The sequence below is a fragment of the uncultured Porphyromonas sp. genome, assembly GCF_900541275.1.
Taxonomy (GTDB): domain Bacteria; phylum Bacteroidota; class Bacteroidia; order Bacteroidales; family Porphyromonadaceae; genus Porphyromonas_A.
The window spans coordinates 1-57,671 of record NZ_UQJH01000007.1 but is presented as its reverse complement, the minus strand read 5'-3'; the positions used below and the strand labels follow the sequence as shown (position 1 = coordinate 57,671).

The following is a 57,671-nucleotide window of genomic DNA, read 5'->3' as shown; positions in this document are numbered from 1 at the left end:
CGCTCTCACTCCTTATCGCTGTCCCTGCCGCCTTCGGTCAGGAGAAGCTCGTCAAGCAGGTAGAGCGTATGGCCAAGAAGGACGACGTCAATGTACAGGAGGCGCGTAACTTCCTCAAGCCCGCATTTGAGAACCCCGAGACCGCCAACGACGCCAAGACCTGGTGGGTCGCCGGCCTCATCGAGGAGCAGCAGGTGAAGCGTGACTACCTCCAGCTCTCACTCGGCAAGGAGATCAATCAGGACGCCTTCTATAAGGCCGTCGCTGATATGACCGACTACTACACTAAGGCTGACTCCCTCGACCGTCTCCCTGACGCAAAGGGCAAGGTAAAGCAGCACTTCGACAAGAAGATCTCTGAGTCCCTCGCCACCTACTACGGCTTCCTCGTCAATGGAGGTGCTGCCGCTATGGACGGAGGTGATGTCTGCAAGGCTCACGACTACTTCCAGAAGTTTATGGACGTGAAGAAGATGGACCTCTTCCAGGGGACCCCCACCGCTGAGCAGGACTCTATGTCGATGCAGATCGGGTTCTTCAACGCCTACACCCTCACTCAGTGCAATAAGGACGACAAGCAGGGCGCCATCGCCGCCTACGAGGCGATCAAGGACGTCCCCTTCCGTCAGAATGACGTCTACCAGCTCCTCGCTCAGTCCTACCTGCAGGCAGGTGACACCGTGGGCTTTATGAAGACGCTCGACGAGGGTGTGACCCTCTTCCCGGAGGAGAATTTCTACCTCTTCAATAAGATCAACATCCTCATCCAGCAGGGTCGTCACGAGGACGCCAAGGCTTACCTCGACAAGGCCATCGCCGCCAACCCCGACAACAAGCAGCTCTACTTCGTCCTCGCCAACGTCTACGAGCAGGGCTTCAAGGATATGGCAAAGGCTGAGGAGTCCTTCCAGAAGGCGCTCTCTATCGATCCGCAGTACGCAGAGGCTATGCTCGGTCTCGGTCGCGTCTACTTCAATCAGGGTGCCAACATCCAGTCTGAGGCCAACTCGATCACCGACGAGGCCCAGTACAAGGCCAAGGTCGATGAGGCTAAGGTCTACTTCGAGAAGGCTCTGCCTTACTTCGAGAAGGCTGTGGAGCTCAATCCTGACGACACCCAGTACCTCGTCGCTCTCCGTGGCATCTACTACAACCTCGGCATGAACGATAAGTACAATGAGATCGACCAGAAGATCCAGAATAAGTGATCTCTGATCCCTGACTAACATCCCTCCCGGCGGGACGGCACCTCAGTGTGTCGTCCCGCTTTTTTTGTGCCCCTTTTTTCCCCCTCCCTCTGACGAAAATCTAATACCGATATTAGGAGTCACTAATACCGATATTAGAGATCACTAATACCGGTAAAAGAAATCCGCCGGAGGTGACGGCCTTAATGCGAGTCCAGAAATTCCATCGTCCCTATGTGAAGAGAAGGTGCTGTCCCATACCCGCTGGTCGCCCTCCATGGGTGACGCATGGAGCGATGCAGAAGCTATTGAACAAATTGTGAAGAGTGGTAAACTAAGCACCCCGACAGGGGTGCCCGCTTTTTAGCCCCGGGTCGAGGGGCGTAGCCCCGACGACCCGGGGATCAGGCATTGCAAGCGATCTCGCGACCCCGCAAGGGTGTCGCACTCCCCGGAGAGGCTTGATAGTGCGACACCCTGGCGAGGTCGCGGGAAAAGGGAAATTCTGCTCATCGACCCGCAAGGGGTCGATGGGGTAGGGACAGGTCTCGGCAAATCGGTCACTGCTTCGCGGATGACCGATGCCTATGGAGCGAGCACCCTTCGGGTGCCTCACGAATAAGCCCCCTATATATGATTACCCCAATGCTCAAATGCGGCACCCCGGCTACCCTTGGAAATCCGCCGGAGGTGTGGGGGCTTTTCGGTACATTTGTAGGTGGCAATCATTTCTCCTCCATATATAAATGTAGTATGACACGCAGATCTCTCACCTATATCGTGGCGCTGCTCTCAGCCCTACTCCTCCTCGCCTCCTGCAATGGGAAGAAGCGGCGGAGTACCACCAGCGCCACCGGCAATGCCCTCAGCCTGATCGCCGTCGTCCCTGACGGCAACATAGACAATCAGGCGCTCCGGGACAGCATCACCTTCTACTTCGGGCAGCCGGTGACGATCCTGCCGCAGCCGGAGCCGATGACGGACATCTCTTTCGTGGAGGCGTCCAACTTCGTCTCCTTTGTCCGCCGGGTCCGCAACATCCTCTACGTCTCCATCGACCCGGAGACCTACAGTGGTCCCTCCGTCGGGCTGTCGCGCAATGACTACGCCTCCGGGCAGCTGATCATCCACGCCAAGGGACGAAACCTCGACGACATCTACACCCTCCTGCAGAGCCGGGGGGATCAGCTGGTCCAGCTGATCTACACCGAGGAGCTGAAGCGCCGGCAGGACTACCTGGAGCAGACCTTCTCCAATCCCATCCGTCAGCTCATCGAGGACTCCGTCGGCGTGACTATGAATCCGCCCACGGGACTGGACTTCACCAAGGCACAGAGGGGACTCGTGTGGGCATCGAATATGGACCAGTCCAAGCGGATCGACCTCGTCGTCTACTCCATCCCCTACCGCAATCCCAATACCTTCACCGAGGAGTACTTCACCGAGCTACGCGACTCGATCCTCGGGAGCATCATCACCGGGAAGTACCCCGGCAGCCAGATGACGACGACGAAGCGGGATGCTCCGCCCTTCAATTACTACCACGGTATGACCTACCTCGGGGACTACCGCGGCGAGCTGAGGGGGCTCTGGGAGATGACGAATGATATGATGGGCGGCTCCTTCGTGATGCAGGGAATGCTGGATAAGAGTGGGCGAAACCTGGTCATCGGTGAGGTCTTCATCTACGCACCCGGTGAGAAGCAGCGGAATATGCTGCTGAATGCGGAGGCAAGCCTCTACACGATCCGCCCGATAGGGGCAGACTTCAGGACACATAAGATGCCCAATACCATGGACGAACTTGTCGTCACCCCCACACCGGATGGCGTGGAAGAAGAGATACCGACAGAATGAGTAAGCCGGAAGATAAGAAAAGGAAAGAGCAAGCGCTCCACGAGACCACTCCGCGCGTCGGTCTGACGCACGGGGACTTCAATGGCATCGGCTACGAGGTAATCCTCCGATGCCTCGCTGACAGCCGGATGCTGCGCCTGATGACGCCGGTCCTGTATGGCTCCGAAGCGATCTACAATTACTACAGGAAGCGCTTTACCCTCGACCTACCCGAGAGACTTCACCGCATCGACCACGCCGATGAGGCTCGCGAGGGAGAGATCAATATCATCGAGACCGACGCCACCGGCATCGACCTCCACGTCACCCCCGGTGAGCCCACACGGGCTGCCGGGCTGCTCGCTGCCCGTGCGCTGAGAGATGCAGCTGAGGATCTGGTCGCCGGGCGGCTGGATGGGGTGGTGACCGCACCGATACACAAGGATACGACGACAGGGGCGGAGTTTCCCTTTACGGGGCACACGGAGTTCTTCGCCTCCTACTTCCCTGAGAGCCACCCGCTGATGCTCTTTACCGAGCCGTCAGGGATGCATGTGGCGCTGGCGACGATCCACGAGCCCCTCTCGGCGGTCCCCTCGCTGATCACGAGGGGGCAACTGATGTCCTCTATCGTGACGCTGGAGCAGTCGCTGATACGAGACTTCGGCATCGTCAAGCCCCGCATAGTCGTGATGGGTCTCAATCCCCATGCGGGAGAGAATGGTCTCATCGGGCGTGAGGAGCCGGAGGTGATCGCCCCCGCCATCGAGGAGGCGTGGCAGAGAGGGATACAGGTCTTTGGCCCCGTGGCTCCGGACGGACTCTGGGGGAGCGGCAGCTACCGCACCTTTGACGGCATCCTCGCAATGTATCACGATCAGGGGCTGATCCCCTTCAAGCTCCTGGCGATGGACACGGGCGTCAATGTCACCACCGGGCTCCCGATCGTCCGCACTTCGCCCGACCATGGCACCGCCTACGACATTGCCGGCCGAGGGATCGCCAATCCGCAGTCCTTCCGCTCCGCGATCTACACGGCTATAGACATCATCGCCAGCCGCCGCAGCTACGACCGGATCACGGCTCACCCACTGCCCACCAGCATCATCTCCGACGAGAGACGTCCATGAAGTACCTCCTGATCATCAATCCGGTCTCCGGCCCCGACGCCAATGCGATCGAGATGGCGTCGAGGGCGGTGTCTCTCTTGCTGGAGCAGGGGCACGAGGTGACCTGCTTCGTCACCCGGGAGCCGGACGATGCCTACCACCGCGCTCTCGACCCGGGAGACGCTGATGTCGTCGTGGTGATGGGAGGCGACGGGACCGTCAATGAGGTGGGTCGTGCGCTCATCGGCACCGACATGGTGATGGGGATCCTGCCCAACGGGAGCGGAAATGGTCTCGCTCGTGAGCTCCATATCCCGATGGAGCTGGAGCCGGCGATCGAGGTGCTGCTACGCCATGAGGTGCAGCGGATCGACACCGGTCGGGTCAATGGGAAGCCCTTCCTCTGCACCTGCGGCATAGGGCTGGATGCGGCGGTGTCGGAGAAGTTCTCTGCCAGCAAGACAAGAGGCTTCATCAGCTACATCGCTGACACGGTGGACCTCTTCGGTCAGTACCATGCGGAGGACTATAGGGTCACCATCGACGGTGAGGAGAGTGAGGTGCATGCCTACATCGTCTCGGTGGCCAATGCATCGCAGTATGGCAACAACGCCTTCATCGCCCCGGATGCGTCGATGGTGGATGGCATGCTGGACGTGACGGCGATCGAGGAGTTTCCGGCCGCTGAGGCAGGCATGATCGCCTACCGGCTCTTCAGTGGCGACCTGACAGAGAGCAAGTACACCCGACAGCTGCGCGGTCGACAGATCACGATCCGGACCGACAAGTCGGTCATCTACCACATCGACGGCGATGCGATGGAAGAGACCCACGAGCTCCGGATAGAGGCGGTGCCACGGAGCCTCAGCGTCTGCTCCGGCAGGCCTAAGGACCGAGACAAGACGATCTTTGACTTCCTCCACACGGTGCGCAGCAATGCCCAAAGGCTCAGCGCCGGCGTGGCAGACCTTTTTACCCCCAAGCAACGCTAAGCAGACTATATACAAGTGGACATACAAGAGGCAACATTCATCAAGAGCAGCCGCAGCGTGGCGGAGTGCCCCGATGATGATCGTGTGGAGCTGGCGCTCATCGGACGATCCAACGTAGGGAAATCCTCCCTGATCAATATGCTGACCCAGCGGAGGGATCTCGCCAAGACGTCCCAGACGCCCGGTAAGACGCAGCTGATCAATCACTTCCTCATCGACGACCGCTTCTACATCGTCGACCTGCCCGGCTACGGCTACGCCAAGGTGCCGAAGCCCATACGGCAGCAGCTCGAGCGGATGATCGATGACTACGTGAGCCATCGGTGGCAGATGTCCTGCCTCTTCGTGCTGATCGACATACGCCACGCACCTCTCCGGATCGACCTTGACTTCATCAATCACCTCGGAGTGAATAATGTACCCTTTGCCCTCATCTTCACGAAGGCAGACAAGCTCTCCAAGTCGGCTGCCCGCCGCAGCGTAGATGCCTACCTCGATAAGCTCCGTGAGGAGTGGGATGAGCTGCCGCCCTACTTCGTCACCTCCTCGCTCAAGAGCGAGGGAAGGGAGGAGTTACTGGACTACTTCGAGTCACTCCTCTGAGTCCCATCCTTATGAGACTAAGAGATTACCTCCTACTGATCCTCGCGACACTCCTCTGGCTCCCTCTCCACGCTGAGGAGACCCCGCTGAAGCTCCGCTACGATCGCCCAGCCAAGGCCTTCGAGGCCATGCTCCCGATCGGCAACGGCCGGCTCGGGCTGATGACCGGTGGTGAGGTGCGGAGCGAGCGGCTGATCCTCAATGAGATCTCCATGTGGAGCGGCAGTGTCGACAGTACTGCCTACGACATCGACGCGGTGAGCCACCTGCCGGAGATCCGACATGCGCTCCTCGACGGGGACAATCTCCAGGCGCAGAGGCTGATGTACAAGTACTTCCGCTGCGGAGGCAAGGGGAGCGGACTCCCCGATGGCGCCCACTCACCCTACGGCAGCTACCAGATGCTCGCCTACATGACCCTCGACCACCACCTGCCTAAGGGAGCGGAGACGGGCTACCGGCGCGAGCTAGACCTACGGACGGCGGTGGCGCATACGTTCTTTGACCTCAATGGGGTGCGGTACAATCGCTCCTACTTCACCTCGCGTAAGGACGATGTGCTGGTGATACACCTCGGTGCGGACCATAAGGGGAAGGTCTCCTTTGACCTCTCTCTCTCCCGCCCCGAGGGGGGCACAATCGAGGGGACGGACGTGGGACTACGCCTGACCGGCTCGCTGCCGGACGGCTTTGGTGGCGAGGGGACCCGCTACGAGGCGGAGGTGCGCTGCATCCCTACCGGCGGCAAGATGCGAGTGAGGGGGAGCCGCCTCTCCGTCTCCCACGCTGATGACGTGATCCTCCTCGTCGCCGCCCGGACCGACCTCATCCCCGCCGGTGGAGTCGCCCCGGAGCCACCGTCAGACCGACTGGATGAGGTGGAGGACCTCGCCTACGAGACGATCTACAAGAGGCATCTCAAGGAGTACAGTCGGCTCTTCGACCGCGTGAGCCTCCACCTCGGGGCGCCGACGGAGGCAGCCGAGCGGACGACCGACTACCGCATCCGCCGCTATCAGGACAATGAGGACCCCTCCCTTGCGGCACTCTACTTCCAGTACGGCCGCTACCTGATGATCTCCGGCTGCCGTCCCGACAGCTGGCCACTCAATCTCCAAGGGCTCTGGGGCGAAGGGATCCAGCTACCGTGGAATGCGGACTACCACCTCAATATCAACGTCCAGATGAATTACTGGCCCGCCGAGGTGGCCAATCTCTCCGAGCTTCATCGCTCGCTGATCGACTTCACCACAGCCCTCCGGGAGAGCGGGCGGAGGACCGCCAAGCACTTCTACGGCGCCGAGGGATGGGTGGCGCATATGATGACCAACCCCTTCTACTACACCGCTCCCGGTGAGGATGCCTCCTGGGGAGCGACGATGACGGGAGGGGCATGGCTCTGCCGCCACCTCTGGGACCACTACGACTTTACCCGCGACACCACCTACCTCAGAGCGATCTACCCGACACTCCTCGATGCGTCCCGCTTCTTCCTCTCCACGATGATCCGAGAGCCGAGGGAGGGGTGGCTCGTCACCGCACCCTCCTCCTCGCCGGAGAATGGCTTTTACCTCCCAGGTGACTCGACCCAGATCGCCTACATCTGCATGGGACCGACGATGGACACGCAGCTGGTCGGTGAGCTCTACCGCCACACGCTGCGCGCTGCGGAGATCCTCGGCACCTACGATCCCGACCTGACCCGGATGGCGAATGCCCTGCCGCTCCTCCCACCGATGCAGGTCAGCAAGGAGGGCTACCTCATGGAGTGGCTTGAGGACTACCGCGAGATGGACATCCACCACCGCCACGTCTCGCACCTCTACGGGCTTTACCCGGGAGATGCGATCACCACACGGGAGACGCCCGAGCTGGCCGAGGCGGCACGCGTCACCCTCCGGAGGCGAGGCGATGCCGGCACAGGCTGGAGCCGGGCGTGGAAGATCAATTTCTGGGCAAGGCTCAAGGACGGCAACCATGCCGCCAAGCTCCTCAAGAGTCTCTTTGTACCCGCCTTTGACGAGGAGGGAGAGCTGGTCAACATAGGTGGCACGCTGCCCAACCTCTTCTGCGCCCACCCGCCCTTCCAGATCGACGGCAACTTCGGTGGCACCGCCGGCATCGCCGAGATGCTACTTCAGAGCCACGAGGGGGTGATCGAGCTCCTCCCCGCCCTGCCGGACCTCTGGCACAGCGGCAGCTACAGCGGACTCTGCGCCCGTGGAGGCGTGGAGGTGGACTGCAGCTGGAGCGAGGGGAAGGTGACCGAGGTGACGCTCCGAAGCCGCCTCGCCGGTCCCACCACGGTGACCCTCCGTGATGCCACCCGCGACCAAGAGCAGCAGGTGACCCTCACCCCCGGCACTCCCTTCACCCTCCATCCCTAAGTCTCTCCATAATGGTAGCCATTGCATCGGCTTGGTGAAGATCAACAAGTTTCGCTATCTTGCGACTATAAAGTCTATGGACAAATCCATAGCTTAGAACCTTTGTGATAAGCCCATCCGAGACGCCATTATGAATGAGAATCATACGGATAATAACACCCCACTCCAGAGCGACAGAAGACCCCTCAGAGTGGGGGATATCGTTGAGGGGAAGGTGACAAAACTACAATCGAACTTCGTCTCTGTGATTGTGGACAATGTGAAATGCACCCTCCCTGTCAAGGAAATTACTTGGGGAAATGGACGCTATCACTTACCAAAGATAGATGATGTAATCCAAGCTGCTGTAGTAATGATCAAAGATGGCGATGTGATACTCAGTATGAAACGTTTGCGGCCAGATCCATGGAAAAACATCGATCAGCAGAAAGTAGTGGGCGAGAAAGTCTTGGGAACTGTCATTCAGATCCAGCCCGAAGGTGCAGTGATTGAGATCAACGAGGATCTCATCGGTATAGTACGCATGGATGATACTCAGACACCTTCAGAGAACTCATTTCCCCAGCAGCTCTTGGGAAAATTCGCTCCTGTTTCTATCAACGAGGTATTTGTGGATCGGCGATGGCTCAGATTTACCTCTGGATATGACTGGTCATCTGATCCGTGGGAGAGAGCAAAAAAGTCCTTCCCTGTCAACTCTTGTCACGATGCATTCATCACTGCAATCAATGAGGACTCGATCACAGCTACCCTCCAAGCAGGAGTAGAGGCTATCATTATGGAGACTGACCCTAACACCACAGCAGATAGCTATTACCGCCTCAATATCAGGGACAAAGTCAAGATAATAATCGTAGACTGGGATATTAGCAATCAACGGCTTATTGCTCAAATCGAAGACTCTTCCGCCAATTAACAACGACTGCTGCTATGGGCAAACCTGATTACTCCGTAAGCTCAGAGTACATAATAGGTCACATCGATAACCTTGACCTATCGGACCTCCCTACGACCACCGACATACTAGGGCAACCTCGACTGCTTGGAAGGATCAAGCATGTCGTTAAGACGGGGGACTTTGGCTTCATTCTGACCAATCAGATGGGGCACAGAAGGGCAAAAAGCGGTAATCTCACCCCGACAGAGAAACAAGAGCCAAGTGAGATATTCATCCACTCCTCTGACTTCGATGGGAATAAGCTCAGGAAAGGAGAGTATGTCACCTTTGAGATTAACGAAAGGGGCAAGAAGGGAACGAAGGCACTGAATGGGCGAAAGCTCGAAATTAGCAACGAAGACTACCGCGCTGTCAAGCAGTACGTCGATGAGTATAGCCATATACGCGGCTCAGTCGAGAACAAGAACTACGACATTGATATCCAAAGGGACATCTGGCGACTCTTTTCCCAGACGGTAGAGGGTCAGACAATTGTGCTAAAGGATCTCATCCAAGAGCTTGAGGGACTGCCTGATGAGGATCGAAGCAAAAAGATCATCAAGCTATTGGATGCTCACGGCTTAGGCACGGCATCGATATCTACTCCTCTCGAGAAATCTATAGATGAGAATATCGACCCTGCACTTAGGGATAAGCTGCGAGAGATTAGTCGCCTTACTCTCATCCAGTCGATCGAGGACTATGACATCAAGATGTTCTCCCGGGAACTTCCGGTACACGACCCGGCATCGACTGCAGGGGCAGTCATTGATCGACTGAGCAGAGATCAAGAGCTCGACGAGCAGTGCACACACTTTGTCAATCATCTTGAGAAGGCTTTCCCGGAGGTCTACAGGGAAGTTGTGAGACTACTTCCAGAAATCCCCAGCTTGGCTCCCCTTCTCTTCCAGTCGACTGGTGATATCGAGGCTATAAAGGATGACGCATTCATCGAGTACCTATGCAAGAGGTCAGCCAGCTACGGGGAGATAGCCCCATTGCTGCGAGGTCTCTTATCCCGATTAGATCGAGACCAAGCACTGAGCTATGCCAAGTACATAGCAAGCTCCGACTCGGCAAGCGATGAGCTGAGGCTGGTGATCTACACACTTACCGGTGACAGGGATCTCGGGACAACCATAGCACTATCGCCTGAGACTACAGAGCTACAATCATACAAGAAAGAGATCCTGCAGATGGCTCTAAGGGAGCTGAATAGCTCCTTAGTCGACACCCTCGATGTCGTCACTGACAATGACCTTGTCAATGAACAGATCTCTGCCGTGCTGGGGACGGAAGGGCAGACGGAGTCAAGTGTGCTTGACTTCCTCCGGAAGCTATCCCCCGATACACTCTCCCACTATACATCGACTCCTGAGGAGGTATCCCCCTCGCCTACACTCCGATGGGCTCTCTACGCGCTGACCAAGGACAATGTGTGGCTTATGGATGAGTCTATTGTCGAGCAGCTCAGCCAGCAGTCACAAGCATCGTATGAGGCGCTCCACTCTCTTTGGAAGGAGAAGATACGCAAGAAGGACAAACCAGCCATCGCACGATATATCGCCGGGAGTGAAGGAGCCCTCCCTAGCTTACTGATATACACCCTTTGCCTCACCGGCGGGACCGCCTTAGTGGACAGGATCAAGGGGGAGCAGAAGGTGTACGACCAGGTACAGGGATTGGTGGCTCCGTTATTCAGAGATGCCGTCGAGACGCTTGATGCTGCTACTATTAATAGGATCGGGGCAGTAGTCGACATCGAGACTGCCAGGTCATCCCTACGCACTGTATTTGGACAGATCAAAAGCAAAGATGAGGAGGCGATCGTCGGGTTTCTCTCTCGGGTAAGCACCGACTTGCTCAGCCTCTACTGTGAGAGAGTCGACGAGACATATCCATCAGTACACCTTCGGCTGTTGCTCTACAAGGCCACCAAAGATACCAAGTGGCTCGAGGAGACAGAAATAATCCACCATCTCAATGGTTTTGCTGACTACGGTCATGATCCTCGGATACTTTTGTCACACTACACAGATGAGGGCGACGACTTAAGTCACTTCCTGACCTATATCAGGAATCACCCACACTCCTCCAAGGGTCTACTCCTTTACCTATCCACAGGTTATGAGGACAAAGGGCTCCTGCAGGATTTGATCAGGGATAGGGAGACGCTGGAGAAGATGAGGAAGCTAAGTATAGATGACCTCGCTCTATCCTTTGCCACTGCTCCTGACTTAGACGAGGAGTCTCGTAGAGCCTTCTTTGCGACGATGGGTGCTGAGAAGATCAGTATGGTACTCCACACCTACGACGAGGACCATCGGTACCAGTACTTACAGACTATTGATGATGAGCTGGGGCTAGAGATCGTCGGTACATACTTCCGGGATACGCCGCTCTTCCATCACTATGTGGGAGAGAAGTGGGACCTACTCAAAGCGGAGATCCCCTATATGGCCTTTGACTTAAGGGCAAAGGGTGATCAAGTGGAGGAATTTGCGTTTATCAAGGAAGATAATGTCAGGTACTACGACTCTCAAGACCAGCTGAGGTCCTTAGAGCGGAGTCTCAAGCGATACCCCATTGTCGTCGGTCACGACATTAAGCGCCACACTATGTCGCTGCTTGAGAGTAAGGGGATCAAGACCGAGTCCCACATTTGGGACACTATGGAGATCGAGATCCTCCTTAATCCCTGCCGCTACTCCTACCACTTGACCGAGCCTGAGAGTATCCAAGAAAAGACGAAGCTGGTCAATAGGCTCTTCTGGAACCAGCTGTATCGACTATCACTGGAGCCCAACCTGTGTGAAGAGCTGGCAGCATTCCTTCCAAAAGAATTGAGTGACATCCTCCGGACCCTGCAGACGCCGGTCTTCGCGCAGTACTTTTCAGAGACGGAAGAGAAGGGGGAGCCTTTCTTCCGACAGCTCAAGCCCATTGATGCCTCTCTTGAGGAAAGACTTAGGGAGATTGCCGAGACACCGGACTCGGAGAGGACTCTGATCATCGCTCCGAAGAGCATATGGCCAAGGCTTGCGCTACTTATGCCGCTATCATTTCCGACGGAGACGGAGGAGGACAGCATCAGCTACCAATCCGTCGACAGGGAGAGGATTGAGTCGAGCGGAGGACTCGATGTCCTTACCAGGACTATCCTTAAGCGCTTCTGTGAAGTATCCAGGACACCTATCGTCGCCAATATAGCTCTGTACTTGCGCACTCAAGGAAGTGGCGATATCAGCGTCTACCTCTCCGATGAGAGACTTATACCCTTCCTCTACGTGAGACCGAGCCACATCGACTGCATCGAGACTTCCGGCTTTGTCGACCAGACACTATATCAGAGAGATTACACGCATATCTATGCGATTGGGACAGAGATTCACGATCGGTCATTCGTGCAAAAAATCGACAAAGAGTACACCTCTGAGGAGCTCATCGATCTCCACTCCCGACTACCTTTCTCGATGGCGGCATCCAATATTGCCCTCCTTGACAAGGAGGAGAGAGCAGGTCTGGGTATATCGGACGAACCACTGACGGCCAACACTTGGGCCGAGAAAAGTCTCTCCGGGAAGATCTCGATCTTCCGAAACTATCAGTATCAGACACTCAGGAGGAAATTCTTAACCAACTTTAATGCTGACCCTGCGGTATATCCGTGGGAGCTTGCGAGCGTCGGCAATACGGAGCAACCCATTGTCATTGCTCGGCTATCAGATCCCGTTACTGAGGACTTTAGTGGCAAAGAAAAGCGTGTCAGCTCCTTCTCTGTCTTCCGAAGTGCCTACTGGGTCGCTCAATTTGCTCTTCTGAGTGAGATAAAGGAAAGAAATCGAGGAGTTGTGCTCGTCTACATACTCCGTATGAGGGAGGAGAGAGAGTCACTCATAGACTATGCCACACAATTAGGCTACGACGTACCTCGCGAGGGGGAGGGGCTGCAGCAGATAGACCTCATACGTGATCCGAGTCGAGGGCTGGTCCTGATAGATAAGGAAGACTTCCTGAGAGAGATCGGTACCTATCGTACAGATGAGGCTCTATGCTATGTATGGGACGACTTAGATATCGAGCGCCATATGATTATGTGGGACACCCTCCCATTCGATGGCGACGATCAGAGGTCTACTCAAAGGAGGGAGGACGAGGACACGGTCACTAAGTCCACCGCGCGTCAGTGTATGGCCGCATCGTGGCCGATCATACGGCACTACTACTCCCTGATGGTGGCTAATAATCCCGATACACGGCTCTACGTGATCGATCCCCACTTGGAGGACTACCCGACTCCACTTGATGCCAGCCTCGCAAAGCTGGAGGAGTACGCCCTCTGGGAAAATAACTCGAGGTATGAGACCGCACTTGCACAGGCAGGACAATACTTCGCAGATGGGCACCAAGAGGAGAGCTCTCACTCCACAGAGGAGGTTATGGAGATGCTTAGAAGGCCCTTCCTTGGCACCAACTCCGACAGCGAGCCCTTTGACTGGTATGACTATCAGAAGCCAATACTCAAGGAGATCATAGAGCCGTCGGGGGACTACCTCGTCACTCTACCCACAGGCGGAGGTAAATCTGTACTCTTCCAAGCACCGGCGATCTACCATGCCATCCACCGGCACAGACTGAGTATTGTCATCTCACCTCTGCTCGCTCTTATGCAGGATCAGGTAGAGGAGCTCTTCGAGAAAGGATTTGGGACCAATGTCGACTACCTAAGTGGATCCAGGGAGCCATTTGATGTAGACTACATCTACAGACGAATAGTGAGCGGAGAGCTTGCACTTCTCTATATCACACCGGAGCGATTCAGGGTCAAGCGATTTATGTCTGCCCTCGAGACGCGTATTAATAGGGATGGAGGTCTGGAGTATGTGATCTTTGACGAGGCTCACTGTATTACTCAGTGGGGCCAAGAGTTTAGGCCGGACTATCAGTATGCTCTGCAGCGCTGCATCGAGCTGAAGCGGAGGTACAATGACTTCACCTTCTCACTCTTCTCTGCCACCATCACAGCTCAGGTCGAGAGCGAGATAAGAGAGTTCCTACCCGATATCAAGCGTCTCGGTGAGAGTGCCAATCCTGTCCGGGACCACATAGACATATCCTTTGCGTTATCAGGCCTCAGTGCAAGCGCTGGCACACAAGGACACACTATGGATGACCGAGTGGCGGCCATTGTCGACTACATTAAGGCAAATAAGATCGACTTCCAAAAAAGCCGTATGCTGATCTTCTGTCGCAGGCGTCGCGAGTGCGAGGAGGTTACTGATATGCTCAGTGAGCTATGTAAAGCCTCGGATGCAGATCCTATATTGAGACAGTGCGCTGATCACATCGATTACTTCCATGCCGGACTCGACAGCCAGCAACGGAGTGACAAGTACAAAGCCTTCAAGAGCTCTGCAGATAGTCGGGATGAAGGGAGTGGAAAAGACATCTACATCCTAGCGGCCACGAAAGCCTTTGGCATGGGGATGGACATACCCAACATACACTATCTCGTCCACTTCAGCCCTCCCTCCTATATAGAGGACTACCTACAGGAGGTGGGTCGCGTGGGACGCAGTAGGAAGATGTTTGAGGACGTATTTGGGCCGGAGGGGCAGATACCTGCACTCTGCATCAACTCTGACGAGGACTTCAGGGTCCTCAAGGAGCTGCTGATCAGCAATATGCTCAGCTGGTCCGATATCGTATCCTGCAAGGAGGCAGTGATTGCCTTTATTGAGAAATTCCAGACCCTCAAGGAAACAGAGTCCCAGCCTGTCCTTGTGCCCTTCAATGTCTGGCAAAAAGAGTCAGGGGTCTCCAAGGACATCACATCTACTCGCATAGCTCTTTACTGGCTTGACCACATAGGCCACCTCAAGACAGAGTATCTAGGCGCCGGCTACCTAACCATCTCTTTCTCAGGGAAGTCATTAGCAGGCTGTGATCACGAGGAAGTGCTCAATTACATCAGCAAGTCATGTACTGATCCTACCGGGAGTAATATCATATGCCTTCGTGATATCCAAAATGAGTTTCACCTTGCAAGGTACGAGTTGATGGATATCCTTATTGAGGCGGTAGAGAAAGAACTTCTCTTGATCAATAACACCCTCCACTGCTCGCTCGCTCCTTACCGCTATTACGAGACGAGGTACTTCCTTTTAGAGAGAAAAACGGCACCCCTGACCCTCCAGATAATACTGAAGGGACTTCACGACTTCCTCAGCAGCTGTCGAGTCAATAAAGAGATCGTGCTGGACGATGAGGCACGAAGAGACTTGGCAGGCCACCTCTTGGATGGGATTGACCTCTCCAGAATATCCGTGAAAGCCCTGGATAGCAAGAAGAAAGAGGTCGACTACATGATATGGAGAAATTCGGAGCATGAGGCCCACCTCAGTGGAGCAGTCACGAAACTGGAGACCTACACAGAGGATATCACCACCCGTACCGGTACTGATATGCTCAAGTTACTCAAGTTTGTCCCCGGGGTAAGTCTTCACATCAAGTACAGGAGGAAACAAGCCATCTACTACATCACGGTACATGACAAGCAATGGGAGAAATTCTTGCCCTTGCTCAGGAGAGACTGCACCAGCTTCCTTGAATCAATCGTGACCAACGACCGGACAAACGACATGATAGAGTGGGCTTCTGATGCCGTGAAGCTTACCAGAGGTATGAAGCTGCAGTCGAGATATATTTACTTCAGCACTATTCTCCAGACCCTCTCGATGCTTCGCTATATCAATCACTCCGGCCTGCTCCCATCGTGCATAGAGTGCTATACGACAGAGAAGAGCAAGGACTCCCTCGAGGAGCCACTTGAGGACAAGTCCTCTCCACTCTACGAGCTGCGTAGGGAATTTGAGGAGGTGAATAGGGTAAAGATTCTTCGTCTCGCTTGTATGCAGATATATTCCGCCCTTGCACCTGATCGACAAGAGAGCTTCATCAAGAGGTATTTCGGGTGTAGGAATACCGATGAGTACTTTACTCTAGCCGGTGAGAGTGCCCCGGAGGACTCCGGCATTATGCAACAGCTCACCGAGGAAGCGCTAAGGGATGAGGAGCGCAAGCTTGAGTCAAATCCAGCACAGCTGGCGATCTACAATCAGCCCAGGGATGCCAATGTCAATGTGCTTGCCGGACCGGGGTCTGGGAAGACTCATGTCCTTACTCTCCGATGTGCTAGGCTTATCTACACTGAGCACGTCAGTCCTAATAAGATACTCGTACTGGCATACAATAGAGCTGTCGTCACGGAGCTGAGGAATCGGCTCAACCACCTCTTCACAAGGCTCGGGATGAGCCGGACGGCGAATAGGATCAATGTACACACGTTTCACGGCTTAGCTAAGAAATGTCTCGGGAAATCACTTGACAAGACTAAGCCGGAGCTCTGGGAATACTCCTTTTACGACTACCTAAGCAACAATAAGAGAGCATTTATCCTGCGCTACCCTGAGATCACTCACATACTGGTAGATGAGTTTCAGGACATTACCCAGGTGAGGCTGGATTGCCTACTGATGCTTCACGACATCTATCCTAAGGCGTCGTTCTTCACCATCGGTGACATCAACCAGAGTATTTATGGCTTTGACCGGATCCCAAGGGACAGTAGTGGCGAGCGCAAGCAACTTAGTCCTGAAGAGTATGCCCGTTGCGTAGACCCAAAGCCTTACTACGCCCAGTTGAGAGAGGCCATCCACCCGGTGGAGATGACTATGTTCACCAACTATAGGTCCTATCAGAAGATCCTCGACGCCGCTAAGACCTTCCTCCCTGACGGATGTCAGCTACCCAAGGCAGCTGATGTCATCATGGAGCACGAGCCTACGGAGAGCTATGTACATATCAGTGACTGTGACTCTGACAATAGTCAAGAGTGGACCCGTGACCTGCTAGAGTACATAGATAAGATCCGTAAGACCGGGGCGTCCCAACAAGACAGTCGTAATGCCATACACACCATTGCTGTATTCTTCAGGACAAATAGCGAAGTCTACAGATGCTATGCCCAACTCCGAGAGAAGGAGAAGCTTCCCGATGACGTACGACTGAGGATACAAGGGACGAGCGTATGTGAGCTCTGGAGAGCAAGGGAGATCTATCACCTCATCCACTTACTTGAGTCCTCATCCGGCAAGCTATGCGAGATCGAGGGAGATAAGACGGCCACAGAGCTGAGGGACATTGTCGAGGATCTGAGGAGGAGCTATCCCACATGGGATGAGTTCTATATCGACATAGCTTACACGCTATCGCTTAGCTACCTGGACTCCATCCGTGCCAGCGAGAGTCCTCACACCTGGCAGGATATGGCCGACTACATCAGGGATATCTCCTCACAGGATGATGGGGGAGTATTCAAGATCTATGAGGACTATAAAGATCAGCGACTGATCAAGGACGACCGCCTCGAGGTCATCCTTACTACGATGCATAAGGTGAAGGGTCTCGAGTTTGATGCCGTCTTCATCACTCCCTCCTCGGTCGGTCTCCCAATCATCCCACACCGTTGCGACTACCTTGATGGTGAGTATCTCTCAGCAGATGACTTGGCGGACATACAGGAGGAGCAGAAGCTACTCTATGTGGCATACACAAGAGCCAAGAAATACCTGTATGTATCTAAGGGCCCGAGAGAGCGAGCCGTAGAGAGAGGCGAGGAGATCTATAGGTCTCAAGACCCGCAGCAAATACTCTATATGGAGTCCGACCCTAAGCTCGGCAACTACAACCTCTCGTACAGTGCCGGCAAAGAGTACAGAGGCGCCCGGGAGTTAATCCGTACAAAGGTCAAGAGAGGTGCAGCAGTGAAGCTGATAAGGGACAACCGGGGCAATTATAAGATCTACCAAGACTCTATCACGCCACCGATCGGCATCCTAACATCTAGGAGTCAGACCCCAAGCAGGATAGCAATTAATGCAGCCAACAACAGTGTGTCTCAATTGGGTGGCTTCTTTGTCAGCGACATCGTAGCCTGGACCTACGAGGAGACAAAAGACGAATACAAAGAAAACTGGGGTAGTGAGGCTATCCAGAACGGCTATATATATGTCGTACTTATAAGCGGTGTCGGCACCCCTGACTAATATTCAGATGGTTATGAATCTCATCAAGGAAGATCTCAAGCAAAATTTCGATAGAGCCTCTGAGGAATACAATAAGGGGGACTATGTCTTTTTCTTCAGAGACATCAGACCTGCTATCGAGGACTTAGCAAAGCTGATACTATACGACTGCCTTGACGAGCGGCTCGCAGAGGATATAATCTCCGGTCGAAAAAAACTGATCCTGAATAATAAAACCAAGGAGGTCTACTGGACTAATCAAAACAATGGCAAGGAACTCAAAGGGAGTGGCCTGATATGGCCCATTGAGAAGGTCTTGACCCTCAGGAATTCTACGCGGATCCAGAGAGACAATAAGCACTTTCAGACAGAGCTGGAGAGCGCTACTGCCACTCTAGTCCGTCTCTACAATAATGCCAGCGAGATCGGGAGCCACTCCGGGAGTCGTACCGATGATATTTTTGTCGTGGCACTGGACTGTGCTTCCTTCCTTGTACGGGAGTTTAAGTTCCTCAAGGAGCAAAAGCTCATTTCAGCTGAGACGATCGGCTTCCTTAGCACACTCAAAAAGCTCGACCTGGCCTCGTCAGAGAAGCTCAAGGAAGCAGAGGAAGCACACGACAAGACCCGTAAGGAGCTAGATAAAGCACAGCAGGACATATCCAAGACACGAGAAGAGCTGGAGAGTCTAAAAAAGCAGGCTACGAAGGAGTCGGAGGAGAGTAGCTCTATTGTCAAGAGTAAGCTCCAATTGATCGAGTCTCTATCACAGACGATCGAGAAGCTGGAAAAGCAATTAGCCGAGGAGAGGGAGAGAGCCCATCATATAGAGGAGGTCTCTCAGGAGAGGCACACAGCAGGTCAGCAATCCTCCCGGCCCGTCCGGTCCGAGGAGTCAAGTGTCCACACGTCCATATGGGATCCGGGAGACGAGGCCGTTGAGGAGGACGATGATCAGATGGATCTGATCGAGCTCAGCAAGGACCAGTCTATGCTCATCACAGGATGCGCAGGAAGCGGGAAGTCTGTCATCGCTATGCACAAGGCTCAGAAGATCGCTGAGGAGGGTGGAGATGTGATACTCCTCACGCTGACGAAGTCGCTGAATAGCTTCATGAAGCTCGGGAAGCGAAGTGCCAATTACCAGTTTTACACTGCAGCCAAGTGGGAGGTTATGGGATGTCCCAAGGCCGATTATATCATCGTAGACGAGATCCAGGACTTCAATAGGGACCAGGTCAAGAGGTTTATGGATGCTGCTAAGACGGCCTACTACTTCTTCGGGGACTCTGCCCAGTCCATCTATAAGCACTTCGATCAGCCTACAATGTCGATCGAGGAGATATCTGAGCTTACCGGGCTAAAGCCACTGAGGCTGTACAATAACTACCGCCTCCCCCGTAATGTCGCTAAGATCACAGAGGATTATGTGGGCGTTGATGTACCACCATACAAGGATAAGGTATACAAGAATACGACCGACCACCTTCCGCATATCATTCACTCCGACAGCCTTGAGAAGGAGATCAACCTTATCGCCCAGATCATCGAGGAGAATAAGGGCAAGAAGATCGCCATACTTCTCTCCAATAATAGTGAGGTACAGACGATCGGGGAGGAGCTTAAGCAACGAGGTCTATCCGTCAGGATTAAGTGCAAGACCGGTGGGGAGAGCGATGAGATATATGAGCTCGACTTCATGTCGCCAGACCCTATGGTGATGACCTACCATAGCTCTAAGGGTCTACAGTTTGACGTCGTCATCCTACCCGAGTACGAGGGTGCCGCTGACGATGGCAGACGGAGGACACTCTACGTGGCTATGACACGCACCATGGAGCAGCTGTATATCATCTACACCACCGACAGCCTCCGCTACCCACTCTCGGAGGTTCCCTCGAGACTATATCTCAAGGAGTGAGGCTGCGACGGCTACATCGAGCAAGCCCACAGCCCAGGTACGATTTGTTTTCACCATTCGCTCCTAAGCAAGGATAGGCTGTCTGCAAAGGACTCAGACGCTATGTTGTTGATCATCTGCCTCCCTACAGCCTACAGGAAACCCTCGTACTATGAGTCTGGACGCTTAGTGTCCGTCCAGTGGTCGCCGACGAGATCACCAATGCTTACGACCAATCTTGATTAAGAAAGCACCGATTCACCTCTTTCGCTCCCCGTCAGCTCAGGAGACGTGGCGCCACGAAGAGGAATATTTCTCTTACATTTGTCTCAAAGAAATCCATTAGAGTACGATAGCTATGCTTACCAAAAGGATCCTATACCTCCGCGGACTCGGGACGGCGATGGTGACGCCCTTCACCGATGACGAGACCAAGAGCGTCGACTACGACCGCCTCCGCCTGCTGATCCGCCGCCAGATAGAGGGTAAGGCGGACTTCCTCGTCGCCCTCGGCACCTCCGCTGAGACCCCCACGCTCACGGAGGAGGAGCAGGACCGGGTCATCCGCACCTTCGTGGAGGTCAATCAGGACCGCCTGCCGCTCGTCGTCGGCGTCTCCTCCAATAGCACCCTCAAGGTGATCACCCGCCTCACCACGATGGACCTCACCGGCATCGATGCCGCCCTGGTGGTCTGCCCCTTCTACAATAAGCCCTCCCAGGAGGGGCTCTACCGCCACTTCCGCACCATCGCCGAGGTATCGCCCATCCCGATCATCATCTACAACGTCCCCTCGCGCACCGGGGTGAATATGCTCCCCGAGACCACTATCCGCCTAGCCAACGACTGCCCCGCCATCATCGGCATCAAGGAGGCGAGCGGCATCGTCGGGCAGATCGATCTCGTCCGGCATCGCGCACCGGAGGACTTCTTCGTCCTCTCGGGTGACGACACCATCACCTATCCCCTGATGACCATGGGCATCGACGGCGTGATCTCCGTGATCGGCAACGCCTACCCCGCCACCTTTGCCGAGATGGTTCACCTGCTCGCTGAGGGGAAGGATAAGGAGGCACTCCACACCCACCGGCTGCTCAAGGAGACCTTCCGCCTCCTCTTCGTGGACGGCAACCCCTCCGGAGCCAAGGCGCTCCTCAGCCTGATGGGGCTGGCACCCAACGTCCTCCGACTGCCCCTCGTGCCGGTGTCGGAGAAGACCCTCGCCGCCCTTAAGTCCGAGTACAGCTCCGTCAAGGGGGATCCCGCCTTCCGAGACTGAGGCGAGATGGTGTCCCTGCAGTGCGACCCCTTGCGGGTCGCACTGATAATTTCGTTTCCATAATACAATAACGACTATATGCAATCTACCTCTACGCTTAAGGGCAAACTGATCGTGATGAACTTCCTGGAGTACGCCGTCTGGGGAGCTTGGCTGATCTCCCTCGGCGTCTACCTCGGGACGCTCGACTTCACCGGCGGGCAGATCGGCGCTTTCTTTGCCACTATGGGCATCGCCTCGATCTTTATGCCGACACTGATGGGCATCGTCGCTGACAAGTGGATCCCCGACGAGCGGCTCACCTCGATCTGTCACCTCATCGCCGGAGGGCTGATGATCGCTGCCGCACAGGTGACCGACTTCACCTCCCTCTACACGCTGATCCTGCTGAGCGTCTGCTTCTATATGCCGACCCTGGGGCTCAGCAATGCCACCGCCTACTCGGCACTCAACCGTGCGGGGCTCGACACCGTGAAGCACTTCCCACCGATCCGCGTCTTCGGCACCGTAGGCTTCATCTGCGCGATGCTGGTGGTGGACAACCTCGGCTTCAAGACCTCTGCGACACAGCTCTACATCTCCGCCGGACTCTCCTTTGCCCTCGCGGCATGGATGTTTGTCTTCCCCTCGAGCCGTATCATCCGCAAGCCGCGGACCGGGGACGAGGGGCTGCTGGAGAAGCTGGGGCTGGAGGCCTTCCGCCTCTTCAAGCGGCACGACATGGCGATCTTCTTCCTCTTCTCCGTGCTCCTCGGCATCTGTCTCCAGATCACCAACGCCTTTGCCAACGTCTACATCACCGGCTTCGGTGAGAACCCCGCCTACTCCAGCACCTTCGGTGTGGAGCACTCCGGCACGCTGATCTCCCTCTCGCAGATCTCCGAGGCGCTTTGCATCCTGATGATCCCCTTCTTCCTCAAGCGCTTTGGCATCAAGGCGGTGATGATGATCAGCTTCATGGCGTGGGTGCTGCGATTCGCCTTCCTCGGCTGGGGCGATCCCGGCGACGGGGTGTCGCTCCTGATCCTCTCGATGATCATCTACGGGGTCGCCTTTGACTTCTTCAATATAAGCGGCTCGCTCTATGTGGACAAGCAGACCTCGCCTGCGCTGCGCTCATCGGCTCAGGGCGTCTTCCTGATGATGACGAATGGGCTCGGCTCCACGATCGGTGCCTATGCGGCGGGCTTTGTGGTCGATCGGGTCTGTTTTCCGGAGAGCTGGTTTATCTTCGCCGGCTATGCGCTTGTCGCCGGGATCCTCTTCTGGCTCCTCTTCCACGACCGCTCGGCCGAGTGACGACACCCGGTCGAGCTCAGCCTCCCACTCTGTGATCTCTATCCTCTTGATAAAGAGGGAGATCACAGGAAAAGTGGGAAAATTGTAAGGCAGAGATAGCACGTTATACAATCAATTCAAAAAACCTTTGTATATTTGCACTCAGAGGTACATGTTTTCCCTCAAAATTTTAGGGTTCTGCGGTTTTTTCGGTCGTAAAGGGCTCACATACAGATCTTCACAGATTTGACCCTCGCAGACCATATTCCATTAAAACAAGGATTAAGACTTTTCTCACTTGCGGCATCCAGAGCCGAGTTGGAGCCTCTCGCAGACCATATTCCATTAAAACAAGGATTAAGACCCGTTAGGCACCATCTCGGGGAGATCATTGATGTTTGCCTCGCAGACCATATTCCATTAAAACAAGGATTAAGACTTTGTCTAGTTGAGCCTTTACAGACTCAACAGTAGACTCGCAGACCATATTCCATTAAAACAAGGATTAAGACCGTGGTTCTGAGGGTACCTTACAAGCTGTCTCTCAGCGACTCGCAGACCATATTCCATTAAAACAAGGATTAAGACCCTCCAAGTCTCCCCTACAACGGGAGCATAGGTGCCTCGCAGACCATATTCCATTAAAACAAGGCTTTGAGATCGGAGGCACGTTGTCCGACCCGTCCGACTTGTCCGACCTATCCCCGCAGACCAAGGCGTCACCTAATACCGGTAAAAGATTTCTCTAATACCGATATTAGTGATCTCTAATACCGATATTAGAGAAAACTAATATCGGTATTAGATTTCGCCCCTATCCGCCAAGGGCAAAAGCCCTCAGCGAGAGCCTTCATCGGGAGAGCGCTCTCGGGGGACTATTAGACCGAAGTGGGCACCCCTTTACGGGTGCCCGCTTCATAGTCACAGATCGAGGGGCGCAGCCCCGGCGACCCGTGGAGAGGGCGCACAGGAGGGCGCCCAAAGGGCAGTCAGAAGAGGCTAAGAAGAAGGCTAAGATGGCAGCTAAGCTCTACGAAGATCCTTGTCGAGCTTGTGATGTAAGCAAAGCGACCCTGTACCGCTGCCTATCGATAGTCGGTGCGAGAAAGAGACGATCTCTATAAGGTCTCTCACCTTTTCATCCCAATTGATTTTGCATCATCTTCCTCCTGCCCGTCAAAGGTCTTCCCATTTACTCGAAGATGAAGGCTGTCACCGCTTTGTGCCGTGTCGAGAGTGACATCTTGCGTTCTTATCGCAACTTTATCCAGTCCCATTCTAAGAGACCTTTGCATAACACCCCATCTGCGGCGTCACTTTCGAGATTCGGGCTTGGTCATGTGCGTGAGCACACTTCCTTCGCCCTCACTCTCAGTTCCTTGCATCTGGAGCATTCTGCAAAGTCTCTGCCGAAAAAGCACAGCTTTTTCGGTGAAAGACCATTTTGCAAAGGTCTTTCTAAGGGCTTGGGATATGGTTAGTTCACCCGTTAAAGCCCTTTCACGCTTATACAGAGGGCTTCTGTTGTACTCCTTGCATTCCCTATGCCGGACGTTTTGAATAGCTCTACGCTATATGTGAGGCGGTCGATCTCATCGAGTAGATTGTCCACCCTGATGGGAGAGACCAAATCACCCTCGGTCAAGGGATGGTATGGTCTTCATAAGCACTTGAATCTGTTTTAAGAGCTCCTTCCTTATGCCCTCTTCTTGGATAATCCCTAAAGCTGCCAGACCTCTATCTAAAATAGGAAATACAATCCTTGGGTTTTGCAATTGAGCGTTTCGGGATGTCTCTATAATCTCGCTTGGCTTCTCGTTGATTGACCATTCCCCATTTACTCTTTTATAGTCAGCGATTAGGTCAATGCCAAAAATAGAATATAGGCGTATCCTGTCGATGTCCTTGTCCTCATACGCATCGTCCAAAGTCTTTGGTATGCCTATGCAAGCTTGGCGGTGACTCTCAAAGTCCGCCAACCTGCCATTACCTATAGACTGCACCTCACCTGCAAATCTTGAGAAGAGATTGATAGCCGTAAGTTCATAAGGGGCGGAGATGCATATAAGCTCTACCTTATAGCCGGCTTTCTTGAATTGTTTTGCTGTATCAGCAACAACATCACTTCTCCTCATTGTCCCTTCTACTGAGACAGACAGCCTATTTCTGATTGCCTCGGCTATCAATCCCTCTGTGAACACATTGGAGAAGATCTGCGTCTCGCTAGAAAAAGCTATAGGGTCTGAAAGTAATTCGTCATACCTTGGGTGATGTACCCTATACTCATCACCATTTATGAGTAATAGATTAGGCTCTTCTGTCTGTGCTATTTTTGCCAGACTGCTTTTCCCTGATGATGGCTGCCCACCAAGTATATAGGCTGTTGGTGTTGAGTGCCCGGGCTTGGCACTTAAAAGTTGGTCTTTAAGTTGCTCGAAAAGAGCTAATACGCTATTTCTGTCCATACTTTGCTTTGAGCATCGGAGCGTATAGGCGAGTGACTTTGTCCTGAATGCTCTTGGCTATTTCATCGTCTCCCAATACTGCCATCTTTTCGTATTCCAGTAGCAACTGCCTTTCCTCCAGAGCCTTTCTTTCCTTATCGTTTGTTGTCTTTAGGAGTTCATTGAGTGTGAGTCCTCGAAGCGTTGCTATAGCATTAGACATTATCTCTTTGTCGGTAAACGTCCTGACCTGCTCTAATTGTCTGTCTGTCATAATAATTGCTTTTAGTCTAAATATTATAGTCTACGCAAATGTACGCATTTTTGTGTCTCGTAGACCTTATTCCATTAAGGCAAAAATTTGGGATCGGGGGCAGATCGTCCGACTTGTCCGACCCGTCGGGATCCATCACGCCAGGGGCGATGAGATCGTTGCCCCCGATTTCCACTCCATCCACGACACTCCCGGGTGACCCGTTTGTCATCCGGGGGTGGTGCTTTTTGTGCAAATTGCAGTTTTTACGATAAAAAGGGGGCGAAATAGGGCTCTTTTGGTGGCTAATATTTGTATTTATTGGCAAGAGTGGCTAATATTACAGACGCAAAGGAGTGAAACGACAGAGCAGAGTACCATCATGACCGACAAGAAGCCTACCACCATACAGCCTGCATCGTCAGGCGAGGCAACCCTCGTGCGGGGAAATATCTTCCACCGCTGGTGGGTGATCGTGCGTGACGGCTTCCGGGGGATGACCTGGGGCAAGCCGCTGATCTGGCTGATCCTGATCAAGCTCTTCATCATGTTTGCGATCCTGCGCGCCTTCTTCTTCCCCGACTTCCTTGCCTCCAAGGGCGACACGGAGGAGGAGCAGCAGGACTATATCGTTGAGCAATTTGTCGAGCGATCTATCCCGTAGACCACCCGAGCAGCTGTTATATAAAAAATTCACAAAACCTCATCTACATTATCTTATGTTACTCAGTTCACTTGTTGACTGGTCGCGGATCATGTTTGCCATGACGGCGATGTACCACTGGCTCTTTGTCCCGCTGACGCTGGGTATGGGCTTGGTGATGGCGATCGCTGAGTCGAAGTATCTCCGGACGAAGGAGGACTTCTGGCGCGAGACGGCCAAGTTTTGGCAAAAGATCTTCGGGATCAACTTTGCCATCGGTGTCGCCACCGGTCTGATCCTCGAGTTTGAGTTCGGCACCAATTGGTCCAATTACTCCCACTTCGTCGGCGATATCTTTGGTGCACCGCTGGCGATCGAGGGTATCTTAGCCTTCTTCCTGGAGGCGACCTTCTTCGTGGTGATGTTCTTCGGCTGGGGCAAGGTCTCCGACCGCTTCCACCACTTCGCTACCTGGATGACGATCCTCGGTGCCACGATCTCTGCGTGGTGGATCCTCGTCGCCAATGGCTGGATGCAGAATCCTGCCGGCATGCACTTCAATCCCGACACTGTCCGCAATGAGATGATTGACTTCGCTGCCGTGGCGCTCAACCCCATGGCGGTGTCCAAGTTCTTCCACTCCGTCATCTCCAGCTGGCTCCTCGGGGCGATCGTCGCTATGGGTATCTGTGGCTACTACCTGCTGAGGGATAAGCGCAACCGCTTCGCCATCGAGAGCATCAAGCTCGCCTCCACCCTCGGCATCGTCGCCTCTGTGCTCACCATCGCCACCGGTCACCTCTCCGCGAATCATGTGGCAGAGTACCAGCCGATGAAGCTCGCCGCCATGGAGAACCTCCAGCGCGGTCAGCAGGGTGCGCCACTCTCCATCATCGGTATGCCCAGTAAGGATGCCCACCCTGTACTGGCTCCGGAGGAGGATGCATGGAACTTCAATCTCGAGCTGCCGAAGGTGCTGAGCTTCCTTGCCTTCAATGACTTCAATGCCTACGTCCCCGGTATGCGCGACATCATCGAGGGCGGCTACACGAAGCGTGACGGCACCATCGCCATGTCCGCCGACGACCGCATTGCCTCCGGTAAGGTGGCGATCCAGGCTCTCGCTGACTACAAGGCGGCGAAGAAAGCGGGCGACGAGGCTGCTGCTGCCGGCTACCGTCAGGTGCTAGACGACAACTTCGCCAACTTTGGCTACGGCTTCATCGAGAATAAGGCCGACCTAGTGCCCAACGTAGGTATGCTCTACTACACCTTCCGCATCATGGTCTACCTCTCCGTTTTCTTCCTCCTCGTCACGATCCTCGGATACATCTTCTCCAAGCGGACGATCACCAAGCCGGCGGAGCACGATATGAGGCGCCAGGGATGGTTCTCCTGGGTGATGCTCATCAGCATCCCGCTCGTCTACATCTGCTCTCAGTGCGGCTGGATCGTCGCCGAGGTAGGTCGTCAGCCCTGGGCGATCCAGGAGGTGCTTCCTGTGGGAGCCGCCATCTCGGATCTCAATGCCGGCAGCGTGCAGGTGACCTTCTGGATCTTTGTCTGCTTCTTCACCGCCATGCTGATCGCTGACATCTGCATCATGGTCCATGCGGTCAAGAAGGGCCCCCGGACCGATGAGGAGCTGCCCGCAGCCCCTGAGCGCTAATGTATCACCACAGATAGATAAGAGACACTACTTACTATGGCATCATACGATTTCTTACAGAACTATTGGTGGTTTATCATCTCGCTCCTCGCCGGGCTGCTGGTCTTCCTGATGTTTGTCCAGGGCGGACAGTCACTCATCTTCAGCCTCGGTAAGGACCCGAAGTACCGCCGCATGCTGGTCAACTCGACCGGCCGCAAGTGGGACCTCACCTTCACCACCCTTGTCACCTTCGGTGGCGCCTTCTTCGCCTCCTTCCCCCTCTTCTACTCCACCTCCTTCCCCGGCGCGTACTGGGTATGGATGCTGATCCTGCTCCTCTTCGTGATGCAGGCGGTCTCCTACGAGTATCAGCATAAGCAGGGAAATGTGTGGGGGTCAAAGACCTACCAGGTCGCTCTGCTCCTCAATGGCATCCTCGCCCCGATCCTGATCGGTACAGCGGTGGCCACCTTCTTCACCGGAGCCAATTTCAGCGTCAATCCTGAGGCACTCACCAATCTCGATGGTGGCAGCCAAAACGTCTCCACCTGGCTCCCCTACGACGTCCCCGGCGTCGGTCCCGTGCAGTTGCGCGGCCTCGAGGCGGTGCTCAATCCGATGAACCTTGTCTTCGGTCTCGCCGTCTTCTTCCTCACCCGCGTCACCGCACTCCTCTACTTCATCAATAACATCACCGACCCTGAGGTGAGCCGTGTCGCCCGGAAGCGTGTCCCCGCCAATGCGATCTGCTTCCTCGTCACCTTCCTCGCCTTCCTCATCTACGCCCTCCTCGGCAAGGGCTTTGCCGTCGATCCGCAGACGTCGGAGGTCTACATGGAGCCGTATAAGTACTGGCACAACCTGATCCAGCAGCCGGCCCTCCTCGTCGCCCTCCTCATCGGCGTCGTCCTGGTGCTCTACGGCATCGGCGTGACGGTCTTCAAGAAGGGCTCCACAAAGGGCATCTGGTACCACGGCATCGGTGTCGTGGTGACGGTGACGGTGATCTTCCTCCTCGCCGGGTGGAATAACACCTCCTACTACCCATCCTTCGGGGACCTGCAGAGCTCGCTGACGATCCGCAACTCCTCCTCCTCGCAGTACACCCTCAATACGATGATGTACGTCTCCTTCCTGATCCCCTTTGTCCTCGGCTACATCATCTACGTATGGCGCAAGATGGACTTCCATAAGATCAACGAGTCGGAGATGGCGAAGGACGAGAAATACTGATCCCGCGATCTCACGATAAATAGAGAGAGGGTGCAGCCAGACGATCAGGCTGCACCCTCTCTCTCTATGCCTCCCCTGTGAAGGGTTGGGGAGACGAAGCACCCCTTGCGGGTGCCTCACGGATGAGCCCCTTGGTACATGACTTCCCCAGTGCTCTAAGGCGTCGCTAATCGACGCGGCACGCGCTCGGCTTAGGGATTGAGTGACAAAAAGGCTACATTTGTAGAGAGTATAACCAGTACCGTAATATAATGAAGCGGCTTTTTGACTTTGTCGTCGTCGGCGGCGGCCTCGCAGGCCTATACTCTGCCTACCATCTCTCCCGACGCGGCTCAGTAGCCTTGATCGCTCAGGGAGCGGTCGAGGACAGCAATTCGTACCACGCTCAGGGCGGCATCGCCGCTGTCAGTGCGCCGGGCGATACCACCGATGAGCACTATGACGACACCATCGTTGCCGGTGTCTACCTCAACGACCCCGATGCCGTCCGCGTCCTCACGGAGGAGGCACCGGCACGGATAAGCGAGGTGGTCGGCATGGGGATGACCTTTGACAAGACCCCCGATGGTCAGACCGCTCTCGGACTGGAGGGTGGACATCACCACCATCGCATCCTCCACGCCGGGGGAGACGACACCGGGCATCGGATCTCTGACTTCATGATCCGGCAGGTGAGGGCGCAGGAGGCGATCACCCTCTTTGAGCACCACGAGGCGCTGGAGCTGATCGTCCGTGAGGGACGCTGTCGTGGCATCCTCGTGTATGACAAGGAGGCACACCGCATCGAGCCCTTCCTCGCCGGCAGCGTCATCCTCGCCACGGGGGGCTGCGGGGCGCTCTTCAGCCCCACGACCAATCCTCCCACCGCCCTCGGGGACGGCTGCGCACTCGCTCATGAGGGCGGTGCGGAGCTGCGGGATATGGAGTTTATCCAGTTTCACCCCACGGGACTATACACAGAGACGGACCACGCCTTCCTCATCAGCGAGGCGGTCCGCGGAGAGGGCGCGATCCTGCTCAATGATCACGACGAGCCTTTCATGAAAGGGCGTCACCCCCTGGCCGACCTCGCCCCGAGGGACGTGGTGGCGAGGGAGATCTTCCGAGAGATGAAGAAGAGCGGTGCCTCGCACGTGCGCCTCTCACTGAGCCACCTGGACCCGGAGCGCATCCGCCACCGCTTCCCCACCATCACCGCCTACCTCGACTCCCTCGGCATAGACATCACCCGTGAGATCCCCGTGGCGCCTGCCGCCCACTATACCGTCGGTGGTATAGCGACAGACCTGGAGGGACACACCTCCCTACCCGGGCTGTACGCCGTCGGGGAGGCGGCGAGCACCGGTGTCATGGGCGCCAATCGCCTCGCCTCCAACTCCCTCATCGAGTGCCTCGTCTACGGCAAGCGCGTGGCGGAGAGGGCCGAGGGAGACCCCGTCGACCTCACCGACCTGCCGGAGGAGAGCGTGCCGAGCCTCGGTCGGGAGCAGTCGGAGGAGTGGTCCCGGAGGGAGGGAAAGCCGATCGAGGAGAAGTGCGCCCGACTGATGACTGCCTACTGTGGCATCATCCGTCGCGGGGACGAGCTACGGCGACTGATCGTGCAGCTGGGCATCGAGGAGGAGCGCGTGCGACCGCTGAGCCGGGACAACGTCTACGCCCTGATGACCCTCCGGAGGCTCCACCTCTCCACACTGATCGCCCGCTCCGCCCTCTCCCGAGAGGAGTCGCGCGGCTGCCACTATAGGGAGGACTTCACTGCGACAAAGCCACAGGGCAGCGTCTTCCACACGCTCATCGACCAGGACGACACCATTCGCCAAGAGCCGGTCGCTGAGGAGTAAGAGCGAGTCATTTTTTTCATCACCACACTATAGCACAATCATGCATCCATACGACATAGAGGAGGAGAACTTAGATCGTCTCATCGACCTCGCCCTGGACGAGGATGGGGTCTCGCACGACCTCGCCACCCTCTCGATCATCCCGAGAGAGGAGCTCCAGACCGCCTTCATCACTGCCAAGGCGGACGGCATCATCTCCGGCATCGAGGTGGCCCGCCGACTGATAGAGGCGGTAGCCGACATCGACGAGGAGGTGGACTATGAGCCGCTCGTCGCCGACGGAGACCATATCACCAAGGGACAGGACCTGATCCGGATCCGCTGCACCTACCGCACGCTCCTCGGGGCGGAGCGGACGATGCTCAATTTCCTCCAGCGCATGAGCGGCATCGCCACGGCGACAGCACAGCTCGTCAAGCTCTGCGAGGGCACCCGGGCGCACGTCCTCGACACGCGCAAGACGCTGCCGGGGCACCGACTGACGGATAAGATGGCGGTACGCCACGGCGGAGGGTACAACCACCGCCTCGGGCTGAGCGACATGTGTCTCCTGAAGGACAATCACATCAAGCTCGCCGGCAGCATCACCGCCGCCGTAGAGTCAGCGCGCCGCTCCCTCCCGCTCTCCATCAAGATCGAGGTGGAGACGGAGACCATCGAGCAGGTGGAGGAGGCCGCACGTGTCGGCGCCGACATCATCATGCTGGACAATATGTCCACCGAGATGATGACCGAGGCGGTACGCCTCATCGACGGTCGGGCCAGGACCGAGGCCTCCGGCAACGTCTCCGCCGAGACCATCCGCGCCATCGCCGAGTGTGGCGTCGACTACATCAGCGTCGGCGCCCTGACCCACTCCGTGAGGGCACTCGACATCAGTATGAACTTTGGACACAAGGAAAAGGGAACCTCAGACAGGAAATGATGACTCAGGAACAGCTCTACAGCGAGATCAAGCGACTTAAGGAGGAGAGAAATGCGGTGATCCTGTCGCACTTCTACCAGACGGCAGAGGTGCAGCGCGCCGCGGACCTGCTCGGAGACTCCCTCCAGCTCTCTCAGGAGGCGGGGCGGACCGATGCGGAGGTGATCGTCTTCTGCGGTGTAAAGTTTATGGCCGAGACCGCCTCGATCATCTCGCCGGAGAAGAGAGTGCTCCTCCCCGTCCGCTACGCCGGCTGCACCCTCGCCTCAGCGATCAAGGGCTCTGACCTAAGGGCGTGGAAGGAGCAGCACCCTGACGGCATCGTCGTCAGCTACGTCAATACCACCGCCGACGTCAAGGCTGAGACCGACTACTGCGTCACCTCCTCCAATGCCCTCGACATCGTCCGCAAGCTCCCTAAGGACTGCCCGATGCTCTTCTGCCCCGACCGCAACTTAGGCAACTACATCCGCTCCAAGACCGGGCGCGAGATGGACATCTGGGACGGCTGCTGCGTGGTCCACGAGGTGGTCAATCGCATCGATGTCGAGCGTTTCCTCACGGAGTACCCCGATGCCGAGTTGCTGATCCACCCCGAGTCCCCCGTCGCCCGAGAGAGAGACTATCAGGACAATCCGCGGATCCTCTTTGGATCCACGGCGGCGATCCTCAAGCGTCCCGCCGCCTTTGCCGAGCCGCATACCTTCTGCATCGGGACCGAGATCGGCATCATGACCGAGCTGGAGCGGCGCTATCCGCAGCACACCTTCGTCAGCATGATCCCCGAGAAGCACTGTCGCACGATGAAGCTCATCAGTCTCGAGGACGTGTACGAGAGTCTCCTCCACGACCAGTATGAGGTGAAGGTGCCCGATGATGTCCGTGAGCGGGCGATCGTCCCGATCCGCCGTATGCTCGAGATGAGCAAGTAAGCCTCAGGGACTAAGGAAAAAATTATCCCCTGCAGAAGGTGCCCCTCCCCGAGATCGAGAGGGACGCCGGACGGGTGCTTAGGCTCCTCCTACGAGGGAGGGAAGATCCATCGAGATACCGAGGGAGAGGCGTGGCGTGAGCCGGGGCAGCTCGGCACCCGGCAGCGCAACGCTCGGCGGGACGAGGTCGTACGACACGCCCGCTGAGCCGTACACCCTCAGCCCATGGCCGACCGATGCGGAGAGCCTCAGCCCGGCACGTAGGTCCACCATCATCCGCCTCTCTCGCTCACCCTCCACGAGGAGCAGATCGCTCTCCGTCTCACTCCGGAGCGGCAGAGAGAGTCCCACGGCACCATAGCCCGAGACCTCCGAGGCGCCTATCCGGAGTAGCCGGGCAGCCACACCGGGGCTTACGCCTATGGCATGCATATCCTGCCTGTAGTAGCCCCGGACACCCTGCTCCGCCAGCTCAAGCCTCTGCCAGGAGTAGGAGACCCCGAGATCGGCATAGACCCTCTCACCCACGATCGGATGCATCAGGTGCGCCTCCACCTCCATGACCGGTCGGCGCGTAAGCCGGACTGCGGCATCCTCTTGCTCAGAGCGTGAGGTGGAGGTGAGCAGTGCCATGGGGCTCCCACCGCTTATCCCGCTGCGCCCGGGGATCAGTGCCGAGGCGAGGAGCCTGGTGGCGGGCGCAGGTCTCGGCACGACCGGAAGGGTACCCCTGCTACTTTGCCCCGCTACTTTGCCCCCCTTCGCCGGTCGATAGATGGCAGAGTGGCTTGTCTCTGGGAGGGTACCTTCGCTACTTTGCCCCCCTACTTTGCCCTCCCTCGTCGGTCGATAGATGGCGGGGCGACCTATCTCCGGGAGAGCATTCGTCGCGAGACGAACCTCCGTGGGGCGGAGCGGCTCGATGGGCTGCAGCCTCTTGCGGGCAGGGTGACTATGAAGAACGGATGGCGAGTTCGTCTCCCCTCTCTCCTCCGTCCCCCACTGCGCCACAGGCGAGGAGGGCACCTCACGGAAGACCGGATCACCCGGCAGAGGCACCACGCCCTCCTCCGTACGAGGGGTGACGAGCAGAGCGATCAGCAGTCCCGCCACCGCTGCGACCATACTCGCTGCGATCAGGATGCCACGCTCCCGCCTCTTCCTCGGGACAAGTGCCGGCACCACCGGCGTCACCTCGGCTACGGGGAGCTCGACCCCCTTCAGCCTCTCTCTCAGAGCAGCCTCCCAGGCTCCCGGGGCAGCGCTCACTCTCTTTCTCTCTCCTTTATCCATTGCTCCAGCTTATCCTTTAGTCTCTTCTTGGCACGGCAATACTGCGATGCAGAGCTACGCTCCCCGATCCCCAGCATCTCGCCTATCTCCCTGTGCGAGTGTCCCTCGATGGCGTAGAGGCTGAATACCTGCCTATACCCCTCTGGCAGCTCCCCGATCATCTGTAGCAGCAGCTCCGGGCTGACCCGCTCGAGGAGAGACACCTCCGCCTCGCTGTCCTCCTCCGCCGCCACCTCCGTCAGGTCATCCATCGGGCACATATGCGCCTCGTGGAAGCTCTTGAGCGAATTGAGCGCTGTGTGGACGACGATACGCTTCACCCAGCCGTAGAGCGAGCCGTCCCCTCTGTAGGAGAAGGTCTCGGCGTGACGACACACCTTGATCATCGCCTCCTGGAGGACATCCTCAGCCTTGTCGCGGTCGCCGGTGTAGCGATAGGCCACCGCCAGCAGCTGACCGGCATAGCGCCGATAGAGGAGACGAAAAGCCGCCTCCTCGTCTGACCGCAGCAGATCTGCTATCTCTCTATCGCTCATGCGTCACAGGATCCATCTACTCTCCCAACAACCCTCCCCCCGATATACTGCACCGAGGGAGGGTACAAAGTTCATATATTATCCCGATCCGCCATCCCCTGACGTCAGAGACTTTCCTAATACCGATATTAGTGATGACTGATACCGATATTAGTGAAGTCTAATATCGGTATTAGATTTCATCGACAGCGATGCAGTATTTCGTGGGGGTCGTTGTTAGGTAGGTGAAGGGGGGACGAGGCCACTGCCTCTCTGCCCCGGGAGATTAGTTTTTTTACACCCAATAAAAAGTATCAAGACATCATGAAGTCACTACTCAAGGTCGGCGCACTCGCCACCATCACCCTCCTCACCGCTGTCGGCGCCACCGGCTGCAAGGACAAGGATAAGCCGGTCAATCCCGACAAGATCACCGTCACCCTCGACGCCACCGCCAAGACCATCGAGGTAGGCAAGAGCGAGACCCTTAGGGCAACCATCAAGGGGAAAAAAGTCAAGGGTGTCACCATCCTCTGGCAGAGCAGCGATCCGAAGGTCGCCACCGTGGACAAGAGTGGCACCGTCAAGGGCATCAAGGCCGGCACCGCCAAGGTGACCGCCACAGCCTCTCGCGGCAAGGCCTCTGCCTCCTGCGCCATCACCGTCAAGGAAGCCAAGAAGTAACCCATAAATTTATTCACCATCCCTTCTGTGAAAAAATGCTGTGCCCACCCGGCGCAGCATTTTTTGCTTGGTAGTAAAGAGGGGACCATCAGAAGAGCCTTCCACCCAAGAGAGAGCTATCGTAGGAGCCACACGGCGATAAACACTCTTGCGCTTCCTCCATACCGCAGTGACACAGAGGGTCATTTGGCATACTTTTTTCCTCAAAGAGCGCCGCTATTATAAAAGTTTTTTTGTATTTTTGCTCCGTTGGTAAGGATAAGATACGAAACTTACACTTAACAATTAGGACCACGAAGTCAGCCACCATGGTACCCTTGAGACCTATTCTGTGAGCTATCCGCGACGCGAGTCACAGTCCTTGTGACGACTCTTACGACAAGCTTACAGACCTGAGGGTGCAATAACCGGGACTAAGTGTCGCCACAAATATTCATCACTCAATTAATCAGTATGAAACAGACCCTAAAAGCAAGACTGGCATGGCTCCTCACAGCCTGCCTGTGCTTATGCTCTACGGCTGCTCTCGCCCAGAAGACTATCACGGTGACTGGATCGGTCGTCGAGACCTCCGGGGAGCCTATCATAGGTGCCACCGTGGCCGTCATTGGCCAGAGTGGACTGGGAGCAATGACCGACCTTGACGGCAAATTCACGATCAAGGGTGTCTATGAGAATGGGACCCTCCGCGTCTCTTACGTAGGTATGAAGACCCAGGAGATACCACTCAATGGCAGGACCACCCTCACCATCACGCTGCAGGAGAATGCCGAGCTCCTCGATGGGGTGGTAGTCACCGCACTTGGTATCAAGCGCTCTGAGAAGGCGCTGTCGTACAACGTCCAGCAGGTCGAGAGCGATCAGCTCAATACGGTCAAGGACGCCAACTTCGTCAACTCCCTATCCGGTAAGGTAGCAGGTGTAAGCATCACCCGCTCCTCTGCTGGGATCGGTGGTGCGACCAAGGTGACGATGCGTGGATCCAAGTCTATCGCGGGGAATAACAACGTCCTCTACGTCGTCGATGGTATGCCCATCGGCAACCAGTCTCTCGCCGGTGATGGTAGCGAGTATGGTCGCCCCGGTAGCGGCGAGGGGATCTCGGACTTCAACTCAGAGAACATCGAGTCGATCACCGTCCTCACAGGACCCTCTGCAGCAGCACTCTACGGAGCCGCTGCAGCCAATGGCGTCATCCTGATCAATACCAAGCAGGGTAAGGAGGGCTCCCTGAAGGTCAATTTCTCCTCCAATACGGAACTCCTCCGGGCAGGGATCATGCCTGACTTCCAGAATACCTACGGCAATAGACCCGGTAGCTACTACAGCTGGGGAGACAAGCTAGCTCAGCCCTCCACCTTTGACCCCAGGGACTTCTTCCAGAATGGCTTCAATACCATCAACTCCCTGACCCTGACCGGCGGGACCAAGCAGAGCCGCACCATCGCCTCCGTGGCAAGCACTCACTCCAAGGGTATCATCCCCAATAATGAGTACTACCGCTACAACTTCAGTGGACGTAACACCGCAGACTTCCTGGACAATAAGCTTCACATCGACCTTGGGGCTGACTACGTCCTGCAGGGGGATCAGAATATGATGTCCGGCGGACGCTACTTCAATCCCCTCCGCTCGCTCTATCTCTTCCCGAGAGGAGAAGACTTTGAGAACGTGAAGATCTGGGAGCGCTACAATCCCGACCGCAACATCTACGAGCAGTACTGGCCCTACGGCACTCAGGGAGAGGACTTTGAGAATCCCTACTGGGTCGCCAATAAGGAGATGTTTTACTCTAAGAAGCATCGCTATATCTTTAATGCTCGGGTACAGTATGACTTTGCAGACTGGATCAACCTCGCCGGTCGTGTCCGTATAGACAATACCTACAACTCCATCTGGACAAAGCTCCATGCCACCACGCTCTCACTACTCGCCGGTGACATCGCTGACAATCCGATGGGAAGCTTCACAGAGACTGAGAGTCGCTTCAAGCAGACCTATGCCGATGTGATCCTCAATATCAATAAGACCTTTGGGACAGACTGGTCGCTCTCTGCCAATATCGGTAGCTCCTTCGATGACCACTATGCCACCGGAGTCTCTGTGGGCGGACCGCTTAAGCTTATCCCCAACTTCTTCTCCACCGCTAATGTCGATCCCGACAAGACCGGAGGAGGCGGGCAGTCCTACAACCGCACACGCAATATTGCACTCTTTGCCGCAGGCGAGCTCGGGTGGCGCAATATGGTCTACCTCTCCCTGACCGGACGCGCCGACTGGGCCTCTCAGCTGGTGGCCAATGGCAAGACTCCTGCTATCTTTTACCCCAGCGTCGGTCTCTCCGGAGTCATCTCGGAGATGGTGGAGATGCCTGACTGGTGGAGCTTCCTCAAGGTACGTACCTCCTTCACCGAGGTGGGCTCACCCATCTCCATGACCGGTATTACCCCGGGGAGCATCACGTACGAGATGCAGCCCGGTAAGGTCAATCCGATCACCATCTACCCCTTCCCCGACTTCCGCCCCGAGCGCACCCGCTCGTATGAGCTGGGGATCAACTCCCGATTCTTCCGGGGTGACCTGTCCATCGATGCGACCTTCTACGAGTCGCATACGTACAATCAGACCTTCCTCCAGAAGCTCTCCGGAGGATCGGCATACTCAGGCTTCTACGTACAGGCGGGAGACATCCGCAATCGTGGTGTGGAGCTCTCTCTCACGGGGGGTCACACCTGGGGAGACTTTGACTTCAGGTCCACGCTCTCCTACACACGCAATGTCAATCGCGTGATGCAGCTGGTGAAGGGCTACACCAATCCTATCGATGGGACGACCTTCGACATCGATGTGCTGGAGAACCCCAAGTATATGCGTGTCGGTGACTCCATGGATGACATCTTCGTCCGCGGGATCCTCGCTAAGGACGCTGACGGCAAGCTGATCGAGGAGGGCAACGGCTACCGCATCGATCGTACCCAGCTGCTCAAGGTAGGACGTGTGACGCCTGACTTCATCCTCGGGTGGAACAACCGCTTTGCCTACAAGGGGCTCTCCCTGAGCTTCCTCATCAATGCCAAGGTAGGCGGCAACGTCACCTCCAATACCCAGTCTTATATGGACGGCTTCGGCGTATCCAAGGTGACTGCAGACGCACGCGATGCCGGTGGAGTGGTCGTAGATGGTACCACCTACGATGCAGAGAAGTACTACACAACCATCGGTAACAACCACCTGATGGCGTACTATCTCTACGATGCCACTCAGGTCAAGCTCCAGGAGCTCTCCGTAGGCTACACGCTCCCGAAGAAGTGGCTTGGCAGCTACCTCCAGAGTGCCAGCCTCTCCCTGATCGGGCAAAATCTCCTGACGATCTATCGAGCTGCTCCATTTGACACCGACCTTGCAGGCGGTGTGGGCACTTACTCTGCCGGTGGCGACAACTTTATGCCCCCGAGCATGCGCAGCATTGGACTAAGCATCAAGCTGGGCATCTGATAGGTCATCCACTCACGATACAGAGATGAAAAATCATGAATAAGAATAACATCGGCAAAGTCCTACCGATACTTACAGCCGGACTCCTGACCCTGGGATCCGCCTCTTGTACAAGGGACTTCCAAGAGATAAATACCAACCAACTCCAGCCGACGGACGAGATCCTCAATAGGGACAATATCCGCAATAGCGTCTACCTACCCGACCTGCAATTCAATGTCGTCTTCACAGCGCTGGAGGGGACCAATGCGGTCAATGACTATCAGATACTCAATAATCTGACAGCAGACTCCTGGGTGGGCTATATGGCTCCGACTAATGATAAGTGGGATGGCAAGAATCTGGGTCAATTCTACTTCGACGTGGGGTGGAATAATATGGGATTCAATTGCATCATCCCCCGGATCCTCAATCCCTGGATGCAGACGCGCGACATCACCATGAGTGGTGAGACTAAGAATGAGGAGATCTTCTCCATCGCTCAGATCTGCAAGATCATGGGGATGCAGAAGGCTACCGATATGTTTGGTGCCATCCCCTACTCAGAGGCCGGCAATGGATCCTTCACTGTCCCCTACGACTCTCAGGAGGCTGTGTACAAGTCTTTCCTCAAGGAGCTCACCGAGGCGGTGGACGTCCTCTACCGCGCCTCAGGTCGTAAGTTGGTAGTGAAGGACTACGTCTACAATGGCGATGCTGCCAAGTGGGCTCGTCTCGGCAACTCCCTTATGCTCCGAGTAGCGATGCGTACCCGATTTGTGGATCCGGAGCTGGCTAAGAAATATGTGGAGCAGGCCTGCGCTCACCCGGCCGGAGTGATCAGCAGCGTCGACGACCAGGCACAGATCGACCAGAATAGCGGCGTGCAGACGCTCAACTCTCTCCACGTGATCGCTGAGTCGTACGACGATACACGTATGGGAGCATCCATCTACTGCTACCTCACAGGCTACAGAGATCCTCGCCTGGACAAGTACTTCAAGCCCAGCTCCTACGGAGACTACGTGGCCGTCCCGCCGGCGCTGCCGAATACAGGAGACGCCTATAAGGTGGCCTCCAAGCCACTGACCAAGCAATTCGGTCCCACCGTATGGATGAGGGCCTCTGAGGTGGCGTTCCTCCGCGCTGAGGGTGCACTCGCAGGATTTGCCGTAGGAGGTAGTGCCAAGGAGCTGTACGAGGAGGGAGTCAAGCTCTCCTTTGCCGAGCAAGGTGTCGAGGGAGCGGATAGCTATCTCCGCTCCACCGCTCAGCCTGCTGTATTCAGTGACCACATCCGCTCGGAATACTCTGCCGGTGCTCCATCAGAGATCTCCCCGAGGTGGGACTCTGCAGCTGGTGAGGAGGTCAATCTGGAGCGCATCATCACTCAGAAGTACCTGGCACTCTTCCCCAATGGACAGGAGGCCTGGACCGAGTGGAGACGCACCGGGTACCCGAGGCTCCTGCCGGCGAATACGAATATCTCCAACTTTGACGTCATCACCTCTGACGGGCATAAGGATGGCGTACGCTGCTGGCCCTACCCTCTCGATGAGCTTAATCAGAATAAAGCTAATGTCCAGGAGGCTATCAATAAGTACAAGGGTGGCTCCAATGGTGCCAACATCAATGTCTGGTGGGACACCAAGGATAAGCGATAAGCACCTATCAATACAAGAAACCGTATCATGAAAAAAATAGTATTATCAAGCCTGCTCTGTGGCGTGGTCTTGGCGGGTGGACTCATCTCCTCTTGCTCACTCGCTGATGGCGAGGGGGACTCTCTCTACGGCAACGGCAAGACACCCAATGCGGTCTATATGAAGAATGCCACCCCGACCGGTGTCGTCTCCACGCTCATCAAGGAGGGGCAGGGTGGATTCGTAGACCTCACCCCTCAGCTCGCTGCCCCGGCAGAGGAGGATGTAGCTGTCACTATAGCTGCTGATGCTGAGCTGGTCAATAAGTATGCTGAGCGTAATGGCCTCAAGTTTAGAGGTCTGACTAAGGAGGACGTCCTCTTCATCGATAGCGATGGTAAGGAGCACTCGGGCGAGATCACGGTGACGATACCCAAGGGGAGCGTCCAGACCAGCGTCAGCTGTGGCGTCAGGGCTCTGGATGATGACAAGTACCCCTTCAGCGGTAAGTGGGCCATCGGAGCAGAGATCACCAAGTGTGATGCCGGGGTGACCCTTCTCTCTCAGCCCAAGTCGACGATCATCACTCTTAATCGGCAATTCAAGACCTCAGTCATGCACTGGATCCACTCTGATGAGCTGGTAGTGCAGATGAATGAGCCCGTGCAGCAGGATGTGACTGACTGGACCTTCCAGATGCAGGTACACTTCTCCAGACTGGGCCGCAACGACTGCTACGTCGCCAGCCCCAATCAGACCGTCGCCAATCTCTTTGGGTTCTCCGGATCGGAGTGGTACACCCGCATCTCTGAGGAGGGCGGACTGCAGCTCAAGATGGGCCGTGATGGTGGCGACACCTGGACCAATAAGCCCCTCCAGGCTAAGAAGTGGATGCAGATCACCTACACCTTCCACCGCACAGGGACCAATCGCGGTGTCGTCTCGGCTTATGTCAATGGTGAGCTGCAGAAGACGTGGATCTCCGATGACTACTCCTGGGCAAAGGGCACCAAAGAGGCCGGATGGCGATTTGGAGGCTGTCCATGGGGCGACGACTACGTACGAGAGGTCAAGATGTGGAATAAGGTGCTCTCTCCGGCGGAGATGCAGGAGAAGCTCTATCTCCCTGAGGACCCCAAGGACCCCAATCTGATCTTCTATGTCCCCCTCAATCGTGAGACCATGAATCCCGACACCAACGAGATCCAAGAGCTCACCGGTAACGCTCACGTGATCACCAAGGACAATACCTCCTTTGAGATCGTGGACAACGTGATCTTCCCCAACGACGACCTCGTGATCCTCTCTGAGGAGTAACCCCACACAGAATAAAAGTATTATGAGACTACATATATCCGCTACAGGCATCCTCGCTGCAGCCCTTACGCTCGCATCGGTCGCCTGCACCAATATTGTCCCCCTCGATGTGGACGATGAGGCTCAGCAGGAGCTGATCGATAAGCGCGAGAAGCCCAAGAAAGAAGCTGAGAAAAAGCTCCTCGACGAGAATAAGGCTGACTCTGCCCGGATCGCCGAGAGCAATAAGCTCAATCGCCAGAAGTACCTCGAGGACCTCAGAGCATACAAGAAGAGTGATCATATGATCACCTTTGGCTGGTTTGCCAACTGGAATCCTGAGAGCCCTGATCCGGTCTTTAACCTCGACCTCCTCCCCGACAGTGTAGACTTTGTCTCCAATTGGGGTCCCTCCTTCAACCTCTCACAGGCACACAAGGAGCAGCTCAAGCGCGCGCATGAGCGTGGCATCGGCATGACCATCGGCTGGATTGTCGGCGATGTCGGGCAGGGGATCAATGCCCCGGAGGGCGGCTGGATGCAGTGGAGAGATCAGAGTGGCGAGGTAGACTGGCGCAAGTCCATCGAGGCTTATGCTCAGGCGCTCGCTGACTCGATCCAGAAATACGACTACGATGGATTTGACCTCGACTACGAGCCCGCCTATATCTCTCCCGATGGCAAGAGACAGTCCTGCGGTACCTGGAGCAGCGATGACGTCGTGGCGATCATCTCTTGCAGCCAGTCCGGCAACAAGGAGCGGGAGAATTACTTCTTCCGTCAGCTGAGAGAGAAATTTGACGAGAAGGAGAAGGCTATGGGCAAGAAGCTTATGCTTAATGTCAATGGCGCACTGCACTGGCTCGACCCCGATGCGGTACAGTACTTCGACTACTTCATCGCCCAGAGCTACAATAATACCGGCTCTCGATGGGCCTCCTCTGTCGATCGCTTTGCCGGCAAGGGCATCACGCGCAAGCAGCTGCTGATCACGGAGACATTCCAGACCAATGAGCCGAACGCCAATAGCTTTATCAATAACTACGCCCGCGTAGCTATAGCGAATGGCTTAGGTGGCGTGGGAGCCTTTCACATCAATGAGGATCACATCTATGGACCCAACTACGGAAACATCCGCGGTGCCATCAGCCTCATGAATCCCCCGATGATACCTGAGAAGAACCTCAAGTGATACAGATAGTTATGAGATCAATAAATAGACTATTTACTCCGCTCCTCTCGGCACTTACCCTGCTCGGCATGGCAGCCTGCAGTAAGCCCGACGTGGAGATCGTGGAGTCCAATTACGAATTTACGCCCAGCGAGAAAGCCACCTCGGTGGACAAGCCGGCACCCTATCTCTTCGAGGGAGGTAACTTCGTTGCCCCCAAGAGTGGTCAAGAGCCCCTTACCTTCCTCCTTAATGGTAAGGACGGACACTTTGCCCCCAAGGGCGAGAAGGCACTGGAGGCGATCGTGGAAGTGATCAAGGGCGAGACGCTCAGCGACGTAAGTATGTCCGTGCGTGTCAGCAAGGATAAGTTTATGAGCCTCGGGCTGAGCAGAGAGGGCTTCATGGAGCTCCCCGAGGGGATCCTGACCTTTGACAAGACGGTGACCATCGCCAAGGGAGATAAGTCCGCCACTCTGCATATCAGCCTGCCTGAGAGCATTGAGGCAGACCTTAAGGATGGCAGCTACGCTTCGGTCCTGGAGCTGGTGCCCTCAGGCGAGGACTTCCACACCGCTGAGGGACTCAATCAGATCATCGTCAAGGTCGCTGTCAACAGCCTTGACTACCTGCGACCTAACGTCACGATGGTAGACGAGATCCCGGCCGGAGCCACGAGGATCCCCTCCCTCGACTTCTTCGCCTCTGCCAATTTCAATGACGACCGCACCGACTACGTGCTCGACGGCGACAAGAGTAACGATACCGGTCGCACATGGATCTCGGGTAGAGCAAGCAGCAATGCACTCACCCTCTCTTTTGGGGATGAGCCGCGTATGGTCGGCTACATCTACATCTACAGTCCGATCTACCAGTATGGATCGAGTCGTTACTCGACCGGATTTACCCGCTGTGGCGTGTGGATCTCGGACAATGGTGGTCGCAACTTCTACGACATGGGCACGATGGAGGACATTGATCGGAGTAGGAACGAGTATGTGATCCGCCTCGACAAACCCGTACCGGTCACCGATATCCGTATCGATCGCTTCGGAATCATGTTCCGCGAGGGAGCGTTCATCGGTGAGGTGGAGCTCTATGAGCCTGTCTCAGAGTAACCTCAGAGACTGAGCCCCAAGGGTCTCCTGCTTAAGACCCTATGAGAAAGGAGGTCCCGGCAGCAATCTGTCGGGACCCCCTTTTATTATTGGTCGCACTTTAACAATTACTCATACAGCTGATGGGGAGCGGGAAAGGACAAAAAGGCAGACAACTGAGGGACTTTTGTCATAGCCTGAGTGGATATCTTTGGCTAACTTAGTCGGCGAATAGAAGGAGAAAGTTTCCCAATACCTACTCTTACAAAACAATTACCTCACTTTATATCAGAGATTTACATATGGAGACCGCTATGCTTAAGGAGGACAGAGTTGTCCAGATGGACAATCCACAGCGCACAGATAGTCACCCGTCAGCGACCACCATACTCGAGGTGATCAAGCGGGATGGGCGACGAGTGCCCTTCGACAAGAGCAAGATCACCATCGCCATCGAGAAGGCGATGAACTCCTCCTCGGGGATCTACGAGGCGGGGCAGGCGGCGCAGATCGCCGACGAGATAGAGAGCTATGCCGCCATCGTACGCACGCCGATGACGATCCACTCCATCGAGGAGATGGTCTACTACAAGCTGACGATGTACGGCAACATCGCCACCGCCAAGGCATACGAGAGCTACCGGTCGGTGCAGGAATTTAAGCGGCAGAGCAATACCAACGACTCCAGCATCCTCGGCATCCTCAATAAGACCAACCGAGGCGTGATGGACGAGAACTCGAATAAGGATGCCAAGATCGTCTCCACGCAGCGCGACCTGATCGCCGGCGAGGTCTCCAAGGATATCGCCCGCCGACTCCTTATGCCGGCAGACATCGTGATGGCGCACGACAGCGGGGCGATCCACTTCCACGACATGGACTACATCATCCAGCCGATGTTCAATTGCTGCCTGATCAATCTCGAGGATATGCTTCGTCGCGGCACCTGCATCAATGGGAAGAAGATCGACAGCCCCAAGAGCTTCCAGGTCGCCTGCACCATCACGACGCAGATCATCGCTCAGGTCGCCTCGGGTCAGTATGGCGGCCAGTCGATCAACGGCATCGACCGCATCCTTGCGCCCTACGTGCGCCGGAGCTTCGACAAGTATCTCAAGTACGCCCTCGACGATCAGGAGAAGATCTACGGCATAGAGCCCAATCTCGAGAAGGCCAAGGAGGTGGCGTGGAAGCGGACGAAGAAGGAGGTGAAGGACGGCATCCAGACGATCCAGTACCAGATCAATACCCTCATGACGACGAATGGGCAGGCTCCCTTTGTCACGCTCTTCATGTACTTCCAGCCGGGGTACGAGTACGAGCGGGAGGCGGCGCTGATCACCGAGGAGATACTCCGGCAGCGGCTCGAGGGGATCAAGAATGAGTCAGACGTCTACGTGACGCCAGCTTTCCCCAAGCTCATCTACGTCCTCGACGAGCACAACGTCCACCCCGACAGCAAGTACTACTACCTCACCGAGCTGGCGGCGAAGTGCACCGCCCGCCGTATGTACCCCGACTATATCTCTGCGAAGAAGATGCGGGAGATCTATAAGGGCAACGTCTTTGCCCCGATGGGCTGCCGCAGCTTCCTCTCCCCCTGGCAGGATGAGGAGGGAAAGTTTGTCTTCGACGGACGCTTCAATATGGGCGTCGTCAGTCTCAACCTTCCCCAGATCGGCATCCTCTCCGGCCGAGACGAGGAGCGCTACTTCACCATCCTCGAGAAGCGGCTTGAGCTCTGCAAGCGGGCGCTCCTCTTTCGCTACGAGCTGCTGAAGGACGTCACCAGCGATGTCTCGCCGATCCACTGGCAGTACGGGGCGATCGCCCGGCTCAAGCCGCACCAGCGGATCTACGACTACCTCCAGCGGGGCTACGCCACCATCTCGCTCGGCTATATCGGTCTCTACGAGGCCTCTATGCTGGTGACGGGAGAGCCGCACACGACAGAGGAGGGGCATCGATTTGCACTCCGGGTGATGCGCCGGCTGAGGCAGGCTGTGGATGAGTGGAAGGCGGAGACCGGTCTCGGCTTTGCCCTCTACGGCACGCCAGCCGAGAGCCTCACCAATCGCTTTGCCAAGATCGACCTCGCCCGCTTCGGCTCCATAGAGAATGTCACCGACAAGGGCTACTACACCAATAGCTACCACGTCGATGTGCGGGAGCCGATCAGCGTCTTCGAGAAGTTTGACTTCGAGAGCGAGTTTCAGGACCTCTCCACCGGCGGTATGATCTCCTACGTCGAGATCCCCAATATGACCAATAACATCCCCGCCGTGCTGACGATGATCCGCTACATCTACGACCACATCACGTACGGGGAGTTCAATACCAAGAGCGACTACTGCCACGTCTGCGGCTTTGACGGTGAGATCAAGGTAAATGACGACAACGAGTGGGAGTGCCCTCAGTGCCACAATAAGGACCGCTCCAAGCTCACCGTCATCCGGCGCACCTGCGGCTACCTCGGGGAGAACTTCTGGAACGAAGGGCGGACAAAGGAGATCAAGTCCCGCGTCCTGCACATTTAGTACCGATGCCTCTCCACTACGCACAGATCCGCCGGTACGACGTGGCCAATGGCGAGGGGATCCGCACCTCCGTCTTCGTCACCGGCTGCACGCTACACTGCGTCGACTGCTTCAATGTCCTCTACCAGGACCCCGCCTACGGGACCGAGTGGAGCGAGGAGACGACCGCCCGGGCGATCAGCTACCTCCGCGACCCCAACGTCGCCGGGCTCACCCTCCTCGGGGGCGAGCCGATGCAGAGCCCCGGACTGGTGCCGGTGGTGGAGGAGATACGCCGGGCTCTGCCGGAGGGCAAGACGATCTGGGTCTACTCCGGCTACACCTACGAGCAGATCGTGGCGGACCCCGATCGGAGGCGCCTCTTAGAGCTCTGCGATGTCCTCGTGGACGGACGCTTCGTCGCTCGGCTCCGGGACCTGCGGCTCCGCTTCCGCGGCAGCTCCAATCAGCGGATCATCGCCATCCGACCCTCCCTCGCTGCCGGCACCCCGGTCCTCTACGATCCCGCATAGGCAGCCCCCCGACAATCCAAAGAGGTTTCGAGCGTAGTGACTCGAAACCTCTTTTTTATACTCCTTCGCAGAAGGATCGTTGATGAAGATGGGAGATAATGTCAGCGGTCGGCGAGGAGGCGGAGGGCGCTCTGCGCTGCCATCTGGTCGGCAGCCTTCTTGCTGGGACCGCTACCCCGGGAGAGGATCTCGCCCTCAGCCCCGACACGGAGCGCAATGTGGTGGACCACCTCACCCGGTGTCTCCTCCGTCTCCCCGAGGTAGTCAAAGAGGTAGGGCGTGCCCTCTCGCTGCATCTTGATGATAAAGGCCGACTTGTAGTCCTCCTCCTGGTGGGAGACCTTTTCCATATTCTTCCGCGAGATCACCACCTGCTTCTTGACAAAGTCGGCAGTCGCCTCAAATCCCTTGTCGAGATAGAGCGCCCCGATGAAGGCCTCGAGGGCATTTCCCGGCACATCGCTGTGCTCGAGGTCCACTCCCGGAGAGACCCTGAGGACCTTATCGATCCCCATATTGCGAGCCAGCTTATTGATCTGCTTGCGGCTGCTGAGGAAGGAGCGGATCTGCGTCAGGCCACCCTCATCCTCATCGGGATAGAGGCGGTAGGCGGCGGCAGCGATCACCGCACCGAGGAGGCTGTCGCCGAGGTACTCAAGCCGCTCATTTTGCTTCCCCCCGTTACTGCCGACATAAGAGGAGTGGGTGAGTGCCTGGGCAAAGGTCCTCCAGTCGGTCGGCATCTGTCCCGTCACCTCGTGGACAAAGCTCTCCACGCTGCGTCGATACTCCTCTGCAGGAGTGATCCTCCGCCTCCTTGCGGGGACTTGACCGAGAGTTCGGACCCTCTGCCTAAGCAGGTCCAGGAGGCGTCCCATGTGGCTCATCGCCATCTTACTTCCACTTCTTGAGTATGATGGTACCATTGTGCCCTCCGAAGCCGAAGGTATTGGAGAGCGCATACTCTATGGGGCGCTCCTTAGCGGTATTGAAGGTAAAGTCGAGCCTCGGGTCGAAGTCCGGATCATCGTCATCCGCAGCGTGATTGATCGTCGGGGGGATGATCCCGTCCCTGAGGGCGAGGATCGACAGCACCGCCTCGACGGCTCCGGCCCCACCGAGGAGGTGACCAGTCATCGACTTCGTGGAGCTGATGCTCATCTCGCTCACGTGATCGCCGAAGAGGTCGACGATGGCGCGCGCCTCACTGATATCCCCGACGGGGGTGGAAGTGCCGTGGACATTGATGTAGTCGATCTTGTCGGGCGTGACTCCCGCATCCTCCATAGCGCGCGTCATCACGAGGCGAGCGCCCAGCCCCTCGGGGTGAGAGGCGGTGAGGTGGTAGGCATCGGCACTCATACCGACACCGACGATCTCCGCGTAGATCCGTGCCCCGCGTGCCACGGCATGCTCCATCTCCTCCAGCACGAGGACCGCACCGCCCTCACCGAGGACGAAGCCATCCCTACTCTTGGAGAAAGGCCGAGAGGCGGTCTCGGGGCTGTCGTTGCGCGTCGAGAGCGCCTGGAGGCTATTGAAGCCTCCCAGCCCGCTGACAGAGATCGCTGCCTCCGCTCCACCGGCGAGGCAGATGGGCGTGCGACCGAGACGGATATTGTCGACCGCAGAGATGATGGAGTGGGTCGAGGAGGCGCAGGCGGAGACGGTGCCAAAGTTGGGTCCCCGGAAGCCATACTCGATCGAGATCACCCCGGCAGCCATATCGCTGATCAGCTTAGGGACCATATAGGGAGAGAAGTGGGGTCCCTTCTCGGCATCGTAGTCGAGGATATTCTCCTCGAGAGAACCGATCCCTCCGATGCCACTGCAGACGATCACCCCGATCTCATCCTTATCCTCCCGCTCCAGATCGAGCTGAGAGTCCTCGAGCGCCTCCCTCGCAGCGATGAGGGCAAATTGGGTGTACCGGTCGCACTTCTTGGCCAGCTTACGGTCCAGGAAGTCGGTCACCCGGAAGTCCTTCACCTCGCAGGCAAAGTGTGTCTTGAAGTGCTCCGGGTCAAAGAGCGTGATCGGCCCGGCGCCACTACGCCCGGCCTTGGCTGCTTCCCACGTCGTTGGCACATCGTATCCGAGCGGCGTGATGGCGCCGACACCGGTGACGACTACTCTTTTTAGCTCCATTGTATATGATTGATTACACAGAGTGAAGTCCATATGGACATCCGATGTCCCCCGGTACCCCTACGAGCAAAGGGGATGGGTCCGCAGCTACGGACACACCCCCTATGATCTGTCAGGCGGACAGAGCCGTACCGGCATCGGGACAGCTCTCTCCGAGGCACAAAGCCCCTACGACAGAGGCTCCGTTGATCGATGATTAGCGATCCTTGACAGCCTCCAGGACGTGATCCACAGCATCGCCGACGGTCTGGATCTTCTGAGCCTCGTCGTCCTCGATCTTGATGTCAAACTCCTTCTCAAACTCCATGATCAGCTCCACGGTGTCGAGAGAGTCTGCACCCAGGTCCAGGGTGAAATTAGCCTCATCCTTTACCTCAGAGGCATCGACATTAAGCTTGTCAACGATGATGTCCTCTACCTTCTTTGCGACTTCGTCACGTGTCATATTGGTATGTCTATTTAGTAATTAAGTATTGAAAAAACGTATCTTTGTCTCACAAGGATGGGAGCAACGCACGGCATACCTCACCCTTTGACAAAGCAAAGATACATATTATTTGCACAATGAAATAAGTTCGTGCATTTTCACGTTATGACTAAGATAGCAATATTTGCCTCCGGCAACGGGACCAATATGGAGCAGATCGCTGAGTACCTCGCCGCCCACCCGGAGGCAGCGCTCTCCGTCGCCTGCGTGGTGATCAACCGCCGAGAGGCCTATGTGCGCCATCGAGCAGAGCAGCTAGGGATCGAGGTGAAGTACTTCACCCGCGATGAGCTGGCCGACCCTGAGGTGCTGTTGCCCTACCTCCGTGAGCGAGGAGTGGAGGCGATCGTGCTGGCGGGGTACATGGCGCTCATCCCGCACTTCCTCCTCGAGGCCTATCCGGGTCTGATCCTCAATATCCACCCCGCACTCCTGCCCAAGTATGGGGGCAAGGGGATGTACGGCATGCACGTCCACGAGGCGGTCCACGCCGCCGGCGAGCGGGAGACCGGCATCACGATCCACGAGATCGATGAGCAGTACGACCGCGGGCGGACGATCTATCAGGCACGTACCGAGATCAGCCCCGAGGATACACCAGAGGATATCGCCGCCAAGATCCACCTCCTCGAGCGCGACCATTACCCCCGCATCGTGGCCCGCTGGATCGAGTCAAAGCGCGAGGAGCACCTCCTCCACCGATAGTCCCAAGGCAACCCTGTCCTCCCCCCCCCTTTTCTGTGGGAGAAATCTAATACCGGTAAAAGAAAACTCTAATACCGATATTAGAGATCACTAATACCGATATTAGTCGCACCTAATATCGGTATTAGATTTTTACCCCCTCTGCGCTGCCTTATCGGACGAATCGGACAAGTCGGACCGGTCGGACGAGTCGGACAGCGCAAGAGACACCTGGTATCCACAAGGAGGTCTGCCCCGACAGCCGATCCAGCAGGGGACCCCGGGAGGGGTCATTTTTTCATAGCCCGGTGGTCGAGGCACGAAGTGCCGATGACCCCGGGTTACTTACGTTACGCCTCATATAGACGACCCCGACAGGGTGTCGGTCCCCCTCTGACGATCGCCATTACGAGCGACGCCCTAGCGGGGTCGAGGGGATGAATAGGGCTATGATTTCCCGGGGTCGTCGGGGCTACGCCCCTCCGACCACCGGGCTACGAAAAACGCACCCCTATCGGGGTGCCACGCCGGCCGACCCGTCGGATGAGGGGGTGCTTCTTTTTATTCTCTCGGGGAAAATGGCTAATTTTACACTGTCGGAGTTTGGGCTCTGACCTTTTGCCACTAAAAATCATCTAACCAAATACTTACACAATCGATTCATGAATACAACTGACTTCAGCATCCGCGAGATCGGCGTCACCGACCCCGAGGAGAAGAAGAGGATGCTCGAGACCATCGGCGTCAAGAGCGTCGACGACCTCATCCATCGTGTCATGCCGTCGGACATCCTGCTCGACAAGGAGCTGGACCTCCCCGAGCCGATGAGCGAGCGCGAGCTGATCGAGCACATCAATGAGCTGGGCGAGAAGAATCAGATCTTCTCCTCCTACATCGGTATGGGCTGGTACGACACCTGCACCCCCGCCGTCATCCAGCGTAATATCCTCGAGAACCCCGCTTGGTACACCTCCTACACGCCCTATCAGGCTGAGGTGTCGCAGGGCCGACTGGAGGCGCTCTTCAACTTCCAGACCGTCATCACCGAGCTTACCCGTCTCCCGCTGACCAATTGCTCCCTCCTCGATGAGGCGACCGCAGCTGCCGAGGCATGCGCCATGCTGCTGAATGTCCGTAAGCGGGCTGAGGAGAAGACCAAGACGAAGATCTTCGTCTCCAATAACCTCTTCACCACCACCCGCCGCGTCATCGAGACGCGCGCCTCGCAGTGGGACTGCGAGCTGGTCTACGGCTGCCCCGATGAGATCACCCTCGACGAGACCTTTGCCGGCGCTGTCGTCCAGTATACCAATGACAATGGTCAGGTGATCGAGCTCAAGAGCTTCCTCGAGAAGGCAAAGAAGGCCGGCGTCCGTGTCGCTGTCGCTGCCGACCTGATGTCCCTCGTGCTGATGACCCCTCCCGGTGAGCTGGGTGCCGACATTGTCTTCGGCTCCTCTCAGCGCTTCGGCGTGCCGATGTACTTCGGTGGTCCCTCCGCCGGCTACCTCGCCGCCACCGACGAGTACAAACGCATCATCCCGGGACGCATCATCGGTGTGACCGTCGACCGTCTGGATCACAAGGCCTTCCGCCTCGCCCTCCAGACCCGCGAGCAGCACATCAAGCGCGAGCGCGCCACCTCTAATATCTGTACCGCTCAGGCACTCCTCGCCACCATCGCCGGTATGTATGCCGTCTATCACGGACCGGAGGGACTCAAGGACATCGCCGGGCGGATCCACACCTACACCGTGATCCTCGACCGTCAGCTCCGCAAGCTCGGCTACAAGCAAGCCAATACGCTCTACTTCGACACCCTCAAGATCGTCGACCTCTCCGAGGAGAAGGTGGCCGCCATCCGTCGCATCGCCGAGGAGAGTGGCTGCAACTTCCGCTACTTCGCTGACGGCACCTCCATCGGCATCTCCCTCGATGAGACCACGGAGGTGAGCGACCTCGCTACCCTCTTCTACATCTTCACCGAAGCGAAGAAGGCCGACTCCGAGATCGACGTGCCGGAGATCCCCGCAGAGTGGCTGCCGATGGACGAGAAGGTCCGTCGCGAGGGCGACTTCATGCAGCAGGAGGTCTTCAGCCTCTACCACACCGAGACCGAGCTGATGCGCTACTGCACCCGTCTCGGTCGGCGTGACCTATCCCTTGCCGACTCGATGATCTCCCTCGGCTCCTGCACGATGAAGCTCAATCCTGCCGCCTCCCTCTTCATCCTCTCCAATGCCCACTTCTCCTGCATCCACCCCTACGCTCCCTCAGAGCAGGTGGAGGGCTACCTCGAGATGATCGACAGCCTCGGCAAGATGCTCTGCACGATCACAGGATTTGACGACATCTCCTTTATGCCCAACTCCGGTGCCGCCGGCGAGTACGCCGGTCTGCGCACCATCCGTGAGTACTTCATCGACCACGGACAGGAGGACCGCAAGGTGATCCTCCTCCCCGAGTCTGCTCACGGCACCAACCCCGCCTCCACCTCCCTCGCCGGACTGGAGCCGGTGATCGTCAAGTCGACGGAGAATGGCGAGATCGACGTAGAGGACTTCCGCACCAAGGCGGAGCAGCACAAGGACCGCCTCGCCGGCACCATGATCACCTACCCGAGTACGTACGGCATCTTCGAGGTACACATCCGTGAGCTCCTCAAGATCGTTCACGAGCGTGGCGGTCTGGTCTACATGGATGGTGCCAATATGAATGGTCAGTGCGGCTGGACCAACCCCGGCTTCATCGGTGCCGACGTATGCCACCTCAACCTCCACAAGACCTTTGCCATCCCCCACGGTGGTGGCGGTCCCGGTGAGGGCTGCATCTGCATGACGAGCAAGCTCGCACCCTACAAGCCCTCTCACCCGCTGATGCATGGCGAGGACCGCATCCCCGTCTCTGCAGCGCCCTTCGGCAGCGCCGGCATCCTCGGCATCACCTACGCCTACATCCGCATGATGGGCGCTAAGGGGCTCAAGGCTGCCACCGCCGGAGCGATCCTCAACTCCAATTACCTCTCCGCCCGTCTGCAGGAGGACTATGGCGTCCTCTACCGTGGCGAGACCGGCTTCGTCGGTCACGAGTGCATCGTCGAGTGCCGCAACTTTGGTGCCGTCGGCATCACCGACCTCGACATCGCCAAGCGACTGATGGACTACAACTACCACGCCCCGACGCTCTCCTTCCCCGTCCACGGCACCCTCATGGTGGAGCCGACCGAGAGTGAGAGCCTCAAGGAGCTCGACCGCTTCGTCGAGGTGATGAAGCGCATCCGCGCCGACATCCAGGAGATCATGGATGGCAAGGCTGACGTGGAGGATAATGTCCTCAAGAATGCCCCCCACCCCCTCTACGAGGTGGCCACCGACGAGTGGAGCCACCCCTACACGAGGGAAAAGGCTGCCTTTGACCTCCCCTACCTCCACGACTGGAAGCACTGGGTCAATGTCGCGCGCGTCAATGACGGCTACGGCGATCGCAACCTCGTCTGCTGCTACATCCCCGCAGGCGAGCTTATCTCCAATGAGAATGCGATGAAGGAGGAGAGGTAATCCCTCCCGTCCCTGATACCTGAGGGGGCACAGCGCAGAGAGAGAGATCTGCGCTGTGCCCCCTCTCTGTATGCTAAGGAGAGCTGTCTTATCGGACGAGTCGGACGGATCGGACAAGTCGGACGGTGCTCTAAACAGCCGGCATTTGCCTAAAAGGTCCGCCCCGCCGACCGATCCCGTATGCCGATCCCACATGCCGATCCAGCCGACCGATCCAGCCGACCGATCCAGCCGACCGATCCAGCCTGGGACCCCGGTAGGGGTCCGTTTTTCCTAGTCCGGGTGTCGAGGCACGAAGTGCCGAAGACCCCGGGTTTCCTGCGTTCCACCTTTATGACACGACCCCGCCAGGGTGTCGCTCCCTCTGGCGATCGCCATTATGTGCGCCACGCCTGGCGGATGAGACGGCAAGAGGGGGCTTAGGAGGGGAAATTGTCTTATCTTTGTCATCTAAAGACAGATAACTACAGACGAGATATGTCGCACGAACTAAGCGCTAAGTACGATCCCTCCCAGGTGGAGGATAAGTGGTATGGATACTGGACGGAGCATAAGCTCTTCGCCTCTCATCCGGACAATAGACCTCCCTACACCGTCGTCATCCCCCCGCCCAACGTCACCGGCGTGCTCCATATGGGGCATATGCTCAATAACACCCTCCAGGACATCCTCGTCCGCCGGGCGCGGATGACCGGCTTCAACGCCTGCTGGGTCCCCGGGACCGACCATGCCTCCATAGCTACGGAGGCGAAGGTGGTGGCCAAGCTGGCGAAGCAGGGGATCAAGAAGAGCGACCTCACGCGCGAGCAATTCCTCGACGAGGTGTGGGACTGGACGCATGAGCACGGCGGGATCATCATCAGCCAGCTCAAGAAGATCGGCGCCTCCTGCGACTGGGACCGCCTCGCCTTCACCATGGACGAGCAGCGAAGCGAAACGGTGAATGATGTCTTCTGCGACCTCTACCGCAAGGGGCTGATCTACCGCGGCATACGGATGGTGAATTGGGATCCGGCAGCTAAGACGGCGATCTCCGATGAGGAGGTGATCCATAAGGCGGAGCACTCCAAGCTCTACTATGTCCGCTACACCATCGTGGAGGATCCGGAGCAGTACGTCCTCGTGGCGACGACCCGCCCGGAGACGATCTTTGGTGATGCGGCGGTCTGCATCAATCCCTCCGATGAGCGGTACACCCACCTCCAGGGCAAGCATGTCATCGTGCCGGGCGTGGGTCGCGAGATCCCGATCATCATGGATGACTACGTGGACATAGACTTCGGTACCGGCTGCCTCAAGATCACCCCCTGTCACGACATCAACGACTACGCCATCGGTGAGCGGTATCACCTGCCTAAGTACGACGTCTTCAGTGACGATGGTACGCTGAATAGCTTTGGCGGCAAGTACGAGGGGCGTGACCGCTTTGAGGTGCGGGACGCTTTTGCCCAAGAGCTGGAGGAGATCGGGGCGATGGACCACGTGGAGGACTACGACAATACGGTCGGCTTCTCCGAGCGGACCGATGTGCCGATCGAGCCGAAGCTCTCCACCCAGTGGTTCCTCCGGATGGATCACTTCGTCAAGCCGGCCTACGAGGCGGTGATGAAGGACGAGGTGAGCCTGGTGCCGCCAAAGTTTAAGAGCATCTACGCGCACTGGATGGAGAATATCCACGACTGGAATATCTCTCGTCAGCTCTACTGGGGGCACCGCATCCCCGCCTACTACCTGCCTGATGGGCAGATCGTCGTGGGGGAGAGCCGTGCCGTGGCGCTCGAGGAGGCTCACAAGATCGACCCGGCCCTCACCGATGCTGACCTGAAGCAGGACGAGGACACGCTGGACACCTGGTTCTCCTCCTGGCTCTGGCCGATGAGCGTCTTCGCCAATCCGATCAAGGATCCGGAGAATGCGGAGCTCCGGTACTACTACCCCACCTCGACCCTCGTCTCCGGACCGGACATCCTCTTCTTCTGGGTCGCCCGCATGATCATGGCAGGGTATGAGTATATGGGGAAGAAGCCCTTCGGGGACGTCTACCTCACCGGTATCGTCCGCGATCACCAGGGACGCAAGATGAGTAAGCAGCTGGGCAACAGCCCGGACCCGCTCCTGCTGATCAAGGAGTATGGCGCCGACGGCGTCCGGATGGGGCTGATGAGCTGCACCAATGCCGGCAACGACATCCTCTTCGATGAGTCTATGTGCGAGCAGGGGCGCAACTTCAGCAATAAGATCTGGAATTCGTACCGCCTCGTACAGGGCTGGCAGGAGAGCGAGACGGTGGAGCAAAGCGCTGCCCAGGCGGCCGCTGTACGGTGGTTTGCCGAGGTGCTGAGCGACACCCGCAAGACGCTCGACGACCACTTCGCCAAGTACCGCATCAGCGATGCGATGATGCTGCTCTACCGTGTGGTCAAGGACGACTTCTCCGGCACCTACCTCGAGCTGGTGAAGCCGGACTACGGCAAGCCGATCGATAGTGCGACACTTACCGCCACGAAGGGCTATCTCGAGCAGTTGCTGCTCCTCCTGCACCCCTTTATGCCCTTCATCACCGAGGAGCTGTGGCAAAACCTTGCCGACCGCGCAGACGGGGAGAGCATCATGACGCAGCAGCTGCCTGCTGAGGCGGAGCCTGACCGCGAGATCCTCCACCAGATGGCGCTCTCGAGCGACATCATCACCGGCGTCCGCGGACTGCGCGCCCACCACGGCGTATCACCCCGCGAGGCGGTGGAGCTGCTGATGCCGGAGGATCGCCTGAGCGATGCCTCCAAGGCGGTGATCCGCAAGCTCGCCAATATCTCCGACTTCACCGTCGCACCGACGAGCGGAGACGCTGAGGTGGAGACTTTCCTCGTGGAGACGACCGTCTATGGCGTCCCCTTCCGCGGGCTGATCGACATCTCGGGCGAGATCGAGAAGCTGAGGAAGGACATCAAGCACTACACCGGATTTATAGCCGGGATAGAGAAGAAGCTGAGCAACCCGGGCTTTGTCAACAACGCCCCGCAGGCTGTCGTCGATATGGAGCGGAAGAAGGTCTCCGATGCGACGGAGAAGCTGAAGAGCGCCCAAGAGCGTCTCGACCTCCTCGAGCAACAGCAGTAAGCCATCCCTCCCGCAAGTAATCAAGGCACGATATGGAGTCAGAGATTCATGACAAGGTGATGAGTACCGCCGCTATCGTGGCGGAGTTTTTCGGGCACTTCCGTGAGACGCTGCTGACGGGCGGCTGCCTGTCGGTCCACAAGGTGATCACCTCCTTTGACCTCGTCGAGGGGGAGATACTCCTCTCCTCGGATAGCGGTCAGAGCGAGAGCGAGGTGGTCTATGGCTGGCTCTCCGAGGATGGGGAGCGTGCCGTGGTGACGGAGCAGGAGGCGCTCCTGACCGTCCGGGAAGCACTCCGGCGGCTGGCGGCGGCAGGATTCTTTGAGCAACACCCCTTTGCGATGGACGTCACGATCGTCTATCAGACCGGCGGGGCTAAGGACAAGACACTCTACTCCCACAGCGACAGCACCTGGGACGGGATCCGGCACGACAAGCTCCTCAAGGGAGCGAGCGAGGAGCTGGACCTCTTCCTGACAGAGCTCCTCCGGAAGGAGGCATAGGGCGACCGCCCAACAAATCAAGTACCCCCTCTCACGCCATAAGCATAGCGTGAGAGGGGGTACTTGAGTCGTACAGAAGCCACTTAGCTCATTGTGAAAAGTGGGAGAGCGAGGCACCCAGGCAGGGGTGCCTTTTTCACAGCCCGGGTGTCAGAGGGGTGTAGCCCCGACGATCCCGTGGATCAGGCATCACAATTGATCCCACGACCCCGCAAGGGTGTCGCACCGGTTGCCTAACTCCCTGACAAGTGCGACACCCTACGGGGTCGCTTATTCTAAAATGCATCTTCGTTTCCCGCGGTCTTCGGCACTTCGTGCCTCGACACGCGGGCTATTTATGCTAACCACCAAACTTTTTGGGTAGAAATTTTATGCGGTCTGATATTGTTGAGCTACTTTGAGGTGGTGATCGGGATCATATAAGGTGTCGT

Annotated in this window: 37 protein-coding genes and 1 CRISPR repeat array (1 of these 38 running past the window's edge); of the genes, 30 read left to right on the top strand and 7 right to left on the bottom strand. The window is 56.8% G+C overall.

Features of this window, described 5'->3' with window-relative positions; genetic code table 11:
* From QZR17_RS04950 to QZR17_RS04900, 11 genes are all read left to right on the top strand, one after another.
* Positions 1 to 1,208 carry the 3' portion of a tetratricopeptide repeat protein gene (locus QZR17_RS04950; RefSeq protein ID WP_297128425.1) on the top strand. It extends 25 nt beyond the left edge of the window, so the window shows 1,208 of its 1,233 coding nt (coding positions 26-1,233); its start codon lies off the left edge, out of view; the stop codon is at positions 1,206 to 1,208.
* Between the two features lie 732 nt (positions 1,209 to 1,940).
* Positions 1,941 to 3,044: a DUF4837 family protein gene (locus QZR17_RS04945; protein ID WP_297128422.1), complete on the top strand. Its 1,104-nt coding sequence runs from the start codon at positions 1,941 to 1,943 to the stop codon at positions 3,042 to 3,044.
* Positions 3,041 to 4,153: a 4-hydroxythreonine-4-phosphate dehydrogenase PdxA gene (pdxA, locus tag QZR17_RS04940; protein WP_297128418.1), complete on the top strand. Its 1,113-nt coding sequence runs from the start codon at positions 3,041 to 3,043 to the stop codon at positions 4,151 to 4,153. Before QZR17_RS04945 ends, pdxA begins: the two co-directional genes overlap by 4 nt.
* Positions 4,150 to 5,124: a diacylglycerol kinase family protein gene (locus tag QZR17_RS04935; RefSeq protein WP_297128415.1), complete on the top strand. Its 975-nt coding sequence runs from the start codon at positions 4,150 to 4,152 to the stop codon at positions 5,122 to 5,124. Before pdxA ends, QZR17_RS04935 begins: the two co-directional genes overlap by 4 nt.
* 15 nt (positions 5,125 to 5,139) lie before the next feature.
* Positions 5,140 to 5,727 carry a ribosome biogenesis GTP-binding protein YihA/YsxC gene (gene yihA / locus QZR17_RS04930; RefSeq protein WP_297128412.1) on the top strand — a complete coding sequence of 196 codons (588 nt, stop codon included), beginning with the start codon at positions 5,140 to 5,142 and terminating at the stop codon, positions 5,725 to 5,727.
* An 11-nt stretch (positions 5,728 to 5,738) separates the two neighbouring features.
* Positions 5,739 to 8,114: a glycoside hydrolase family 95 protein gene (locus QZR17_RS04925; protein WP_297128409.1), complete on the top strand. Its 2,376-nt coding sequence runs from the start codon at positions 5,739 to 5,741 to the stop codon at positions 8,112 to 8,114.
* 130 nt (positions 8,115 to 8,244) lie between these two features.
* Positions 8,245 to 9,030, top strand: coding sequence for a hypothetical protein (locus QZR17_RS04920; protein WP_297128406.1), 786 nt, complete (start codon positions 8,245 to 8,247; stop codon positions 9,028 to 9,030).
* A 14-nt stretch (positions 9,031 to 9,044) separates the two neighbouring features.
* On the top strand, positions 9,045 to 18,158 hold the full coding sequence (locus QZR17_RS04915) for a UvrD-helicase domain-containing protein (protein ID WP_297128402.1): 9,114 nt from the start codon (positions 9,045 to 9,047) through the stop codon (positions 18,156 to 18,158).
* Positions 18,159 to 18,171: 13 nt separating this feature from the next.
* Positions 18,172 to 20,058: a 3'-5' exonuclease gene (locus QZR17_RS04910; protein WP_297128399.1), complete on the top strand. Its 1,887-nt coding sequence runs from the start codon at positions 18,172 to 18,174 to the stop codon at positions 20,056 to 20,058.
* A gap of 337 nt (positions 20,059 to 20,395) precedes the next feature.
* Positions 20,396 to 21,316, top strand: coding sequence for a 4-hydroxy-tetrahydrodipicolinate synthase (gene dapA / locus QZR17_RS04905; protein WP_297128396.1), 921 nt, complete (start codon positions 20,396 to 20,398; stop codon positions 21,314 to 21,316).
* Between the two features lie 78 nt (positions 21,317 to 21,394).
* The gene (locus tag QZR17_RS04900) at positions 21,395 to 22,615 is read left to right on the top strand and encodes an MFS transporter (RefSeq protein ID WP_297128393.1); all 1,221 of its coding nucleotides are present in this window, start codon (positions 21,395 to 21,397) and stop codon (positions 22,613 to 22,615) included.
* Positions 22,616 to 22,846: 231 nt separating this feature from the next.
* Positions 22,847 to 23,326: direct repeats of the CRISPR family, unit length 29 nt; unit sequence CTCGCAGACCATATTCCATTAAAACAAGG.
* An 899-nt stretch (positions 23,327 to 24,225) separates the two neighbouring features.
* Here the strand turns inward: QZR17_RS04900 and QZR17_RS04895 are convergent.
* Together QZR17_RS04895 and QZR17_RS04890 are read right to left on the bottom strand one after the other, a co-directional pair.
* On the bottom strand, positions 24,226 to 25,059 hold the full coding sequence (locus tag QZR17_RS04895) for a zeta toxin family protein (protein ID WP_297128390.1): 834 nt from the start codon (positions 25,057 to 25,059) through the stop codon (positions 24,226 to 24,228).
* Positions 25,046 to 25,312, bottom strand: a complete 267-nt coding sequence (locus QZR17_RS04890; RefSeq protein WP_297128387.1) for a hypothetical protein — start codon at positions 25,310 to 25,312, stop codon at positions 25,046 to 25,048. Before QZR17_RS04890 ends, QZR17_RS04895 begins: the two co-directional genes overlap by 14 nt.
* 418 nt (positions 25,313 to 25,730) lie before the next feature.
* Here QZR17_RS04890 and QZR17_RS04885 point away from each other — a divergent pair, with 418 nt between their 5' ends.
* The 6 genes from QZR17_RS04885 (at position 25,731) to nadA (ending at position 32,519) form a co-directional block, all read left to right on the top strand.
* Positions 25,731 to 25,955 carry a DUF4492 domain-containing protein gene (locus QZR17_RS04885; RefSeq protein WP_297128444.1) on the top strand — a complete coding sequence of 75 codons (225 nt, stop codon included), beginning with the start codon at positions 25,731 to 25,733 and terminating at the stop codon, positions 25,953 to 25,955.
* 55 nt (positions 25,956 to 26,010) lie between these two features.
* Positions 26,011 to 27,603, top strand: coding sequence for a cytochrome ubiquinol oxidase subunit I (locus QZR17_RS04880; RefSeq protein WP_297128385.1), 1,593 nt, complete (start codon positions 26,011 to 26,013; stop codon positions 27,601 to 27,603).
* Between the two features lie 36 nt (positions 27,604 to 27,639).
* Entirely contained in the window at positions 27,640 to 28,818 is a 1,179-nt protein-coding gene (locus QZR17_RS04875) for a cytochrome d ubiquinol oxidase subunit II (protein ID WP_297128381.1), read from the top strand.
* A 251-nt stretch (positions 28,819 to 29,069) separates the two neighbouring features.
* Complete coding sequence (gene nadB / locus QZR17_RS04870) at positions 29,070 to 30,662, top strand: L-aspartate oxidase (RefSeq protein WP_297128378.1); 1,593 nt, start codon at positions 29,070 to 29,072, stop codon at positions 30,660 to 30,662.
* A 40-nt stretch (positions 30,663 to 30,702) separates the two neighbouring features.
* Positions 30,703 to 31,587, top strand: coding sequence for a carboxylating nicotinate-nucleotide diphosphorylase (gene nadC / locus QZR17_RS04865; RefSeq protein ID WP_297128375.1), 885 nt, complete (start codon positions 30,703 to 30,705; stop codon positions 31,585 to 31,587).
* Positions 31,587 to 32,519, top strand: a complete 933-nt coding sequence (gene nadA / locus QZR17_RS04860) for a quinolinate synthase NadA (protein ID WP_297128441.1) — start codon at positions 31,587 to 31,589, stop codon at positions 32,517 to 32,519. The genes nadC and nadA overlap by 1 nt, the downstream gene beginning before the upstream one ends.
* A 78-nt stretch (positions 32,520 to 32,597) precedes the next feature.
* On the opposite strand, the gene QZR17_RS04855 is transcribed toward nadA, so the two are convergent.
* Complete coding sequence (locus QZR17_RS04855; protein ID WP_297128372.1) at positions 32,598 to 33,812, bottom strand: hypothetical protein; 1,215 nt, start codon at positions 33,810 to 33,812, stop codon at positions 32,598 to 32,600.
* Positions 33,785 to 34,348, bottom strand: a complete 564-nt coding sequence (locus QZR17_RS04850) for an RNA polymerase sigma factor (protein ID WP_297128369.1) — start codon at positions 34,346 to 34,348, stop codon at positions 33,785 to 33,787. Before QZR17_RS04850 ends, QZR17_RS04855 begins: the two co-directional genes overlap by 28 nt.
* 303 nt (positions 34,349 to 34,651) lie before the next feature.
* Between QZR17_RS04850 and QZR17_RS04845 the strand changes: the two genes are divergently transcribed.
* The 8 genes from QZR17_RS04845 to nrdG all read left to right on the top strand — a co-directional run bounded on the left by QZR17_RS04845 (position 34,652) and on the right by nrdG (position 46,741).
* On the top strand, positions 34,652 to 35,011 hold the full coding sequence (locus QZR17_RS04845) for an Ig-like domain-containing protein (RefSeq protein WP_297128366.1): 360 nt from the start codon (positions 34,652 to 34,654) through the stop codon (positions 35,009 to 35,011).
* Positions 35,012 to 35,464: 453 nt separating this feature from the next.
* Positions 35,465 to 38,506: a SusC/RagA family TonB-linked outer membrane protein gene (locus tag QZR17_RS04840; protein WP_297128363.1), complete on the top strand. Its 3,042-nt coding sequence runs from the start codon at positions 35,465 to 35,467 to the stop codon at positions 38,504 to 38,506.
* 35 nt (positions 38,507 to 38,541) lie between these two features.
* Positions 38,542 to 40,149 (top strand): SusD/RagB family nutrient-binding outer membrane lipoprotein, encoded by a 1,608-nt coding sequence (locus QZR17_RS04835; RefSeq protein ID WP_297128360.1) that lies wholly within the window; start codon positions 38,542 to 38,544, stop codon positions 40,147 to 40,149.
* A 27-nt stretch (positions 40,150 to 40,176) separates the two neighbouring features.
* Positions 40,177 to 41,445, top strand: coding sequence for a LamG-like jellyroll fold domain-containing protein (locus QZR17_RS04830; protein WP_296160172.1), 1,269 nt, complete (start codon positions 40,177 to 40,179; stop codon positions 41,443 to 41,445).
* Between the two features lie 22 nt (positions 41,446 to 41,467).
* Positions 41,468 to 42,616 carry a glycoside hydrolase family 18 gene (locus QZR17_RS04825; RefSeq protein WP_297128357.1) on the top strand — a complete coding sequence of 383 codons (1,149 nt, stop codon included), beginning with the start codon at positions 41,468 to 41,470 and terminating at the stop codon, positions 42,614 to 42,616.
* Positions 42,617 to 42,627: 11 nt separating this feature from the next.
* Complete coding sequence (locus QZR17_RS04820; RefSeq protein WP_297128354.1) at positions 42,628 to 43,713, top strand: hypothetical protein; 1,086 nt, start codon at positions 42,628 to 42,630, stop codon at positions 43,711 to 43,713.
* A gap of 281 nt (positions 43,714 to 43,994) precedes the next feature.
* Positions 43,995 to 46,229, top strand: a complete 2,235-nt coding sequence (gene nrdD / locus QZR17_RS04815) for an anaerobic ribonucleoside-triphosphate reductase (RefSeq protein ID WP_297128351.1) — start codon at positions 43,995 to 43,997, stop codon at positions 46,227 to 46,229.
* A gap of 5 nt (positions 46,230 to 46,234) precedes the next feature.
* A complete protein-coding gene (gene nrdG / locus QZR17_RS04810; protein WP_297128348.1) occupies positions 46,235 to 46,741 on the top strand; it encodes an anaerobic ribonucleoside-triphosphate reductase activating protein in 507 nt (168 codons plus the stop codon).
* Between the two features lie 101 nt (positions 46,742 to 46,842).
* Here the strand turns inward: nrdG and QZR17_RS04805 are convergent, their stop codons facing one another.
* Positions 46,843 to 47,619: a ribonuclease III domain-containing protein gene (locus tag QZR17_RS04805; RefSeq protein WP_297128345.1), complete on the bottom strand. Its 777-nt coding sequence runs from the start codon at positions 47,617 to 47,619 to the stop codon at positions 46,843 to 46,845.
* Positions 47,620 to 47,635: 16 nt separating this feature from the next.
* The gene (gene fabF / locus QZR17_RS04800) at positions 47,636 to 48,889 is read right to left on the bottom strand and encodes a beta-ketoacyl-ACP synthase II (RefSeq protein WP_297128342.1); all 1,254 of its coding nucleotides are present in this window, start codon (positions 48,887 to 48,889) and stop codon (positions 47,636 to 47,638) included.
* Between the two features lie 22 nt (positions 48,890 to 48,911).
* On the opposite strand from fabF, the gene QZR17_RS04795 reads away from it, so the two are divergent.
* Complete coding sequence (locus QZR17_RS04795) at positions 48,912 to 49,085, top strand: hypothetical protein (protein ID WP_297128339.1); 174 nt, start codon at positions 48,912 to 48,914, stop codon at positions 49,083 to 49,085.
* On the opposite strand, the gene QZR17_RS04790 is transcribed toward QZR17_RS04795, so the two are convergent.
* Positions 49,086 to 49,334, bottom strand: coding sequence for an acyl carrier protein (locus tag QZR17_RS04790; RefSeq protein WP_070466942.1), 249 nt, complete (start codon positions 49,332 to 49,334; stop codon positions 49,086 to 49,088).
* A gap of 147 nt (positions 49,335 to 49,481) precedes the next feature.
* On the opposite strand from QZR17_RS04790, the gene QZR17_RS04785 reads away from it, so the two are divergent.
* From QZR17_RS04785 to QZR17_RS04770, 4 genes are all read left to right on the top strand, one after another.
* Positions 49,482 to 50,081, top strand: a complete 600-nt coding sequence (locus QZR17_RS04785) for a phosphoribosylglycinamide formyltransferase (RefSeq protein ID WP_297128337.1) — start codon at positions 49,482 to 49,484, stop codon at positions 50,079 to 50,081.
* Positions 50,082 to 50,722: 641 nt separating this feature from the next.
* Positions 50,723 to 53,617 (top strand): aminomethyl-transferring glycine dehydrogenase, encoded by a 2,895-nt coding sequence (gene gcvP / locus QZR17_RS04780; protein ID WP_297128333.1) that lies wholly within the window; start codon positions 50,723 to 50,725, stop codon positions 53,615 to 53,617.
* Between the two features lie 477 nt (positions 53,618 to 54,094).
* Positions 54,095 to 56,734 carry a valine--tRNA ligase gene (locus QZR17_RS04775; protein WP_297128330.1) on the top strand — a complete coding sequence of 880 codons (2,640 nt, stop codon included), beginning with the start codon at positions 54,095 to 54,097 and terminating at the stop codon, positions 56,732 to 56,734.
* Positions 56,735 to 56,766: 32 nt separating this feature from the next.
* Entirely contained in the window at positions 56,767 to 57,240 is a 474-nt protein-coding gene (locus tag QZR17_RS04770) for a hypothetical protein (RefSeq protein ID WP_297128327.1), read from the top strand.
* Positions 57,241 to 57,671: the final 431 nt, after the last annotated feature.

Coding starts and splice junctions, on each gene's coding strand:
- QZR17_RS04945 (WP_297128422.1), top strand. CDS start 1,941: ATGACACGCAGATCTCTCACCTATATCGTGGCGCTGCTCTCAGCCCTA.
- pdxA (WP_297128418.1), top strand. CDS start 3,041: ATGAGTAAGCCGGAAGATAAGAAAAGGAAAGAGCAAGCGCTCCACGAG.
- QZR17_RS04935 (WP_297128415.1), top strand. CDS start 4,150: ATGAAGTACCTCCTGATCATCAATCCGGTCTCCGGCCCCGACGCCAAT.
- QZR17_RS04925 (WP_297128409.1), top strand. CDS start 5,739: ATGAGACTAAGAGATTACCTCCTACTGATCCTCGCGACACTCCTCTGG.
- QZR17_RS04920 (WP_297128406.1), top strand. CDS start 8,245: ATGAATGAGAATCATACGGATAATAACACCCCACTCCAGAGCGACAGA.
- QZR17_RS04915 (WP_297128402.1), top strand. CDS start 9,045: ATGGGCAAACCTGATTACTCCGTAAGCTCAGAGTACATAATAGGTCAC.
- QZR17_RS04910 (WP_297128399.1), top strand. CDS start 18,172: ATGAATCTCATCAAGGAAGATCTCAAGCAAAATTTCGATAGAGCCTCT.
- dapA (WP_297128396.1), top strand. CDS start 20,396: ATGCTTACCAAAAGGATCCTATACCTCCGCGGACTCGGGACGGCGATG.
- QZR17_RS04900 (WP_297128393.1), top strand. CDS start 21,395: ATGCAATCTACCTCTACGCTTAAGGGCAAACTGATCGTGATGAACTTC.
- QZR17_RS04895 (WP_297128390.1), bottom strand. CDS start 25,059: ATGGACAGAAATAGCGTATTAGCTCTTTTCGAGCAACTTAAAGACCAA.
- QZR17_RS04890 (WP_297128387.1), bottom strand. CDS start 25,312: ATGACAGACAGACAATTAGAGCAGGTCAGGACGTTTACCGACAAAGAG.
- QZR17_RS04880 (WP_297128385.1), top strand. CDS start 26,011: ATGTTACTCAGTTCACTTGTTGACTGGTCGCGGATCATGTTTGCCATG.
- QZR17_RS04875 (WP_297128381.1), top strand. CDS start 27,640: ATGGCATCATACGATTTCTTACAGAACTATTGGTGGTTTATCATCTCG.
- nadB (WP_297128378.1), top strand. CDS start 29,070: ATGAAGCGGCTTTTTGACTTTGTCGTCGTCGGCGGCGGCCTCGCAGGC.
- nadC (WP_297128375.1), top strand. CDS start 30,703: ATGCATCCATACGACATAGAGGAGGAGAACTTAGATCGTCTCATCGAC.
- nadA (WP_297128441.1), top strand. CDS start 31,587: ATGACTCAGGAACAGCTCTACAGCGAGATCAAGCGACTTAAGGAGGAG.
- QZR17_RS04855 (WP_297128372.1), bottom strand. CDS start 33,812: ATGGATAAAGGAGAGAGAAAGAGAGTGAGCGCTGCCCCGGGAGCCTGG.
- QZR17_RS04850 (WP_297128369.1), bottom strand. CDS start 34,348: ATGAGCGATAGAGAGATAGCAGATCTGCTGCGGTCAGACGAGGAGGCG.
- QZR17_RS04845 (WP_297128366.1), top strand. CDS start 34,652: ATGAAGTCACTACTCAAGGTCGGCGCACTCGCCACCATCACCCTCCTC.
- QZR17_RS04840 (WP_297128363.1), top strand. CDS start 35,465: ATGAAACAGACCCTAAAAGCAAGACTGGCATGGCTCCTCACAGCCTGC.
- QZR17_RS04835 (WP_297128360.1), top strand. CDS start 38,542: ATGAATAAGAATAACATCGGCAAAGTCCTACCGATACTTACAGCCGGA.
- QZR17_RS04830 (WP_296160172.1), top strand. CDS start 40,177: ATGAAAAAAATAGTATTATCAAGCCTGCTCTGTGGCGTGGTCTTGGCG.
- QZR17_RS04825 (WP_297128357.1), top strand. CDS start 41,468: ATGAGACTACATATATCCGCTACAGGCATCCTCGCTGCAGCCCTTACG.
- QZR17_RS04820 (WP_297128354.1), top strand. CDS start 42,628: ATGAGATCAATAAATAGACTATTTACTCCGCTCCTCTCGGCACTTACC.
- nrdD (WP_297128351.1), top strand. CDS start 43,995: ATGGAGACCGCTATGCTTAAGGAGGACAGAGTTGTCCAGATGGACAAT.
- nrdG (WP_297128348.1), top strand. CDS start 46,235: ATGCCTCTCCACTACGCACAGATCCGCCGGTACGACGTGGCCAATGGC.
- QZR17_RS04805 (WP_297128345.1), bottom strand. CDS start 47,619: ATGGGACGCCTCCTGGACCTGCTTAGGCAGAGGGTCCGAACTCTCGGT.
- fabF (WP_297128342.1), bottom strand. CDS start 48,889: ATGGAGCTAAAAAGAGTAGTCGTCACCGGTGTCGGCGCCATCACGCCG.
- QZR17_RS04790 (WP_070466942.1), bottom strand. CDS start 49,334: ATGACACGTGACGAAGTCGCAAAGAAGGTAGAGGACATCATCGTTGAC.
- QZR17_RS04785 (WP_297128337.1), top strand. CDS start 49,482: ATGACTAAGATAGCAATATTTGCCTCCGGCAACGGGACCAATATGGAG.
- gcvP (WP_297128333.1), top strand. CDS start 50,723: ATGAATACAACTGACTTCAGCATCCGCGAGATCGGCGTCACCGACCCC.
- QZR17_RS04775 (WP_297128330.1), top strand. CDS start 54,095: ATGTCGCACGAACTAAGCGCTAAGTACGATCCCTCCCAGGTGGAGGAT.
- QZR17_RS04770 (WP_297128327.1), top strand. CDS start 56,767: ATGGAGTCAGAGATTCATGACAAGGTGATGAGTACCGCCGCTATCGTG.